The sequence below is a fragment of the Janibacter sp. A1S7 genome, from assembly GCF_037198315.1.
In the GTDB taxonomy this organism is placed as follows: Bacteria; Actinomycetota; Actinomycetes; order Actinomycetales; family Dermatophilaceae; genus Janibacter; species Janibacter alittae.
On sequence record NZ_CP144913.1, the window covers coordinates 1420127 to 1476740 of the forward strand.

57 protein-coding genes (2 of these 57 cut by a window edge) are annotated in these 56614 nt (G+C 71.3%); 43 read left to right on the top strand and 14 right to left on the bottom strand.

Annotation, left to right across the window (positions count from 1 at the left end; genetic code table 11):
- Positions 1-638, top strand: the 3' portion of a protein-coding gene (trpD, locus tag V1351_RS06780) for an anthranilate phosphoribosyltransferase (RefSeq protein ID WP_338751970.1). 427 nt of this gene lie to the left of the window's left edge; only the last 638 of its 1065 coding nucleotides appear in the window; its start codon lies beyond the left edge, outside the window; it ends in the stop codon at positions 636-638.
- Between the two features lie 80 nt (positions 639-718).
- Here trpD and V1351_RS06785 read toward each other — a convergent pair whose 3' ends face one another.
- Both V1351_RS06785 and V1351_RS06790 read right to left on the bottom strand, forming a co-directional pair.
- A complete protein-coding gene (locus V1351_RS06785; RefSeq protein WP_185989825.1) occupies positions 719-997 on the bottom strand; it encodes an Lrp/AsnC ligand binding domain-containing protein in 279 nt (92 codons plus the stop codon).
- Positions 994-2685, bottom strand: a complete 1692-nt coding sequence (locus tag V1351_RS06790) for a DEDD exonuclease domain-containing protein (RefSeq protein WP_338751975.1) — start codon at positions 2683-2685, stop codon at positions 994-996. Before V1351_RS06790 ends, V1351_RS06785 begins: the two co-directional genes overlap by 4 nt.
- A 67-nt stretch (positions 2686-2752) precedes the next feature.
- Here V1351_RS06790 and V1351_RS06795 point away from each other — a divergent pair, with 67 nt between their 5' ends.
- Together V1351_RS06795 and V1351_RS06800 are read left to right on the top strand one after the other, a co-directional pair.
- On the top strand, positions 2753-3790 hold the full coding sequence (locus V1351_RS06795) for a DUF2332 domain-containing protein (protein WP_338751977.1): 1038 nt from the start codon (positions 2753-2755) through the stop codon (positions 3788-3790).
- A gap of 83 nt (positions 3791-3873) precedes the next feature.
- The gene (locus V1351_RS06800) at positions 3874-4155 is read left to right on the top strand and encodes a hypothetical protein (RefSeq protein ID WP_338751979.1); all 282 of its coding nucleotides are present in this window, start codon (positions 3874-3876) and stop codon (positions 4153-4155) included.
- 15 nt (positions 4156-4170) lie between these two features.
- On the opposite strand, the gene V1351_RS06805 is transcribed toward V1351_RS06800, so the two are convergent.
- Positions 4171-5961 (bottom strand): AMP-dependent synthetase/ligase, encoded by a 1791-nt coding sequence (locus tag V1351_RS06805; protein WP_338751981.1) that lies wholly within the window; start codon positions 5959-5961, stop codon positions 4171-4173.
- A gap of 189 nt (positions 5962-6150) precedes the next feature.
- Between V1351_RS06805 and V1351_RS06810 the strand changes: the two genes are divergently transcribed.
- The 6 genes from V1351_RS06810 to V1351_RS06835 are packed head-to-tail and all read left to right on the top strand — an operon-like array spanning position 6151 to position 10128.
- A complete protein-coding gene (locus tag V1351_RS06810) occupies positions 6151-6507 on the top strand; it encodes a hypothetical protein (RefSeq protein WP_338751983.1) in 357 nt (118 codons plus the stop codon).
- A 10-nt stretch (positions 6508-6517) separates the two neighbouring features.
- Entirely contained in the window at positions 6518-6964 is a 447-nt protein-coding gene (locus V1351_RS06815) for an SRPBCC family protein (RefSeq protein ID WP_338751985.1), read from the top strand.
- A gap of 7 nt (positions 6965-6971) precedes the next feature.
- Positions 6972-7883, top strand: coding sequence for an ArsA family ATPase (locus V1351_RS06820; RefSeq protein ID WP_338751986.1), 912 nt, complete (start codon positions 6972-6974; stop codon positions 7881-7883).
- Positions 7876-8187: a hypothetical protein gene (locus V1351_RS06825; protein ID WP_338751988.1), complete on the top strand. Its 312-nt coding sequence runs from the start codon at positions 7876-7878 to the stop codon at positions 8185-8187. Before V1351_RS06820 ends, V1351_RS06825 begins: the two co-directional genes overlap by 8 nt.
- Positions 8188-8194: 7 nt before the next feature.
- On the top strand, positions 8195-9157 hold the full coding sequence (locus tag V1351_RS06830; RefSeq protein ID WP_338751990.1) for an ROK family protein: 963 nt from the start codon (positions 8195-8197) through the stop codon (positions 9155-9157).
- Complete coding sequence (locus tag V1351_RS06835) at positions 9154-10128, top strand: ROK family glucokinase (RefSeq protein WP_338751992.1); 975 nt, start codon at positions 9154-9156, stop codon at positions 10126-10128. Before V1351_RS06830 ends, V1351_RS06835 begins: the two co-directional genes overlap by 4 nt.
- A gap of 42 nt (positions 10129-10170) precedes the next feature.
- On the opposite strand, the gene V1351_RS06840 is transcribed toward V1351_RS06835, so the two are convergent.
- Positions 10171-10782, bottom strand: coding sequence for a hypothetical protein (locus V1351_RS06840; protein WP_338751994.1), 612 nt, complete (start codon positions 10780-10782; stop codon positions 10171-10173).
- A 110-nt stretch (positions 10783-10892) separates the two neighbouring features.
- Here V1351_RS06840 and V1351_RS06845 point away from each other — a divergent pair, with 110 nt between their 5' ends.
- The 4 genes from V1351_RS06845 (at position 10893) to V1351_RS06860 (ending at position 15019) form a co-directional block, all read left to right on the top strand.
- Positions 10893-11705: a lysophospholipid acyltransferase family protein gene (locus V1351_RS06845; protein WP_338751996.1), complete on the top strand. Its 813-nt coding sequence runs from the start codon at positions 10893-10895 to the stop codon at positions 11703-11705.
- 3 nt (positions 11706-11708) lie between these two features.
- The gene (macS, locus tag V1351_RS06850; RefSeq protein WP_338751998.1) at positions 11709-12908 is read left to right on the top strand and encodes a MacS family sensor histidine kinase; all 1200 of its coding nucleotides are present in this window, start codon (positions 11709-11711) and stop codon (positions 12906-12908) included.
- Positions 12905-13603, top strand: a complete 699-nt coding sequence (locus V1351_RS06855; protein ID WP_338751999.1) for a response regulator transcription factor — start codon at positions 12905-12907, stop codon at positions 13601-13603. The genes macS and V1351_RS06855 overlap by 4 nt, the downstream gene beginning before the upstream one ends.
- Positions 13604-13666: 63 nt before the next feature.
- On the top strand, positions 13667-15019 hold the full coding sequence (locus V1351_RS06860) for a class II 3-deoxy-7-phosphoheptulonate synthase (RefSeq protein ID WP_338752001.1): 1353 nt from the start codon (positions 13667-13669) through the stop codon (positions 15017-15019).
- Positions 15020-15082: 63 nt separating this feature from the next.
- Here V1351_RS06860 and pknB read toward each other — a convergent pair whose 3' ends face one another.
- A complete protein-coding gene (gene pknB / locus V1351_RS06865) occupies positions 15083-16999 on the bottom strand; it encodes a Stk1 family PASTA domain-containing Ser/Thr kinase (RefSeq protein ID WP_338752003.1) in 1917 nt (638 codons plus the stop codon).
- A 35-nt stretch (positions 17000-17034) separates the two neighbouring features.
- Entirely contained in the window at positions 17035-18174 is a 1140-nt protein-coding gene (locus V1351_RS06870) for a LysM peptidoglycan-binding domain-containing protein (protein WP_338752005.1), read from the bottom strand.
- A 201-nt stretch (positions 18175-18375) separates the two neighbouring features.
- Between V1351_RS06870 and V1351_RS06875 the strand changes: the two genes are divergently transcribed.
- From V1351_RS06875 to V1351_RS06885, 3 genes are all read left to right on the top strand, one after another.
- Complete coding sequence (locus V1351_RS06875) at positions 18376-18762, top strand: Rv2175c family DNA-binding protein (protein ID WP_338752007.1); 387 nt, start codon at positions 18376-18378, stop codon at positions 18760-18762.
- Between the two features lie 91 nt (positions 18763-18853).
- On the top strand, positions 18854-19657 hold the full coding sequence (locus V1351_RS06880) for an S-methyl-5'-thioadenosine phosphorylase (protein ID WP_338752009.1): 804 nt from the start codon (positions 18854-18856) through the stop codon (positions 19655-19657).
- The gene (locus tag V1351_RS06885; RefSeq protein WP_338752011.1) at positions 19654-20697 is read left to right on the top strand and encodes an NAD-dependent epimerase/dehydratase family protein; all 1044 of its coding nucleotides are present in this window, start codon (positions 19654-19656) and stop codon (positions 20695-20697) included. The genes V1351_RS06880 and V1351_RS06885 overlap by 4 nt, the downstream gene beginning before the upstream one ends.
- A gap of 15 nt (positions 20698-20712) precedes the next feature.
- Here the strand turns inward: V1351_RS06885 and V1351_RS06890 are convergent, their stop codons facing one another.
- On the bottom strand, positions 20713-22041 hold the full coding sequence (locus tag V1351_RS06890; RefSeq protein WP_338752013.1) for a hypothetical protein: 1329 nt from the start codon (positions 22039-22041) through the stop codon (positions 20713-20715).
- 123 nt (positions 22042-22164) lie between these two features.
- Here V1351_RS06890 and V1351_RS06895 point away from each other — a divergent pair, with 123 nt between their 5' ends.
- From V1351_RS06895 to V1351_RS06925, 7 genes are read left to right on the top strand one after another with little or no spacing between them, the layout of a single operon-like run.
- A complete protein-coding gene (locus V1351_RS06895) occupies positions 22165-22824 on the top strand; it encodes a glycosyltransferase family 2 protein (protein ID WP_338752015.1) in 660 nt (219 codons plus the stop codon).
- On the top strand, positions 22821-23492 hold the full coding sequence (locus V1351_RS06900) for a TIGR04282 family arsenosugar biosynthesis glycosyltransferase (protein ID WP_338752017.1): 672 nt from the start codon (positions 22821-22823) through the stop codon (positions 23490-23492). The genes V1351_RS06895 and V1351_RS06900 overlap by 4 nt, the downstream gene beginning before the upstream one ends.
- Complete coding sequence (locus V1351_RS06905; protein WP_338752019.1) at positions 23489-24154, top strand: class I SAM-dependent methyltransferase; 666 nt, start codon at positions 23489-23491, stop codon at positions 24152-24154. Before V1351_RS06900 ends, V1351_RS06905 begins: the two co-directional genes overlap by 4 nt.
- On the top strand, positions 24151-25344 hold the full coding sequence (locus V1351_RS06910; RefSeq protein ID WP_338752021.1) for a molybdopterin-dependent oxidoreductase: 1194 nt from the start codon (positions 24151-24153) through the stop codon (positions 25342-25344). The genes V1351_RS06905 and V1351_RS06910 overlap by 4 nt, the downstream gene beginning before the upstream one ends.
- Positions 25345-25357: 13 nt before the next feature.
- Complete coding sequence (locus V1351_RS06915) at positions 25358-25822, top strand: hypothetical protein (protein ID WP_338752023.1); 465 nt, start codon at positions 25358-25360, stop codon at positions 25820-25822.
- Positions 25800-26480: a response regulator transcription factor gene (locus V1351_RS06920; protein WP_338752025.1), complete on the top strand. Its 681-nt coding sequence runs from the start codon at positions 25800-25802 to the stop codon at positions 26478-26480. Before V1351_RS06915 ends, V1351_RS06920 begins: the two co-directional genes overlap by 23 nt.
- Entirely contained in the window at positions 26477-27583 is a 1107-nt protein-coding gene (locus V1351_RS06925; RefSeq protein ID WP_338752027.1) for a sensor histidine kinase, read from the top strand. The genes V1351_RS06920 and V1351_RS06925 overlap by 4 nt, the downstream gene beginning before the upstream one ends.
- Before the next feature lie 47 nt (positions 27584-27630).
- On the opposite strand, the gene V1351_RS06930 is transcribed toward V1351_RS06925, so the two are convergent.
- On the bottom strand, positions 27631-28755 hold the full coding sequence (locus V1351_RS06930) for a polyprenyl synthetase family protein (protein WP_338752029.1): 1125 nt from the start codon (positions 28753-28755) through the stop codon (positions 27631-27633).
- 98 nt (positions 28756-28853) lie between these two features.
- Here V1351_RS06930 and V1351_RS06935 point away from each other — a divergent pair, with 98 nt between their 5' ends.
- From V1351_RS06935 to V1351_RS06965, 7 genes are all read left to right on the top strand, one after another.
- Positions 28854-29243 (top strand): DUF6504 family protein, encoded by a 390-nt coding sequence (locus V1351_RS06935; protein ID WP_338752031.1) that lies wholly within the window; start codon positions 28854-28856, stop codon positions 29241-29243.
- A gap of 10 nt (positions 29244-29253) precedes the next feature.
- Positions 29254-29751 carry an SAV_6107 family HEPN domain-containing protein gene (locus V1351_RS06940; protein WP_338752032.1) on the top strand — a complete coding sequence of 166 codons (498 nt, stop codon included), beginning with the start codon at positions 29254-29256 and terminating at the stop codon, positions 29749-29751.
- Complete coding sequence (locus V1351_RS06945; protein ID WP_338752033.1) at positions 29748-33509, top strand: DNA polymerase III subunit alpha; 3762 nt, start codon at positions 29748-29750, stop codon at positions 33507-33509. Before V1351_RS06940 ends, V1351_RS06945 begins: the two co-directional genes overlap by 4 nt.
- 124 nt (positions 33510-33633) lie before the next feature.
- Positions 33634-33852 (top strand): hypothetical protein, encoded by a 219-nt coding sequence (locus V1351_RS06950; protein WP_338752035.1) that lies wholly within the window; start codon positions 33634-33636, stop codon positions 33850-33852.
- A 194-nt stretch (positions 33853-34046) separates the two neighbouring features.
- Complete coding sequence (locus tag V1351_RS06955) at positions 34047-34820, top strand: methyltransferase domain-containing protein (RefSeq protein ID WP_338752037.1); 774 nt, start codon at positions 34047-34049, stop codon at positions 34818-34820.
- A gap of 10 nt (positions 34821-34830) precedes the next feature.
- A complete protein-coding gene (dinB, locus tag V1351_RS06960) occupies positions 34831-36102 on the top strand; it encodes a DNA polymerase IV (protein ID WP_338752039.1) in 1272 nt (423 codons plus the stop codon).
- Positions 36103-36177: 75 nt separating this feature from the next.
- A complete protein-coding gene (locus tag V1351_RS06965) occupies positions 36178-36633 on the top strand; it encodes a DUF3040 domain-containing protein (protein ID WP_338752041.1) in 456 nt (151 codons plus the stop codon).
- Positions 36634-36708: 75 nt separating this feature from the next.
- On the opposite strand, the gene V1351_RS06970 is transcribed toward V1351_RS06965, so the two are convergent.
- Positions 36709-37224 (bottom strand): DUF456 domain-containing protein, encoded by a 516-nt coding sequence (locus V1351_RS06970; RefSeq protein WP_338752043.1) that lies wholly within the window; start codon positions 37222-37224, stop codon positions 36709-36711.
- 19 nt (positions 37225-37243) lie between these two features.
- Positions 37244-37465: a DUF7455 domain-containing protein gene (locus tag V1351_RS06975; RefSeq protein WP_338752045.1), complete on the bottom strand. Its 222-nt coding sequence runs from the start codon at positions 37463-37465 to the stop codon at positions 37244-37246.
- Between the two features lie 179 nt (positions 37466-37644).
- Here V1351_RS06975 and V1351_RS06980 point away from each other — a divergent pair, with 179 nt between their 5' ends.
- Both V1351_RS06980 and V1351_RS06985 read left to right on the top strand, forming a co-directional pair.
- Positions 37645-39810, top strand: coding sequence for a DNA gyrase/topoisomerase IV subunit B (locus V1351_RS06980; RefSeq protein WP_338752047.1), 2166 nt, complete (start codon positions 37645-37647; stop codon positions 39808-39810).
- Between the two features lie 128 nt (positions 39811-39938).
- Positions 39939-41372: an APC family permease gene (locus tag V1351_RS06985; protein ID WP_338752048.1), complete on the top strand. Its 1434-nt coding sequence runs from the start codon at positions 39939-39941 to the stop codon at positions 41370-41372.
- A 76-nt stretch (positions 41373-41448) separates the two neighbouring features.
- On the opposite strand, the gene V1351_RS06990 is transcribed toward V1351_RS06985, so the two are convergent.
- A complete protein-coding gene (locus V1351_RS06990; protein ID WP_338752050.1) occupies positions 41449-43884 on the bottom strand; it encodes a DNA gyrase/topoisomerase IV subunit A in 2436 nt (811 codons plus the stop codon).
- Positions 43885-44009: 125 nt separating this feature from the next.
- On the opposite strand from V1351_RS06990, the gene V1351_RS06995 reads away from it, so the two are divergent.
- The 4 genes from V1351_RS06995 to V1351_RS07010 are packed head-to-tail and all read left to right on the top strand — an operon-like array spanning position 44010 to position 49169.
- Positions 44010-46694: a GNAT family N-acetyltransferase gene (locus tag V1351_RS06995; protein ID WP_338752052.1), complete on the top strand. Its 2685-nt coding sequence runs from the start codon at positions 44010-44012 to the stop codon at positions 46692-46694.
- 12 nt (positions 46695-46706) lie between these two features.
- Positions 46707-47318, top strand: a complete 612-nt coding sequence (locus V1351_RS07000; RefSeq protein WP_338752054.1) for a DUF5998 family protein — start codon at positions 46707-46709, stop codon at positions 47316-47318.
- An 8-nt stretch (positions 47319-47326) separates the two neighbouring features.
- A complete protein-coding gene (locus tag V1351_RS07005) occupies positions 47327-48487 on the top strand; it encodes an alkaline phosphatase family protein (protein WP_338752056.1) in 1161 nt (386 codons plus the stop codon).
- 1 nt (position 48488) lies between these two features.
- Positions 48489-49169: a thymidine kinase gene (locus V1351_RS07010; RefSeq protein WP_338752058.1), complete on the top strand. Its 681-nt coding sequence runs from the start codon at positions 48489-48491 to the stop codon at positions 49167-49169.
- A gap of 49 nt (positions 49170-49218) precedes the next feature.
- On the opposite strand, the gene sepH is transcribed toward V1351_RS07010, so the two are convergent.
- Positions 49219-50505, bottom strand: coding sequence for a septation protein SepH (sepH, locus tag V1351_RS07015; protein ID WP_338752060.1), 1287 nt, complete (start codon positions 50503-50505; stop codon positions 49219-49221).
- A 92-nt stretch (positions 50506-50597) separates the two neighbouring features.
- Here sepH and V1351_RS07020 point away from each other — a divergent pair, with 92 nt between their 5' ends.
- The 7 genes from V1351_RS07020 to V1351_RS07050 all read left to right on the top strand — a co-directional run bounded on the left by V1351_RS07020 (position 50598) and on the right by V1351_RS07050 (position 55337).
- On the top strand, positions 50598-51707 hold the full coding sequence (locus tag V1351_RS07020) for a ferrochelatase (RefSeq protein ID WP_338752062.1): 1110 nt from the start codon (positions 50598-50600) through the stop codon (positions 51705-51707).
- A gap of 1 nt (position 51708) precedes the next feature.
- A complete protein-coding gene (locus tag V1351_RS07025; protein ID WP_338752064.1) occupies positions 51709-52572 on the top strand; it encodes an inositol monophosphatase family protein in 864 nt (287 codons plus the stop codon).
- A gap of 129 nt (positions 52573-52701) precedes the next feature.
- Positions 52702-53001 carry a DUF4193 domain-containing protein gene (locus tag V1351_RS07030; RefSeq protein WP_185989791.1) on the top strand — a complete coding sequence of 100 codons (300 nt, stop codon included), beginning with the start codon at positions 52702-52704 and terminating at the stop codon, positions 52999-53001.
- Between the two features lie 3 nt (positions 53002-53004).
- Entirely contained in the window at positions 53005-53484 is a 480-nt protein-coding gene (gene dut, locus V1351_RS07035; RefSeq protein ID WP_338752068.1) for a dUTP diphosphatase, read from the top strand.
- Positions 53481-54254: a DUF3710 domain-containing protein gene (locus V1351_RS07040; RefSeq protein WP_338752070.1), complete on the top strand. Its 774-nt coding sequence runs from the start codon at positions 53481-53483 to the stop codon at positions 54252-54254. Before dut ends, V1351_RS07040 begins: the two co-directional genes overlap by 4 nt.
- Complete coding sequence (locus V1351_RS07045; protein WP_338752072.1) at positions 54254-54616, top strand: OB-fold nucleic acid binding domain-containing protein; 363 nt, start codon at positions 54254-54256, stop codon at positions 54614-54616. Before V1351_RS07040 ends, V1351_RS07045 begins: the two co-directional genes overlap by 1 nt.
- Complete coding sequence (locus V1351_RS07050) at positions 54609-55337, top strand: DUF3159 domain-containing protein (protein WP_338752073.1); 729 nt, start codon at positions 54609-54611, stop codon at positions 55335-55337. Before V1351_RS07045 ends, V1351_RS07050 begins: the two co-directional genes overlap by 8 nt.
- A gap of 12 nt (positions 55338-55349) precedes the next feature.
- Here V1351_RS07050 and V1351_RS07055 read toward each other — a convergent pair whose 3' ends face one another.
- Together V1351_RS07055 and V1351_RS07060 are read right to left on the bottom strand one after the other, a co-directional pair.
- A complete protein-coding gene (locus V1351_RS07055) occupies positions 55350-56036 on the bottom strand; it encodes a potassium channel family protein (protein ID WP_338752074.1) in 687 nt (228 codons plus the stop codon).
- Between the two features lie 2 nt (positions 56037-56038).
- On the bottom strand, positions 56039-56614 hold the 3' portion of the coding sequence (locus V1351_RS07060) for a potassium channel family protein (RefSeq protein WP_338752075.1). It continues 90 nt past the right edge of the window; the window shows 576 of its 666 coding nt (coding positions 91-666); the start codon falls outside the window, past its right edge; its stop codon occupies positions 56039-56041.

Below are 56614 nucleotides of genomic sequence, written 5' to 3' on the forward strand. Positions count from 1 at the left end.
CCGTGGCCGGGATCGCGGAGCAGGCCGGCATCACGTTCTGCTTCGCGCAGGCCTTCCACCCCTCCTTCCGGCACACCGCCATCCCGCGGCGTGACCTCGGGATCGGCACGGCACTGAACGTCCTCGGCCCGATGACCAACCCGGCCCGCCCGACCTTCTCGGTCGTGGGCGTCGCCGACGAGCGGGTCGCGCCGCTCATGGCCGGCGTCTTCGCCCAGCGGGGGACGCACGCCCTCGTCTTCCGTGGCGACGACGGGCTCGACGAGCTCACGGTCGCTGATGGCTCACACGTGTGGTGGGTGGCCGACGGTGCGGTCACCGAGGTGCACATCACCCCCGAGCAGCTGGGCCTGGCCCGCAGCCCGTTGCACTCCCTACGGGGCGGCGATGCCCAGCAGAACGCCGAGGTCGCCCGCCGACTCCTCGCCGGGGAGCGGGGGCCGGTGCGTGACGCCGTCGTGCTCAACGCCGGCGCTGCCGTGGCCCTGGCCCAGGCCGGCCCGGGTGTCCCCGCCGACCCGATCGCCGCGATCCGGACGGGCATGGACACGATCGAGACGGTCCTCGACTCCGGCCGCGCCGCAGACCTACTGGCCCGCTGGGTGGCAGCCACCGCCCAGGACCAGGCGACCGACTAGCGGTCGTCAGGACCTCACTCACGCGCGGGGCCGGGGTTGGGGCCGCCCCCGGGCCACCAGACTCCGTCGCCCGCTGGAGGTCACTCCAGGCCGATGTTGAAAGCTGCGTCGAGATCGTGGTGGCTGTAGGCGCGGAAGGCGATGTGCGTCGAGGTGTCGACGATGCCCTCGACCTTGTTCAGCCGGCCGGCGATGACCTCGTTGAGGTCCTCGTGGCGGGTGACCCTGACCATGGCGATCAGGTCGGCGTCCCCGGCGACCGAGTAGACCTCGCTGACACCTTCGAGATCAGCGATGGTCTGGGCGACCTCGGGGATGCGGTCGACCTCTGCATGGATGAGCACGATTGCGGTGATCACGAGGCCCACCCTAGAGCAGGGGCGAGCTGCTGGTGGGCAGCGGCGGCGCCCCCGACGGGGCACGTCCACTCGCCGTCGATGTGCACCAGGCGGGTGCCCTCGGTCTCGAGCCAACGCAGGACGAGCTCGGTCTCGGCCGGCAGCGCGCTGGTCCCCGGGCCCGTGGGCGCCGGGACGACCTCGGCGCTGGCCTGCAGGGCGGCGACGTAGGGCATCGGGTCGGCTCCCGTGGGCGAGTGGGTGCTGCCGGCCAGGCGGCCGTGCCGCACGCACACCAGGTCCCAGCCACCGCGCGGAGCGCGCCGTGCGGCGACGATCTCGACCGCCTCGCGCACGGGGGCCGCGCGCTGGGTGCGGGAGGTGGCCCGCACGAGCGAGGCGAGCCGGTCGCGCAGGGCGGCGGCCTCCTCGAATCGCTCGCCCTCGGACAGCAGTCGCATCCGCTGACGCACCGCGGTGACAGCGGCCCGGGAGTCTCCGACGAGCACCCGGGCCGCGTCGGCGACGGTCTCGGCGTACTCGTCCACGGTCACGGCGCCGGTGCACGGCGCCGCGCAGCGCCCCATCTCCGCCAGGACGCAGGCGGATGTCGGTCGACGCGGGGAGATCCTGGTCAGGCACTGGCGCAGCGGCACGGCGTCGTGCAGGGCGGCCGCCGCCTCCTCGGCGCTGCCCCTGGACCCGAAGGGGCCGGCGTAGGCGAGGTCGTCCGCGCCCACCGAGCGCACGATCGACACCCGGGGGAAGGGCTCGTCGGTGAGCTTGAGCCACCAGGCCCGCTCGGGATGACGCGAGCGGCGGTTGTAGCGCGGCTTGTGCTCGGCGATCAGCCGCAGCTCGCGTACCTGCGCCTCGAGGGTGGTCGCGCACACGATCGGGGTCACCCGGACGGCCAGCCGGACCATCTCGCCCATCCGACGGCGCTGCTCCGAGGCGGTGAAGTAGCTGCGCACCCGCGTGCGGATGTCCACGGAGGTTCCCACGTAGAGGGGCTCACCGCGCTCGTCGACGAAGACGTAGACCCCCGGGGCCTGCGGCAGGCCGTCGGCGAGGTGGCGCTTGCGGCGTTGGGCGTCGCTGACCTTCGAGGAGTACGACCCCAGCTCCTCCAGGGTGTCCACGCCGACCGAGCCGAGGCGACCGATGAGCCCGTGCAGGACGTCGACGGTGGCCCTGGCGTCGTGCAGGGCACGGTGGTCGGGTGTGGTCGCGGCCCCGAAGTGGCGGGCAAGGGTGCCCAGCTTGTGGTTGGCCACCTCGTCGCGGCTGACGACCTGACGGGCGAGCCGAACCGTGTCGACCACCTGTGGTCCGGGCCAGCGCAGGTCGTGGGCGGCGCACGCCGCCTTGAGGAAGCCGATGTCGAAGCCGGCGTTGTGCGCCACCAGCACCGCCCCCTTCGCGAACTCGAGGAAGCCGGCCACGGCCGTCCCGGTGCGCGGGGCATCTCGGACCATGGCATCGGTGATGCCGGTCAGCGACTGGATGAAGGCAGGGATCGGCTCGCCGGGGTTGACGAAGGTCTGCAGCTCGCCGAGGACCTCGCCGCCGCGCACCTTGACCGCGCCGATCTCGGTGATGCCGCAGTCCCGCACCGACCCACCCGTGGTCTCGAGGTCGACGACGACGAAGGTGACCTCGGCCAACGGGGTGCCGAGATCGTCCAACCTGTCCTGCACGACCGCCATGGACCTGACGGTAGGCGGGCGCACCGACAACGTCCGTCAGGCGCTCCGGCGTGACAGTCTGAGGCGCATGCGCACGATGGACGAGCTCGGCGATGTCGCCGCCTTCTACGGCCACTTCGCCGACCACGAGGCGAAGGGGGAGTCGCCCACCTTCGTACGATGGGCCTGCGGGGTGGCGCAGGACCCCGAGGTGCTCGCCCTGCTGGGCGAGCTGCCGGTGGCCAAGCGTCAGCCCAACCTCGTCTTCGCCGCGGCGCGGTGGCACGGCGCGGCCACGCCCTCCCACTACGAGGACGACGGCGGGTTGCGCGACATCCTGCTCGCGATGTGGCCCCGGGTCCGCGAGACGATCCTCACCCGCGCGACCCAGACGAACGAGGTCGGCCGCTCCGCGACGCTCCTGCCGGTCCTGGCCGGCCTGCCGGGACCGCTGGCCCTCGTCGAGGTCGGCGCGAGTGCGGGCCTGTGCCTCCACCCGGACCGGTGGTCCTACCGCTACCTGCACGACGGGGGAGGGGAGTCCGCCCGCATCGACCCGCCCGGGGGAGCGTCGCCGGTCGTCCTGGACTGCACGGTGACCGGGCCGGTGCCGATCCCCCCTTCGCTGCCCGAGGTGGTCCACCGCGGGGGCGTCGACCTCAACCCGCTCGACCTGTCGGTCGACGACACCGCCGCGTGGCTCGAGACGCTCGTGTGGCCGGAGCACGAGGACCGGCGGCAACGCCTGGCAGCGGCGTGCGACCAGGTCGCCGACGTGGCGGTCGACGTGATCGCCGGTGACCTGCTCACCTCCCTCGACGAGGCGATCGAGCGGGCACGGGCCGCCGCTCCGGGAGCGACGGTCGTCGTCTTCCACACCGCGGTCATCGCCTACCTCGACGAAGGGGGACGACAGGCGTGGCCGCAGGTGGTCACCGAGGCACTCGAGCGGGTACGCGCCGACGGAGGAGCGGCCCACTGGATCAGCAACGAGGGGATGGAGGTGCTGCCCGCGGTCAGCGGGACGGCGAGGTGCGAGCCGGTCGGCTCCGGTTTCTGCCTCGCCCTGGACGGGCAGGCGCTCGCCTGGGCGCACGGCCACGGACGGCGGCTCGACTGGTGCTGAGCCGTGCGCGGGGCGTTGTCGGTGGCCGCTCCTAGCGTTTCTCCTGCCGGGATCGACCCGGTGACCAGGAGGAGGTGACGGACATGAGCCGTCGAGCAGGAACGTCCCTGACGATCGACTGCGCCACGTGTCCGGTGCAGGACGTCGGGTGTGCCGAGTGCATGGTGAGCGCCCTGCGCTCGCCGGTGGCCCTCGAGGACCCGAGTGTGTCGGACCTGCCGCTGGACCGTCGTGAGCGTGAGGTCGTCTCGCGGCTCGTCGCCAGCGGACTGGTCAGTGCCGAGGACGCAACCAGGGCCCGCGCACGGCGCGAGCCCTGGTTGAGCTACGAGGAGGTGGGCGGGGCGGCCGACCGCGCGGGGTGACCTGAGCGGCCCGGGTCAGCTGCCGTAGAGGCTGTCCACCGCTTCGACGTAGTCGCGCATGATGACGTTGCGCTTGAGCTTCATCGACGGGGTGAGGGTGCCGTTCTCCTCGGTGAAGTCCTCGTCGAGGACGGTGAACTTGCGGATCGACTCGGCCTTGGACACGGCCTTGTTCGCCTCGTCGACCGCGCCCTGGATCTCGGCGAGCACCGTCTCGTTGGTCCGTGCCTGCTCGACGGTGAGGGAACCCAGGCCGTGGTTGTCGGCCCAGCCGGGCAGCATCTCCTCGTCGAGGGTGACCAGCGCGGCGATGAACGGCTTGCCGTCACCGACGACGAGGCACTGGCTGATGATCGGGTGCGCCTTGAGCCGGTCCTCGAGCACGGCCGGAGCGACGTTCTTGCCGCCCGCGGTCACGAGGATCTCCTTCTTGCGTCCGGTGATCTTCAGGTAGCCGTCCTCGTCCAGCTCGCCCAGGTCTCCGGTGTGGAACCAGCCGTCCTTGAGCGCCTCGAGGGTGGCCTCCTCGTTGTCGTGATAGCCACGCAGGACGTTCAGACCCTTGATCATGATTTCGCCGTCGTCGGCGACCCGGATGGTCACGCCCGGCAGCGGTGGGCCGACGGTACCGATCTTGACCTTCTCCGGGATGTTGACCGTCGCCGGGGCAGTGGTCTCGGTCAGGCCGTAGCCCTCGAGGATCGTCACGCCGATGCCACGGAAGAAGTGCCCCAGTCGGGTCCCGAGCGGCGCGCCACCGGAGACCGCGTACTCGACCTTGTTGCCCATCTTCGCGCGCAGCTTGCTGTAGACGAGCGTGTCGAAGACACGGTGCAGGACCTTGACCTTCAGCGGGACCGAGCCGCTGTCCTGACCCTCGGACCACGCGATGGCGGTCTCGGCGGCCTTGGCGAAGATCGTGCCCTTGCCGTCTGCGGTCGCCTGCTCGTTGGCCTTGTTGAAGATCTTCTCGAACACGCGCGGCACGGCGAGGATGAAGGTGGGCCTGAAGGACTGGAAGTCGTCGAGGATGTTGGCGATGTCGGCGCTGTGGCCCATGCGACGGTTCGCCGCAACGGCCAGCACCTCGATGAAGCGGGCGAAGACGTGGGCGAGCGGCAGGAAGAGCAGCGTGGACGCGTCGTCCTTGTTGAGCACGTCGCCGAGCTTGGCGATGGCGTTCTCCGCGAGGCCGAGGAAGTTGTCGTGCGTCAGCTCGCATCCCTTGGGGCGACCGGTCGTTCCGGAGGTGTAGATGATCGTCGCGACGGAGTCGCGCTGCCGTCCGGCGATCCGGGCCTCGAGGTCCTCGTCGCTGATCGTCGAGCCGGCCTCGACGAGCTGGTCCAGGTCACCCTTGTCGATGACCCACAGCTCGTCGACGCCGTCGAGGTGGCCGCGCGCCTCCGCGGCCACGTCCTCGTGCTTGGCCGTCTCGACGACGATGAAGCGCGTGCCGGAGTCCTTGACGATCCACTCGACCTGCTCGACTGAGCTCGTCTCGTAGACCGGCACGGGAACGCCACCGGCGGTCCACGTCGCGAAGTCCAGCAGGGTCCACTCGTAGCGGGTGCGGGCCATGATGGCCAGACGGTCGCCGGGCTCGAGCCCGGCGGCGATCAGGCCCTTGGCGAGGCCGCGGACGTCATGGTTGAACTGTGCGGCGGTCACATCACGCCACGTACCCTGCTCCTTGATGGTGAAGGAAACCCGCTGCGGTTCCTTCGCCGCGTTCCGTCCCGGCAGGTCCGCCAAGGAGTCGGTGGGGTCGCCCTCGATGAGTCGAGGCATCGCGCTGTCGTTCACGAGTTCTCCTTCGTTCGCCGTCCGGGCCAACCGTGCCCAGGGTTGTTCGGGATCGTGAGCGAGCCTACCGCCGCGCCGAGCACCGGCTCGGGGGCGCTGGCGGTGACGAGGGCCATATGTGGCTGTCGTCCGCGCGGCCCGTCACACTGGTCGGTGCCCATCGGTCACCCACCAGACGAAGGAGCTGCCGTGCGCGTCAGGAGCACTCCGGTCGTCGACGTCGTCGACGAGACCTTCGTGCGCGCCGAGCCGCTGACGGTCCGGGCGGAACTGGAGGAGCCGGGCGTGCTCGACCGGCTCTGGCCGGGTCTGCGGCTCGAGGTCGCGCAGGACCGGGGTGCGAAGGGGGTGCGCTGGTGGACCCGCGGCGAGGTCGCCGGGCGGGCGGAGATCTGGTTGGAGGAGGTGCCGGGCGGCACGATCGTCCACCACTTCGTCCACGGGGAGCGGCAGTCCGCGTCCCGTCGGTGGGAGGCGCGCCACCGTCGTCGGTGGAAGAGTGGGATCCACGGGATCAAGGACCGGCTCGAGGGTCGTACGCGATAGTCTTCCCGCCATGGCCGACAGCACCCGCTCCAGCATCGTCGTCGACGCAGCCGCAGGAGACGTCCTCGACATCATCGCCGACCTCGAGGCCTACCCGGAGTGGATCACGGAGTTCACGGCCGTGGAGATCCTCACCGAGGACGGTGACGGGTGGCCCGACCAGGCGCAGTTCACCCTCGACGCCGGCCCCATCAAGGACACCTACACCCTCAAGTACCTCTGGGACGTCGAGGAGGACGGCCAGGGTGAGGTCTCGTGGAGTCTGATCGAGGCCTCCGTGCTCAAGGCGATGGACGGTTCCTACACCCTCACCTCCACTCCGGACGGTGGGACGGAGGTCGTCTACGACCTGACCGTCGACATCAAGGTGCCGATGCTGGGCATGCTCAAGCGCAAGGCGGAGAAGGTCATCGTGGACTCCGCCCTGCGCGACCTCAAGAAGCGCGCCGAGGTCTGATCGGCCCGTGCGTGCACATCTCGTCGTCGGTGGGGGCGAGCATGCCGCCACGGTGACGGACCGCGTCGCCGCAAGCATCCCCCTTCGCCCGGCCGTCCGCAGCCACCGGGCCGCCGCAGAGGGCTCCGACCCCGTGCTCGAGGCCATCGCGCACTACCTGGACCGCCTGCTCGCCGCTCTGGACCTGCCTGCGCCCGTCGTCGCCGACCTCGTCGGCCGGTTGCTGCCCGCGGAGCTGGCGACGCTCCTGCGTCTGGCGCGCTCGCTCGACCAGGCCGAGGTCGACGACCACGGGATCGTCGCCACGGTCGACATCGAGGTGGCCCGCCTGCTCGACCTGCCGCAGCGGGTGGCCCGTGCCTTCGCGGCCTTCGTACCGGTCGTCGCCCGCTGGGAGGTACTCGTCGCGCCAGAGGGCGTGGGCAACCTGCCCGCACCGGAGCCACCCGTCCTCACTGCCCTGCGCGAGGGCGCGGATTTGCTGGAGCGCCTCGATGCCGCGCTCGCCGACCCCGAGGTGACCGCCGTGCACCTCGCGCCGCCGGACGGGCCCGTCGGGGCGGCCCGCCGCGCCGACGCAGAGGTACTGCTGGCGCTCATGGGCCGCACGCTCACCGCCGTCCACCCCGGCGGTGGCTCCGGCGTGGAGCACCTCCCGGCATCACCGACCGAGGATCTCCCGTCCCTCGAGCGGCGCGGCGAGGAGTGGTTGCTGCACATCGGCCTGCCGGGAGTGCGGGCCGCCGACCTCGACCTGGTGCGCCACGACGACGAACTCGTCCTCGGCTGTGCCGGACGCACGCGTCGGGTGCTGTTGCCGTCGGTTCTACGCCGGTGCGACATCGGTCGCGCCGGTGTGGCCGCGGGCGTGCTCACGCTCACCATGACTCCTGATGAGAGGGTGTGGCCCCGTGGATGACAACTCGCAGCCCCAGGACGTGGTCGTCCAGCTCCTGCGGGTCCTCTCGGAGGTCGACCTCGACGGGCTGGGCGAGGACCTGCGCCGGGTCGACGGCGCCACCGCTCGTCGGGCGATCGCCGGGGCGAGCATGCTCGCAGAGGCACTCACCCGTGCCACGTTCGGCAGCGAGACGGTCGCGGACGCGCTCGGGGTCGACTTCGGCGATCCACCCTTCCACGAGCAACAGCGTTCGCCGGGGGTGCGGATCACCGTGCACGACGACGACGCCGCCACGGCCATCGACCCCGCAAGTGAGGCGTGATGCAGCAATGAGCCAGGCACCAGCAGTCGGGATCGACATCGGCGGCACCAAGATCGCGGGGGCGCTCGTCGACCCCCACGGACGGATCACCCACCGCGAGCAGCTGCCGACGCCCGGTGTCGGCACGAAGCAGATCCTCGACACCACCGCTGAGATGGTCACCACCCTCGTGGCCGCGTCCGGCGGCGACGTGACGGGCATCGGGATGGCCTGCGCGGGGATGGTCGACGGCCGCGCCGGTCGGCTGTGGTTCTCGCCCAACCTGCCCCTGCGCGACCTCGACGTCGCCGCGCAGATCCGCCAGCGCACCGGTCACGACGTCGTCCTCGAGAACGACGCCAACGCGGCCGCTTGGGGCGAGTACCGCTTCGGTGCCGGCACCGACTGCGAGGACATGCTCCTGGCCACCGTCGGCACCGGTGTCGGCGGGGGGTGCATCATCGACGACCGGCTCCTGCGGGGGGCCTTCGGCATCGGCGGCGAGATCGGGCACATCACCATCGACCCCAACGGACCCCGCTGCGGCTGTGGCAACGACGGTTGCCTCGAGGTCTACGCCTCCGGCACCGCCCTGGAGCGGTACGCCAGAGAGCTCATCGCGTCCGGCGATGCGAAGGGGGCCGGCCTTCGTGAGCGCTGCGGCGGCGCCCCCGAAGCGCTCACCGGCCAGGACGTGACCGAGCTGGCCCGCGACGGGGACGAGGGTGCGGTCGCCCTCTTCACCCGGCTCGGGACCCGTCTGGGTGAGGGGCTGGCCTCGGTGTGCGCGGTCGTCGACCCGGCCATCGTGGTCGTCGGCGGGGGCGTCGCCGACACCGGCGCCCTCCTGATCGGCCCGACCACGGATGCCTTCGCCGCCCACCTCATCGGGCGCGGTCACCGTCCGTCGCCGACCATCGTGGCCGCCACCCTCGGCAACGACGCGGGGCTCGTCGGTGCCGCTACCCTGGCCCGGGAGATCGCCGCGTGAGCTCGCGCGTGGGCATCGACATCGGAGGGACCAAGGTCTCCGGCGGCGTCCTCGACGACGACGGCCGGATCCTCGTGCGCACCCGCCGGGACACCCCGGACCGCTCCAATGCGCCGCGCGTCGTCGAGGACACGATCGTCGAGGTCTTCGAGGAGCTGCTCGCACTCGCGGACGAGGCGGGGGTCGAGCCACCGGCCACGGTGGGTGTCGGCGCAGCCGGCTTCGTGGCCGCCGACCGGGCGACCGTCGTCTTCGCGCCGCACCTGTCGTGGCGCAACGAGCCGTTGCGCGAGTCGCTCGGCCAGCGCATCGACCTGCCGATCGTCATCGAGAACGACGCCAACGCCGCGCTGTGGGCCGAGTACCGGTTCGGCGCGGCGCGCGGGGCCACCCATGCCGTGATGATCACCCTGGGCACCGGTATCGGCGGTGCCCTCCTCGTCGGTGGCCACCTGGTGCGTGGTCGCTACGGGATCGCCGGCGAGTTCGGGCACATGCAGGTCGTGCCCGGGGGTCAGCGCTGCGAGTGCGGCAACCGCGGCTGCTGGGAGCAGTACTCCTCCGGCAACGCCCTGGTGCGCGAGGCACGGGGGATGGCGATGGCCAACTCCCCGATGGCGGCCGACCTGATCGCCCACGTCGGCGGCGACGTGGAGGACCTGACCGGCCCGCGCATCACCGACGCGGCCAAGGAGGGCGACGCGACCGCCATCGAGCTGCTCGGCGAGATCGGCCACTGGCTCGGGGTCGGTATCGCCGACCTCGCGGCGGCCCTGGACCCCGAGGTCTTCGTCGTCGGTGGGGGAGTCAGTGCTGCGGAGGACCTGCTCCTGGGCCCTGCGCGCGACACCTTCGCCCGCCAGCTGGCCGGACGCGGCTACCGCCCGGCCGCGCGGATCGTCACCGCCCGTTTCGGCCCCGACGCAGGCCTCATCGGTGCCGCGACGCTGGGGGCCGAGGGCGGGGTCTGAGCCTCCGGCTCGGCGACCCGCGCCCCCGGCGTCCTCCCGGCGTCAGACGCGGGCGCCGTGGTCGGGGTCGTAGCCGCGGTCCGTGGGCTGGCGCAGGACGAGGCAGGCGAAGCCTCCGAGGATCAGCGCGATGACGATCATCGTCGACCAGAAGCCGTTCGAGCGGGTGAGCAGGAGCCACACCAGCCCGAGCGGGCCGAGGACGAGACCGACCACCGCGCCCCAGAAGAGACGGTCGCCCCACGGGGGGAGCGGTGCCGGTGGGGGCGGGGTGAAACCCTCCTCGTCGTCGGCGTCCTCGAGGAAGCCGTCGTCGTTGCCCAGCAGCGCGTCCGCGACGGAGTTCGTCGGGTCGGTGCGCCACGGCACCGGCTCGGGCAACTCCGGCTCGCGCGGCCGGCCGGCCCGGCCGGGCATCGGGACGTCGACGTCGCCGGTGGACTGGGCCGGCCCCCTTCGCCCCGGAGGGGGAGGCAACCGGACGTCACCGGTCGACTGGCGGCGGGGTGGCCCGACAGTGGGGTCGGACGATTCGTCGGTCACCGTCGACGCGCCGGTGTCCGGCCCGTCCTGCGGGGTCTCGTCCCACCGGGCGACGATGGACTCGAAGATCGCGTCCACATCCCGCTCCTCGGGGTGCTGTCGTTCGACCATTCGCCTCTTCCCCCCATCCGTGACGTCGTGCTGCGCTTTCCCCCAGTCTCGCACGCGTGAGCACGGGCCGACGTGTCGTAGAGTTCGGTGCGATCAGGAGGAGGCACCAGGTGTTCTATTGGATGCTCAAGATGGTCTTCGTCGGGCCACTGCTCAAGCTGTTGTTCCGCCCGCGGGTGGAGGGCTTGGAGCACATCCCCGACGAGGGGGCGGCCATCCTGGCCAGCAACCACCTGTCCTTCTCGGACTCGATCTTCCTCCCGCTGGCCCTGGAGCGTCGTCTGACCTTCCTCGCGAAGGCCGACTACTTCACCGGCACGGGGGTCAAGGGGCGGCTGACGGCAGCCTTCTTCCGTGGCGTGGGCCAGCTGCCGATCGACCGCAGCGGTGGTGGGGCGAGCGAGGCCGCCCTCAACGCCGGGCTGAAGGTCCTCGAGGGCGGTGGCCTGCTGGGTCTCTACCCGGAGGGCACTCGCTCGCCCGACTCGCGCCTCTACCGCGGCCGCACCGGTGTCGCCCGGATGGCGCTGACCGCCGGTGTGCCGGTCATCCCCGTCGCCATGATCGACACCGACAAGGCCCAGCCCACCGGTCAGATCATCCCGAACATCCGCCAGATCGGGATCAGGATCGGCACGCCGCTCGACTTCTCCCGCTACGAGGGGATGGAGGGCGACCGCTTCGTGCTGCGCTCCATCACCGACGAGATCATGTACGACCTGATGCAGCTGTCCGAGCAGGAGTACGTCGACATGTACGCCACGTCGATGAAGGAGCGCCTGCTCACCAGGGCAAAGCGACGCGCCCGTGAGCTGCAGGAGGCCGCACGACCGGGACGCGCCGTCCCGGAGCTGGAGGAGGCGTTGGGCGGCGACGAGGACGAGGCCAACCCCTGGTCCGACGAGAGTCGGGACGGGCTCTAGACCATGACCATCGAGCCGGGGGGCGGGGGAGCACCGCGGCGCTACCGTCCCTCCCCGCTCTTCGACAGCGCCGCCGGGCGTGGTCTGGCCGTCTACCGTCTCCTCGCGCTCGCCTACGCCGGGATCCTCGTCGTCGGTCACCGTGACCACGTCGTCCTGTGGTGGCCGATCCTCGCCTTCGGCGTCGTCGCCCTCACCTGGTCGGTCATCGCCCCGCTGCGACCACGGCCGACCGTGCTCGCCGTCGGCATCGAGCTGCTCATCGCGTGCGTCGGCATCTTCCTCACCAGCGTCGTGTACGACTCCGCCTCGGTCGCGGACGGGATCTCCACCGTCCCGGGTGTGTGGGCCGCCTCGCCGGTGATAGCGGGGGCCCTGCTCGCCGGGATGCGCGGGGGAGTCCTCGCCGCGCTCGTGATCTCGGTGGCCAACATCATCCAGGCCGTGGAGCCCAGCCAGCTGACGTACCACAACATCGTCCTGCTGCTCCTGGTCGGCGCACTGATCGGTCTGGCGGTGCAGCTGGCCCGGGAGAGCCAGCAGCGCCTCGAGCAGGCCATCGCCGCCAGCGAGCGTCTGGCCGAGCGCGAGCGGATCGGTCGCCAGGTGCACGACGGCGTCCTCCAGGCACTCGCGCTGATCCACCGCCGCGGTCGTGCCATGGGCGGCGAAGGGGTGGACCTCGCCGAGCTCGCAGCGGACCAGGAGCGGTCCCTGCGCACGATGATCTCCCGGCTCGAGCCGGTGCCCCCTGCGAGGTCCGGAGCCACCGCGTCAACCACGTCGCGGGCGGAGTGCGCCGATCTCGCCGCGATCCTGAGCCGGTTGCGGACGGCCCGGGTCGAGGTCGTCCTCCCCGCCGGCGAGGTGCCTCTGCCGGCCCCGACGGCGGAGGAGGTCGAGGCGGCCGTGGTCGCCGCCCTGGACAACGTCGAGCGGCACGCCGGCAGCGGCGCGCGCGCATGGGTGCTGCTGGACGCCGACGACGAGGGGCTCGAGGTCGTCGTCCGGGACAACGGCACCGGGATCGCGCCCGAGCGACTCGTCGAGGCGGCGGCGGAGGGACGGTTGGGGGCCAGCCTTTCGATCCGTGGTCGGATGGTCGACCTCGGCGGGGACGCGAGCTGGCGCTCCCCGGCCGGTGGAGGGACGACGGTGACCCTCACCCTGCCCGCCGAGCACATGGCAGGCTCCTGGTCATGAGCGCTGCCCCGACCGCACTGACGGTCCTCGTCGCCGACGACCACCCGCTGTGGCGGGACGCGCTCGTGCGGGATCTGCAGGAAGCCGGCTTCGACGTCGTCGGCACCGCCTCCGACGGGCCGTCGGCGGTGCATCGGACCCGCGCGACCACGCCCGAGGTCCTCGTCCTCGACCTCAACCTCCCGCAGCTGCGCGGTGACGAGGTCTGCCGCGCCATCGGTGACCTGCCGACCCGGGTGCTCATCCTCTCGGCCAGCGGTGAGGAGAAGGACGTGCTGGCGGCGGTCAAGGCCGGCGCCAGCGGGTACCTCGTCAAGTCCGCATCGCCGGGGGAGATCCTGGCTGCGGTGACCGCGACCGGCGCCGGCGAGGCCGTCTTCACGCCCGGGCTGGCGGGTCTGGTGCTCGGTGAGTTCCGCGAGATGAGCAGCCGGGCCAAGGCCGCATCGCAGGACGCCCCGGAGGAGACCGGGCGATCCGACCGCGCCGACGTCCCCGAGCTGACCGACCGGGAGGTCGAGATCCTGCGGTACGTCGCGATGGGGATGACGGCCAGGGAGATCGCCGCCGACCTCGTCCTCTCCCACCGGACGGTGCAGAACCACGTGCAGAACATCCTCGGCAAGCTCCACCTGCACAACCGCGTGGAGCTGACGCGCTTCGCGATCAGCCGTGGACTCGACCAGCCGGGGTGAGCACGGGGCGCCGCAGGGTGGACGGGTGTCCGCTGCAGCGGCCGGGATGCCTATCCTTGGGGCGTGACCACTGCAGTGCCGACCTCCGCTTCCCCCGACCCCTCGCTGCCCGCCGACCTCCCGGCGGCCCAGCAGCCCGAGTGGCCGGACCGCGCTGCCCTCGACGATGCGGTCGCGACGCTCGGCACCCTGCCGCCCCTCGTCTTCGCCGGCGAGTGCGACGACCTGCGGGACCGCATGGCGGCCGCGTCGGTCGGTGAGGCCTTCGTGCTCCAGGGTGGTGACTGCGCGGAGACCTTCGTCCACGCGACCGCCGACAACATCCGCGACCGCATCAAGACGGTCCTGCAGATGTCGGCCGTGCTCACCTACGGCGCCGGCATGCCGGTGGTGAAGATGGGCCGCATGGCCGGTCAGTTCGCCAAGCCGCGCAGCAAGAACACCGAGACCCGCGACGGCGTGACCCTGCCGGCCTACCGCGGCGACATGGTCAACGACTTCGCCTTCACACAGCAGTCGCGCACCCCGGACCCGCAGCGGCTCGTCCACGGCTACCACACGAGCGCCTCCACCCTGAACCTCGTGCGCGCCTTCACCCAGGGTGGCTTCGCCGACCTGCGGCGTGTGCACGACTGGAACGTCGGCTTCGTCTCCAACGCCGCCAACCGTCGCTACGAGGGCCTGGCCCGTGAGATCGACAAGGCGATGCGCTTCATGGCCGCCTGCGGCGTCGACTTCGATGCGATGAAGACCACCGAGTTCTGGTCCGCGCACGAGGCGCTGCTGCTCGACTACGAGCGTCCGATGACGCGCGTGGACTCGCGCACCGGTGACCTCTACGACACCTCGGGGCACTTCCTGTGGGTCGGCGAGCGCACCCGGCAGATCGATCACGCCCATTTGGACTTCGTCAGCCGGATCCGCAACCCCATCGGGATGAAGGTCTCCGACAAGGCCGACCCGGACGAGTTGCTGCGGATCATCGACCTGCTCGACCCGGAGCGTGAGCCCGGCCGCCTGACCTTCATCACCCGGATGGGCCACGACAGGATCCGGCAGGCGCTGCCCCCGATCATCGAGAAGGTGCGCGACTCCGGCGCGATCGTCACCTGGATCTGCGACCCGATGCACGGCAACACCTTCGAGTCGGCGTCGGGCTTCAAGACCCGCGACTTCGAGCACGTCGTCGACGAGGTCCGCGGATTCTTCGAGGTGCACCAGTCGTTGGGGACGGTCCCCGGTGGTCTGCACATCGAGCTCACCGGCAACGACGTCACCGAGTGCCTCGGTGGTGCCGAGCGGATCCTCGACACGGACCTGAACAAGCGCTACGAGAGCGTCTGCGACCCGCGGCTGAACCACCAGCAGAGTCTGGAGCTGGCCTTCCTCACCGCCGAGATGCTCGGCGGACGCTGAGGCCTCCGGCCCGCAGCCGGCACGCCCCCTTCGCCCGTACGGGTGGAGGGGGCGTCCTCGTGCTCAGATGACGAGGATCGTCACGGTCGATCCCTTGGTGACGCTCTGGCCGCCCGATGGACGAGTCGCCGTGACCTCATCGAGGATGCCACCGAAGAACGTGTCGACCTTCACCGAGAAGCCCGCGGCCTCGAGCTTCTGCGTCGCCTGCGCCTCGGTCAGGCCCTTGACCTGGGGCACGGTGACCATCTCCGGGCCCTTGGACACGGTGAGCGTGACCGTCTCACCGCGGACGAGGGTGCCGGAGGCTGGGGACTGGCTGACGACGGAGCCCTCGGGGACGGTCGTGGAGTAGACGTCGTCCGCGCGCGCGACCGCGAGGCCGGCCGCCTCGATCGCGGAGGCCGCGGCATCGGCGCTCTGGCCCTTGACCGAGGGGACCGTGATCGGCTCGGGGCCCTTGGAGACGACGACGGCGACCTGCTCGTCCCGCTTGAGCTCGGTGCCGGCCGTGGGCGCGGTGGAGATGATCTCGCCCGCGGCCACGGACTCGTGCCACTGCTTCGTGGCGTCCCCGAGAGCGAGGTTGCGCTCGGCGAGGGCGGCCTTCGCCTCCTCGGGTGTCGTCCCCGCGAGCTCGGGGACCTCGTAGCGCTCCGGACCCTTGGAGAAGACGACCGTGACGTCCTCCCCCTTCGTCAGCTCGGTCTCGGGCGGAGGGTTGGAGGTGATGGCGCTGCCCGCGGCCACCTCCTCGCTGAAGGCCGTCTGCTCGGTCAGCTCCAGGTCGTGCTCGGCCAGGGTGGTGCTCGCCTCGTCACGCGTCTGGCCGGCGACGTCGGGCACGAGGACGGACCCGCCGGGACCCGTCGTGACGTACCAGTAGCCGGCGCCACCGACGAGCAGGAGCAGCACGAGCAGCGCCGCGAGCAGAGCCCGACCACGACGACGGGGCGAAGGGGGGTCCTCCCGCTGGGTGCCGACCGGCACCGCGGCAGTGGCGCCGGGAGTGTGGTCGGCGGTGGTGGTCGCGGCCAGGGCGCGCGTGCGGCTCGGTCGGGGGTGGGCGAGGGTCGCCGCGCCGGCCGTGGCTGCGGCGGCTGCCCCCGAGGGGCGACGGTCGAGCTGCCCGGGGGTCAGCTCCTCCCGGACGGCATGGAGCGACTCGAGGTACTGGCCGGCATCGCGTGGCCGCTCGTCCGGGTCCCGGTGCGTGGCGAGGGCGACGAGGTCGTCCAGCGGCGCGGGCAGCTCTGCGACCCGCTCGGACGGTGCCGGGACCCCGCCGTGGACGTGCTGGAAGGCGATGTGGATCGGGGACTCCCCCTCGATGGCGCGGGTCCCCGTGAGCAGCTCGAAGAGGACGAGCCCGGCGGCATAGATGTCGCTGCGGGCGTCGGCGATGCCGCGTTCGACCTGCTCCGGGGAGAGGTAGGCGACGGTGCCGTAGAGAACCCCGTCGTCGGCGGTCGCCGTCTGCGAGGTGACGGCCCGGGCGAGGCCGAAGTCGGCGACCTTCACCTGGCCGTTGTCCGCGATGAGGACGTTCTCGGGCTTGACGTCCCGGTGGATGTAGCCGGCGTCGTGGGCGACGGACAGGCCCATCAGGATCGACTCCACCAGGTCGAGGGCGGCCCGGGGGGTCAGGGCACCCTCGGCATCGATCAGCTCACGCGCGCTTCGTCCCTCGACGTACTCCATCGCGAGGAAGACCCGACCCTCGTCCTCGCCCTGGTCGTAGACCGGGACGACATTGGGGTGGCTCAGCCGGGCGGCGGAGCGTGCCTCGCGGCGGAAGCGGGAGACGAATGTCTGGTCCGCGGCGAGGTCGGGGCGCATGACCTTCAGGGCGACGTCCCGATCCAGGCGGGTGTCGGTGGCGAGGAGGACGGTGGCCATGCCGCCGTCGGCGATGTGGCGCAGCACGCGGTACCGCCCGTCGACGAGCTCGCCGACGAGGGGATGGGATGCCGTGGTCACGCCCAAAGTGTAGGTTCGCCCCCTTCGTCCGTGAGTCACATGCGCGTGCGCAACGCCTTGACGTTGGCCACGTACCCCTTGGTGTCGGCGTACATGCCGTTGGCCTCGACCGAGGCGAGACCCTGGTAGTAACCGGCGATGGCATCGGAGGTCGACGAGGACTGCTCGGTGAGGACCTTCAGCAGCACGACCCCGGCGGTGATGTTGTCCTCCGGGTCGAGGAGGTCGAGGTCACGGCCGACGAGGGAGGAGGTCCACTCACCGGAGGAGGGGATGACCTGCATCACGCCGACGGCGTTGGCGACGGAGACCTTGCGCTGGTTCCACCCGGACTCCAGGTAGGAGACGGCCAGGGCGAGCGAGGGGTCGACGCCGTGCTGCCGGGCGACGCGGGTGATGATCGCCTTGGTCTCGGCGCGGCCGGGAATCGAGCGTGCGGCGAGGGTCGCGCGGTTGTCGTCGGCCGCGGAGACGATCGAGTCGGAGTAGGTGCGTCCGGCGAAGGAGTTCTGCTTGGTCGCGGCCGTCTGCGAGGTGTTCTGCGACCCGGTGACCCGCAGCTTCTGGCCGGGGTGGATGTGCGTGCTCGTGGAGATGTCGTTGAGCTTGGCCAGCTTGACCACGCTCATGCCGCGGCGTGCGGCGATGCCGCTGAGGGTGTCACCGTTGCGGACCGTGTATGCCGAGCTCGCGGGGCGGCTGGTCGGTCGCTTGGCGGGCTTGGCCGGGGCACCCGTGACGCGCAGCTTCTGGCCGGGGTGGATGAAGCCGCTGCCGAGGTTGTTGAGTGAACGCAGCCGGTCCAGGCTCATGTCGTGGCGTGCGGCGATACCGGTCAGGGTGTCGCCGCTGCGCACGGTGTAGGCCCGGGTGGACCCGGAGCGCGAGGACGACGACCGCTGGCGCCCCGTCGCTGCGTTCGAGTCGGAGCGCTGCGGGACCGTGAGCTTCTGACCCGGGTGGATGAAGTCGTTGGTGTGCAGGTCGTTGCGCGAGAGCAGTGCGCTGGTGGAGACACCGTAGCGCTGGGCGATGCCGTAGGCCGTCTCGCCGGCGCGGACGGTGTGCTGCTTGGATCCTTCGGCGCTGATGGCGGTCTCGGTGCTTCCGACGGTCAGGTCGAGCGCCGGGGCGACGGGGGTGGCCGGGACGGGGACGAAGAGCGGCAGAACCATGGGGAGACTCCGATGTCGGCGGGCGGTGGGAGGTGCCCGAACGGTGCGGTCAGGGGAGGTGTGTGGCGTTCGTGACACCTGTGAACTCTGTGGCGTATGTGGTTGCAGTGGCGACGGTATCGAATAATGAGGGATTTCGCGCGAGTTCCTCGCGGATCGGGTTCGGTATCCGTCGTCTCCCGCTCTGCCAGACTGGTCTGCGTGAACGACACGCCTGAGAATGCTTCCGCCGCCGAGCCGAGTGGGCTCTGCCAGCCCGTGTGGCTGACCCTCCCCGACATCGCCGAGCAGCTCGGCGTGCGCATCACCGAGGTGCGCCGGATGATCAAGGACGGTGAGCTCGTGGCCGTGCGCCGCGGGGAGCGCAATGTCCTGTCCGTGCCGGAGGACTTCATCACTGCGCAGGGACCGTTGCCGCAGCTGCGGGGAACCTTCACCGTGCTCTCCGACGGTGGCTTCACCGACGAGGAGATCGTCGAGTGGATGTTCACCCGCGACGACCGCCTGGTCGGCGGCACGCCGATCGGCGCCCTCCGCCAGGGCGCGAAGACCGAGGTGCGTCGCCGGGCCATGGAAGAGGCCCTCTAGCGCGACACCCACACGCGGTCGCAGGAAACGCCGATCGTCACCCACCACGCCCAGTGGTCACCCCCAAGGGATCGGGTCCACACTGACCCCCATGACGACAGCGAGTACCAGCACCCCCGCAGTCGCGGTGATCGGTGGGTCCGGCTTCTACGAGTTCATCGAGGGCGCGCGCGAGGTGGACGTGTCGACCCCCTACGGACTCCCGTCCGCCCCCGTGTCGGTCGGCCAGGTCGCCGGCCGCCCCATCGCCTTCCTGCCGAGGCACGGCAGGGACCACGAGTTCGCCCCGCACACCATCAACTACCGCGCCAACATGTGGGCGTTGCGCTCCCTCGGTGTGCGGCAGGTCCTGGCACCGTGCGCGGTCGGGGGGCTGCGTCCCGACGTCTCTCCGGGCGATCTCGTCGTCCCGGACCAGCTGGTCGACCGCACCCAGCACCGGCGGCAGACCTACGTCGACGCCGGCGCGGCACACGTCCCCTTCGCCGATCCCTACTGCCCCCACCTGTCTGCCGCGCTCGCTGCGGCCGACCCGGACGTCACCACCGGCGCGACCATGGTCGTGGTCGAGGGGCCGCGGTTCTCCACCCGGGCGGAGTCGCAGCACTACGCGGCGCAGGGATGGTCCCTGGTGAACATGACCGGGCACCCGGAGGCCGTGCTCGCCCGAGAGCTGCGCATGTGCTACTCGACGCTGGCCGTGGTCACCGACACCGACGCCGGGGTCGCCAGCGGGGAGGGTGTGACCCAGGCGGACGTGTTCGCCGCCTTCGCTCGCAGCATCGACCGGACGAAGCGGTTGCTCACCGAGGTGGTCGCCACGCTTGCGCCGTCCGTGCGGTGCGGGTGCGCCTCGTGGGCGGAGGGCATCGAGCTGCCCTTCGAGCTGCCATGAGGGTGTTGTTGACCGGTGCCGCCGGCTTCGTGGGCACGGCGATCGCGGCACGGCTGCGGGAGGAGGGCCACGAGGTGGTGGGCGTGGACGCGATGATTCCCCAGGCGCACGGGTCCGGCTCGGTGTCCCCCTCCGGTGTGCACCGGGTAGATGTCCGGGACCCCGACTCGTGGCGACACCTGCTCGAGGGCGTCGACGCAGTGTGCCACCAGGCGGCCATGGTCGGGGCGGGCACCTCCGTGGTCGACATGCCCCTGTACGCCGGCCACAACGACCTCGGGACCGCGGTCCTGCTCGCGACGATGGCCGCCGAGGGCCCGAACCGGCTGGTCCTCGCCTCGTCGATGGTGGTCTACGGCGAGGGGAGGTACACCTGCGCGCACCACGGGAGCCAGAGCCCGGTGCCGCGGGCCGTCGCGTCACTCGAGGAGGGCGACTTCGATCACGAGTGCTCCGTGTGCGGTGGACGCCTCGAGTGGGCGCTGGTCGAGGAGTCGGCGCCCCCGGACCCGCGAAGCAGCTATGCCGCGAGCAAGGTGGCCCAGGAGAACTTCGCCGCGGCCTGGGCACGACAGGTCTCCGGGAGTGTGGTCGCCCTGCGCTACCACAACGTCTACGGGCCGGGGATGCCGCGGGACACGCCGTACTCCGGCGTGGCGGCGATCTTTCGCTCCGCGGTGGAGGCAGGCCGCCCGCCGCAGGTCTTCGAGGACGGCAGGCAGATGCGTGACTTCGTCCACGTCGACGACGTGGCCCGGGCCAATGTGCTGGCGCTCGAGGGCGTCGTGGCAGCCCCGCCGCACTCCGTCTGTGCCTACAACATCTGCTCGGGAATCCCGATCGAGGTCCGGCAGGTCGCCGAGTACGTCTCCTCGGGCTTGGGCAGGACGGCGACGCCGGTCATCACGGGGGAGTACCGCGCCGGCGACGTGCGGCACGTCGTCGCCTCGCCCGGGAAGGCAGCCGCCGACCTCGGGTTCCGGGCCAGAATCCCCCCTTCTGAGGGCCTCGCGCGGTTCGCGACGGACCCCCTTCGCTGAGGCCCGGCCGGCGGCCTACCAGTCGGGCTTGAGCAGGTGGGCAACCAGGAGTGCCGCGACGAGCTGGATGACCAGCCCGATCCGTCGCCACCGACTCGGCAGGAGGGCGCACGAGAGCATCAGCCAGGGGACGAAGGGGAGCCAGATCCGCTCCACCTCCGCCCGGCTCATCTGCGAGACGTCGGCGAGCGCGATCATCACCAGCCCGGACCCCGCGAGCAGGGCGACCACCCGCGACCGTGCACCCGCGAGGTGCTGGTGCCAACCACCGAGCAGCTGCGCGACTCCTGAACCGAGCATCGGGCCGGCGCAGAAGAGCAGCGCCGCGAGGTTGCCCCACATCCAATAGCTGGGCGGGCGACGTCCGCCCACGCCCGCGTAGTAGCGGTCGTGCAGGGCCGGGTACGCCTCCCACCACGCGAAGCCCGCGAGAGCGAAGGCCAGCACCACCACGCACGCAGCGACGACCGCGATCGCCATCGGGAAGAAGGAGCGGGCGATGAGCATCGTCGCGATCGCCACGACCCCGAGCAGCACCAGACCGTAGGAGAGCATCACGCAGTAGCCGAGCAGCAGACCCGCCACCACCGACCACGTCCGGCTGCGACGGGTCGCCGCGACCGCGAGCGCGGCCACACCCCACGCGGCCACCGCCGCGAACATCGCGTCGGCCGAAACCGACTGCCAGATGGCTGCCGGTCCCAGGACGAGGAAGGGAGCAGCCCTGCGGGCCGGCTCCTCGGCTCCGAGCGCCCGCAGCGTCACCAGGACCGCGACCGCCGTGGTCGCGGCGAGTGCGGTGACGACCAGACCGGCGGCAAGGCCGCTGCCGAGGCCGACCCGCACCAGCAGGACGAAGAACAGCAGCGCGCCCGCAGGGTGCCCCGCCACGTGCACCGGGAGGTTGTCCGGGCCGTACCGGATCCGTCCGACCCACCCGTCGAAGAAGTCGGTGAGGTCGGTGACCTCTCGCGCGGTCTGGAGGTACTCGTAGTCGGTGGTGAGGATGTGGCCCACACCCGACCAGCCGTCGATGAGCGCGAGCGAGAGCATCCAGGCCAGCCCCGCGAGGAAGGAGCCGATGAGCAGTCGGCGCCACGGCAGCACCTGTGCCATCCGGTGTGCGCTGAACCCGGCCCAGCCGGCCAGAACCAGCGCGACGGGCGTGGTCCACCCGACCCGGGGCTGCCACTCGGCGTGGATCGGCGGGAAGGAGTTCACCCGGACGTTCCAGTCGAGCACCGCCGGCACAGCCATCGCCAGGCCCATGAGAGCCAGGGCAACCACCAGCCCCACGGCCGGCAGGTGCCGCGTCCGGGGATGCGTCTCGACGGGGGCGGCCATGTCCTCGATGCTAGGTCGGCACGGCGGGCATCACGTCCGGCACGCCCGCACGGCTGTGCTCGTCAGACATCCGTAAGGATTCAACCGGCAGCGAACCGGTTGCCAGCCGGTAGTTTCACGGATGTGACCGCGCGTAGCGACCTGATCCTTCCCAGCCGCAACGAGGCAGCTGCCCTCCCGGCGGTGCTGGCGAGCGTGCCGGAGATGTTCGACGTGATCGTCGTCGACAACGGCTCGAGCGACGACACCGCCGCTGTCGCCGCGCGGCTCGGCGCCGTGGTTGTCGACGAGCCCCGGGCGGGTTACGGGGCCGCGGTCCACGCCGGTGTGCTGGCAGCGACCCACGACGTCGTTGCGGTGATGGACGCCGACGGGACGATCCGGGCGGCGGAGCTCATCGGATTCGTCGAGCGGGTCGAGTCGGGTGACGTCGACATGGCCGTCGGACGGCGGCGGCCGATGGCTCGCGGGGTCTGGCCCTGGCATGCGAGGGCAGGCAACGCTCTGCTCGCCCGGTGGCTGCGGCATCGCACAGGAGTGCCGGTCCGCGACCTCGCCCCGGTGCGCGTGTGCCGCCGGGAGCAGCTGTTGTCCTTGGACGTGCGCGACCGCCGGTTCGGGTATCCCGTGGAGCTGCTGGTCAAGGCACAGCGCGCACGGTGGAGGATCGAGGAGCGCGACATCGGGTACCACCCCCGCGCGGCGGGGACGAGTTCGAAGGTGTCCGGCTCCCTCACCGGCACGGTGCGCGCGCTACGTGACTTCGCCGCGGTACTGAGATGACGAGCGCGCTGGTCGTCGCCAAGGCCCCCGTCCCGGGGCTGGTCAAGACCCGTCTGGCCGCGACGGTCGGCGACCGAGCGGCAGCAGAGCTCGCCGCGGCAGCACTGCTTGACACGATCGAGGCGTGCTCGGGCGCGTTCGGGGCGCGGCGGTGCTCGTTGGCCCTGGTCGGAGACCTCACCGTGGCCCAGGAGGGGAAACTGCTGCTCTCCCGGCTCGAGGGGTGGACGGTCTTTCGTCAGGAGGGGCGACGCTTCGCCGACCGGCTCGAGCACGCACACCGGACCGCGTTTGCGCGCACCGCAGGACCCGTCATCCAGGTCGGGATGGACACGCCGCAGGCCACAGCCGAGGATCTGCGTGCGCTGGTGACCGGGATGCAGGGCCATGACGCTCTCCTCGCACCGGCCGAGGACGGAGGGTGGTGGGCTCTCGGCGTGGACGATCCCAGCCTGCTCCGCGGACTGGGTGACGTGCCGATGTCGACCCCGGGCACGGATGGCTCCACGCGGCGCCTCCTGCGGGCCAACGGCGCGCTCGTCGCGGTCGGCTCCCGGCTCTGCGACGTCGATGACGCAGTGGACGCGGCGCGCGTTGCCGCCGAGGCGCCGTGGACCCGGTTCGCCCGCTGCTGGGCACACACGAGCCGGGAGGAGGTGACCCCATGAGCCCGTGCAGCGAGACGACGGCCCACCGACCGGTGGCAGAGCTGTTCGCCGCAACCTTGCAGGGCGAGCCGTCCGTGGTCCACGGACTGGGCGAGCAAGGATCGGTGGTACCCGTGAGCCGGTGGGCGGAGGACGCCGATGCCAGTGACGAGGCACTGCTGTCGCAGTGCGTCGGCCCGACCCTGGATGTCGGGTGCGGCCCCGGACGGATGACCCAGGCCCTGGCCCTGCGGGGAGCCTGCGTGCTCGGACTGGATCTGATGCGGGAGGCGGTGGCGCAGACGCGGGCGCGCGGTGCCAGCGCCATCCAGCGCGACGTGTTTCTCGGCGTTCCCGGTGAAGGCCGCTGGGGGAGCGTGCTGCTCGCCGACGGGAACATCGGGATCGGCGGTGACCCCGTACGACTGCTGTGTCGTGTCGCCGACCTGCTCGCCGTCGGCGGCCGGGTCGTCCTCGACCTTGCACCCCCCGGCCACGGGCTCGATCGTCGCGTGCTTCGGCTCGAGGTGGGCGACCGCCTCTCGGAGCCCTTCGCCTGGGGTGTCCTCGCGCCGGAGGCGCTCCCACATGTCGCGGCCGTCGCCGGTCTCGAGGTCATGGAGGTCCGGTGCGAGGGGTCGCGGTGGATCGCGCTGCTGCAGCGAGGGGGGCTGCGGCCATGACCCCACCGCGGGTGGCAGTGCCGGCTCCGGAGGCGTTCTCCCGGCTGCGTCATCCTGCTGTGGCCAGCCGGGTGGGCGTGTGGTTGGGGGCCTGTTTCGCGGTCGCCTTCCTCACCGGCATCGTCAGCCACTACGTCCAGAGCCAGCCGACCTGGCTCACCCTCCCGACCCGCCCGATCTGGTTGTACCGGGTGAGCCAGGGCCTGCACGTGGCCGCGGGGACCGCGGCCATTCCCCTGCTGCTGGTCAAACTGTGGAGCGTCTACCACAACCTCTTCGCCGCGGTGCCGTGGCGCAGCGCCCGGTCGTTGGTCCTGCACCTGCTGGAGCGGGCCTCCATCGCCGTGTTGGTGGCCGCGGCGATCTTCGAGGTGGTCACGGGCGCGATCAACATCACCCACTGGTATCCGTGGGAGTTCAGCTTCCGGGCGACCCACTACGCCGTGGCCTGGATCGCCATCGGGGCCCTGATCGTCCACATCGCGGTGAAGCTGCCGACGATCAGCCAGGCACTGTCGTCACCGATCGACGAGACCGACCCGGAGGCCGACCCGACCGACCCCGGGGCGAGTGCCCCGTCGGCGGACCAGCGGGCGGGCCTGAGCCGTCGTGGCCTGGTGCGCACGGCGCTGGTCGCGGCAGGTGCGGCTGTGGTGGCCACGGTGGGCAGCACCATCCCGCTGCTGCGGGAGGTGTCCGTGTTCGGTGTTCGCTCAGGCGAAGGCCCACAAGGGGTTCCGGTGAACACGACCGCCGAGGACGCCGGGGTGGTGACGGCGGCCCGCGACCCCGACTATCGACTGACGGTGGTCCACGGCGCCCGCAGCGTCTCCCTGCGCCGGGAGGACCTCGTGTCGCTGCCGCAGCACACGGTGGACCTGCCGATTGCCTGCGTGGAGGGCTGGAGCGCGACCGGGACGTGGAGCGGGGTGCGGATGCGTGACCTGCTGGACCTGGTGCAGGCTCCGCCGTCGGCGCGGATCCACGTCGTCTCCCTGCAGGAATCGGGTGCGTTCAATGACACCGAGATGCCCGGCGAGTTCACGCAGGACCCGTTGACGCTGCTCGCCCTCTTCCTGTCCGGTGAACCGTTGGACCTGGACCATGGCTACCCGGCCCGACTGATCGCTCCGGCCCGTCCCGGGGTCCTGCAGACCAAGTGGGTCCACCGGATCGAGGTGCTGCGCTGATGGTGGTGGTGACGTGATGGTTCTGCGGGGCGTGCTGGTGGTGACCGGTGTGGTGGTCGCGCTGGTCGGGTTGGTCGACCTGATCGACGAGGGGTGGGGGGACGTGGGCCACACCGTGGTGTGGCTGGTGGCCGGTGTCGTCACGCACGACGCCCTGCTGTCCGGGGCGGTGATCCTGCTCGGCTGGGGAGTGGTGCGGACCCTCCCTTCGTATGCCCGTGCTCCCACGGTCGTCGGGCTCGTCGTCCTCGCCACCGTGACGGTGGCGGTTCTGCCCACCGTGACGGTGACCTGGACGGACCCGTCGAACGTCAGCCTGCTGGACCGGAACTACGCACGGAACTGGTTCGGCTTCGTGGTGGTGGTGCTGGTCGGAGTTCTCGCCGGGTCAGCGTGGGCGCGTCTGCGCTCACCACATCGACGGGCGGACAGCGCCGGATCAGGAGGGGGACGCGGTGGCAGACATCCTCGTCGTTGACGACGACGCCACGGTGCGTGAGGTGGTGGTGTCCTACCTGCGGGCCGGAGGGCACCGGGCGCGAGAGGCGGGTGAGGGTGAGGTGGCCCTCAGCATGCTCCGGGACGATCCGGCAGATCTGGTCGTGCTGGACGTCATGCTCCCCGGCATCGACGGTCTGGAGGTGTGTCGTCGCCTGCGACAGCGTGACGACGTGCCGATCGTGATGCTCACGGCGCTGGGGTCCGAGTCCGACCGGGTGGTGGGCCTGACGCTGGGGGCCGACGACTACGTGACCAAACCCTTCAGCCCGCGGGAGCTCGTGCTGCGGGTTGACTCCGTGCTGCGCCGGGCCGGTGAGCAGCTGGAGCCGGTCGTGGAGATCCTGCGTGACGGCGATCTGGTCATCGATGCGGCCCAGCACGTGGCGACCCGGGCCGGCGAGCGGCTCGCGCTCACGGTACGCGAGTTCGACCTGGTGCGCTTCCTGGTGCGCAATCCCGGGGTGGCGTTCACGCGTGAGCAACTCCTCGCCCAGGTGTGGGGCTGGTCCTTCGGTGACCAGTCGACCGTGACGGTGCACGTGCGTCGGCTCCGCGAGAAGGTCGAACCGGACCCCCGGCGCCCTGTGCGCCTGGTGACGGTCTGGGGCGTCGGGTACCGGTGGGAGGCATCATGAGCGACCACGTGCTGATCATCGCGATCTCGCTCGGCTGCTCGGCGGGGGTGTGCGTCCTCGGAGCGGGTCTGGTGTGGGTGCTGCGCCGTCGCTCGCTGCGATGGGGGATAGCCGTCGTGGCACTGGTCGCCGTGGGCTCCTTCGTGGCCGCCCTGATGGGGACGGCTCAGGCGATGTTCCTCTCCGCCCACGACCTGCAGGTGGCGGTCTGGGTGTCCGTGGTCGCAGGGACGGTGTCGGTGGCCTTCGCGTTGGTCGTGGGCCAGCTCGCGGTCCGGTGGTCGCGGATCCTGCGGGACGCGGCGCGGGACTTCGGCACGCAGAGTTCATTTCCTGCCGGGGACCGGGGGCCGGCGGAGTTCGACGAGCTCGCCGCGGAGCTGCGGCGGACCAGCGACCGACTCAACGAGGCACAGGCCCGGGAGCGACGTCTGGAGACATCGCGTCGTGAGCTGGTGGCGTGGGTCTCCCACGATCTGCGGACGCCGCTGGCCGGTCTGCGCGCGATGACCGAGGCGCTGGAGGATGAGATGGTGGCCGATCCGGCCGCGTACTACACCCAGATGCGCTCGGAAGTGCATCGGATGACCCGGATGGTCGACGACCTCTTCGAGCTGTCCCGGATCCACTCCGGAACCCTGCAGCTGTCGCTTCAGGAGGTCTCGCTCGGCGATCTGGTGAGCGAGACGGTGGCCGGGGCCTCGGCAGTGGCCCGGGCGCAAGGGGTCCGCCTGGGTGGCCGTGCCCGGGACGAGGCACTGGTGACCGCGGATCCGGCGGAGCTGTCCCGCGCCCTGTCGAACCTCGTGATCAACGCTGTCCGGCACACCCCGGTCGACGGGCAGGTGGTGGTTCGGGTGCGCGCGGACGAGGGCACGGCCGAGGTGTCCATCGACGACGAGTGCGGAGGGATCCCGGTCGAGGACCTGGCTCGCGTCTTCGATGTCGCATGGCGGGGCAACCACGCCCGGACTCCGACGGCCGACAGCGGCGCCGGGCTGGGTCTGGCCATCGTGCAGGGGATCGTGGAGGCGCACCGGGGCACCGTGAGCGTGACGAATCTCAGCCACGGGTGCCGGTTCCTGGTGCGGCTGCCGGTGTGATGCAGCTGGTTGCCGCGAGGCCGTCGAGCGGGTGACCGCGCCGGACCTCAGGTACTGCGCGCAGTCGTGGTGTCGATGAGGTCGCTGAGCACCTCACGCGCCGATTCGGCCACCCCGCCGGCCTCTGCCAGGGCAGCGCGGGCCGCCTCCGCCCCGTGGGTGATGTCGGCCTCGACGCCGTCGAGCGCCCCGGTGTCGACGAGCAACGCACGGAAGGACTCCACCTCCGCCTCGCCGAGGTCGGGGGAGCCGAGCCACGCCTCGACCCGGGCCGCCGTGGCCGTGTCGGCGCCGGCGAGCGCCCGGGCGATCAGCACGGTGCGCTTGCCCTCGCGCAGGTCGTCCCCGGCCGGCTTGCCGGTGGTGTCCGGGTCGCCGAAGACGCCGAGCACGTCGTCGCGCAGCTGGAAGGCCTCACCGAGCGCGAGCCCGTAGCGGGAGAGTGCCTGCTGGTCCGCCCTCGAGGCGCCTCCGGCGGTGGCGCCGATGAGCAGCGGGTGCTCGACCGAGTACTGGGCGCTCTTGTACCGGATGACGTGTCGGGAGCGCTCGATGCGCTCCGCGTCCTCGAGCTGGTGCCACGGACGCATCGAGGTGACGATGTCGAGGAACTGCCCGGCCATGAGCTGGCCGCGCATCTTCTCGAAGGTCGGGCGGGCGGCGGCCAGCGCCGGCGCGGGCAGCCCTGAGTCGGTGAAGAGGTCGTCGCACCAGCCCAGGCAGAGGTTGCCGGCGAGGATCGCGCCGGCGGTGCCGAAGCGGCCCGCGTCGCCGTTCCACCGGCGGTCCTCGTGGGCGTCCGCGAGCGAGCGGTGCATCGCCGGCCTGCCGCGACGGGTCTCGCTGTCGTCCATGACGTCGTCGTGGATGAGGGCGGCGGCCTGGAAGAACTCCATGGCGGCGGCCAGGGAGATCGCCCCCTCGTGGTCCTGCTGGCCCGCGGCGCGCCACCCCCAGTAGGCGAAGCCGGCGCGCAGCCGCTTGCCGCCCTGCAGCAGGCTCCGCACGGGGTCGATGAGGTCGGCGACGTCGGGACCGATCTCGGCGAGCTCGCTCTCCCACCGGTCCAGCTCGGCATCCAGACGGGTCTGGACCCGCGTACGCAGGTCTGCCCGGTCCAGGGGGTGCGGCACGTGTTCTCCAGTCGCGAAGGGGAGGGGTGGCGGGGTCATGACGGGCCCCTCAGGGTGTCGGGAGTCAGCCTACGTGGCTCGTGCTTGACGCGTTGTCGGGGCTTCGGTCTACTGTTGTTCGAACAGGTGTTCGACAGGTGTTCGACAGGATGGAGTTGATCATGGTCCGGCTCGTGGAAGAGACCATCGAGGTGCGGATGGCCGATCCGCAGCATAGGAGTGCTGAGGGACAGCCCGGTGATGGACGAGGTGGACCGGAGCAGTTCCTGTGGCGCGGGCGGCTCTACCTGGTCACCGAGGTCGTCGCCCACTGGCAGGAGCGGCGCCCGTGGTGGCGGGCGGCCACCGAGCAGCCGCTCGCGCAGGTCCCGCTCGCCCGGGACGTGTGGCGGGTGAGCGCCAGTCGTGGGCTCGGCAGCGCACCGGGGGTCTACGACCTGGGGGTCGACGGTGCCGCGGCGACGTCCCCCGCCGGGTCCGCTGGGTCTGCTGGGCCCACGTGGCTGCTGCTGCGGACGCAGGACTGAGGTGGTGACGGTGGCTGCCACACCGCTCCTGCACCCGGACCGCGTCGATGGTGCGGTCCACCTGCTCTCCTGCGCCGCCGAGAGCCTGGCGAGCGCGCACTGGGCCCGCACGGCCCACGGTCGCATCGCCGGGACCCGTCTGGCCGTGCTCCGGGCTGCCGCCGCGGTTCTCGCCGTGCGGGGCCGGCCCCGCACGGCCGACCCGGCCGAGTCGTCGGGCCCCACGCGCCGCGTGGACGGCCGCCCCGAACCCCGCAGCACCGGCCCACTGGACGTGTGGTGCCTGCTCCCGCGGGTGGCGCCCGAGCTGACCGAGTGGGCGCAGTTCTTCGGGGCCGTGCTGCCCGGGGAGACACGCAGCGGGGCGTCGATGAGCGTGCGCGAGGTCGACGACCTACTGCGCCAGGGGGAGGAGTTCGTCCAGCTCGTCGCGGGCCTGCTGGGCCTGCCCCCTGTGCCCGTCACCGGTGAGCTGACCTCGCTGACCGTCCCGGGAGGACGTGGATGAGTTTCGCCCACCTGCACGTGGCCTCGGGCTTCTCCCTCCGCCACGGCACGAGCACTCCGCAGGACCTCGTCGCCCGGGCCGCCGAGCTGGACCAGCCCGCGCTCGCCCTCACCGACCGGGACGGGCTCTACGGTGCCGTCCGCTTCGTCCGGGCGGCGAGCGCGGCGGGCGTGGCACCGGTGCTCGGGGTCGACCTGGCCGTCGGCGCACGGCCGGGTCCCACACAGCGACGAGGGCGTCCCACCCGCACACCGGTGCGTGGCGGTGCCGAGGTGGACCCGCGCCATCCGCGGGTGACGGTGCTGGCACGGGGCGCCGGTGCCGGGATCCCGCACGGCGTCGGATGGGCTCGGCTGTGCCGCCTCGTCAGCGAGGTGCACCTGACCGGCGAGCGGGGCGATGCGCTCGCCGATCCGCAGATGGTCGCCCGGCACGCCGCCGCGCCCGGTCCCGAGGAGCCGGCGCCGCTGCTCGTCCTGCTCGGCCCGGCCTCCGACGTCGGCGCCGCGCTGCTCGCCCGTCGACCCGACATCGCCCGGGAGCGTCTCGCGGCATGGCGCCGCCTGCTGCCGACCGGCGCCGTCGCCATCGAGGTCGTCGACCACGGCGGCCCACCCGGCTCGCCCGCCTCGACCGGTCACGCCGCGCACCTGCTCGGGCTGGCCGACGCGACCGGCACCCCGGCCGTGCTCACTGCGGCGACCCGTCACCTGCACCCGCAGGACGCGGTCGTCGCCGACGTGCTCGACGCGACCCGCCGCCTCGTCCCCCTCGACACCCGCCACCTCGACCGGGTCACCGAGGCCGGGCACCTGGCCGACACCCCGACGATGGCCGCGGCCGCACACCGGGTGGCCACCGCACTCGGCGGCGGGGCCGGCGGCTTCGGCTGTGCCAGCCCGCGCCAGCGCGCCGAGGTGCTCCTCGAGACGACGACCAGCACCGCCCTGGCGTGCGCCCAGGACGACCGGAAGGACCTGGGGATCGGCCGGGTCCACCTGCCCGAGGCCCGGGTGCTCGGCCTGGGCCCCGACGAGGACCCGCAGAGGGTGCTCGCGCAGCGCTGCCGGGCCGCTGTCGGGCCGCGCTACCCGGACGCCTCACCGAGCACGCTCCGGCAGGTCGAGGAGCGTCTCGAGGACGAGCTCGACGTCATCGCGGCCCTGGGCTACCCGACCTACTTCCTCACCGTCGCCGAGGTCGTCGACCTCATCGTCGATGCCGGGGTGCGAGTGGCCGCCCGTGGCTCCGGGGCGGGCAGCCTGGTCAACCACCTTCTCGGCATCAGCGCCATCGACCCGATCCGCCACGACCTGCTCATGGAGCGCTTCTGCTCGCCGCTGCGGGCCGAGCTCCCCGACATCGACGTCGACGTCGAGTCCGCCCGCCGGACGCAGATGTACGAGCGGGTCCTGGAGCGCTTCGGTCGGGACCGGGTCACCTGCGTGTCGATGATGGACACCTACAAGGCCCGGCACGCGATCCGTGACGTGGGGGCGGCGCTCGGCATCCCGCCCGCGGAGGTCGACCAGATCGCCAAGGCCTTCCCGCACATCCGGGCCAGGGACGTGCGCAGCGCGCTCGCCGAGCTGCCGGAGCTGCGCACCCGCGGGCTCGGGTCCGACCCGGGCGGCGGGTCCGAGGGACACCGGATGGGGGTCCTCCTCGACGTGGTCGAGCGCCTCGACGGGCTGCCCCGGCACATCGCCATGCACCCGTGCGGGATGGTCCTGTCCGACGGGGGCCTGCTCGACCGCACCCCGGTCGAGTCGAGCTGGCTGGGTTTCCCGATGAGCCAGTTCGACAAGGACGACGTCGAGGCGCTGGGGCTGCTCAAGCTCGACGTCCTGGGTATCCGGATGCAGTCGGCGATGGCGCACGCGGTCGGGGAGGTCGAGCGGGCCGAGGGCGCCAGGATCGACCTCGACGACCGGCAGGACGTTCCGCTCGACGACCCGGCGACCTTCGCGATGATCCGCACGACCCGCACCCTCGGGTGCTTCCAGATCGAGAGCCCGGGTCAGCGCGAGCTCATCGGCAAGCTCGCCCCGACGGCCTTCGAGGACCTGATCATCGACATCTCGCTCTTCCGTCCCGGCCCGGTGAAGTCGGACATGATCCGCCCCTTCCTCGAGGCCCGGCACGGGTGGTCGCGACCGCAGTTCCTCCACGAGCGGCTCGTCCCGGCGCTCGCCGAGACCGAGGGCGTGGTCGTCTTCCATGAGCAGATGCTGCGGATCATCGCTGAGACGACGGGGGTGACCCTGGCCCAGGCCGACGAGGTGCGCCGGACGATGGGCAGCCCCGACGGGCAGGTCCGGATCGAGGCGTGGTGGCGTCCTGCGGCAGTTGCCCGGGGCTACCCGGCGGAGGACGTCGACCGGATCTGGGCGGTGCTCGCTGCCTTCGCCTCCTTCGGGTTCTGCAAGGCGCACGCCGCTGCCTTCGCCATGCCGACCTACCAGTCGGCGTGGTTGAAGACCCACCACCCGGCGGCCTTCCTCGCCGGGGTGCTCACCCACGACCCGGGCATGTACCCCAAGCGGCTGCTCCTCGAGGAGGCGCGCTCCCTGGGCATCGCCGTCCTCGGGGTCGACGTCAACGCGAGCACCGGGGAGTACCGCATCGAGCGGGCACCCGTGCCCGGTACCCGCCCCACGGACCCGGACCTGCCGGACGGGTCGGGGTGGGGCATCCGACTCTCCCTCGCGGACGTCAAGGGCATGAGTGAGGAGGAGATCGCCCGCGTGGTCGCCGGTGCGCCCTACGACTCGCTCACCGACTTCTGGCAGCGAGCGCAGGTGAGCCGACCCGTCGTCGAGCGACTGGTCCTGATCGGTGCCTTCGACTCCGTGCACGGCACCGGTGCGGGCAGCGGAGGGCCGGGGCTCGGCCACCGGGGCCGGTTGACCCGGCGGGACCTGTTGCTGCACGTCGCCGAGCTGGACCGATGGACTCGGGTGAGCTCCGGGCGCTCGCGCGGTCGGACCCGCCGCGCTGCACCTCCGGCCTGGACCGTGGGTGAGCTCGGTGCCCAGCAGGTGCGCACGACCACCACGACCCCGGTGGCCAGCCAGCTCACCCTGGACCTCGGGGACTCCCCGGAACTGGGCGAGGGGGTGGGCCTGCCGGAGATGACCGTCCCCGACCAGGTCAGTGCCGAGCTGGAGATCCTCGGTCTGGACGCCTCCAGGCACGTCATGGAGTTCTACGCGCCGATGCTCCGGGCGCTCGGGGTCACCCGCAGCACCGATCTGCTCTCGGTGCGCAGCAATGCCGAGATCCTCGCGGCCGGGGTCAAGGTCGCCACGCAGACACCGCCGATCCGATCCGGTCGCCGGGTCGTCTTCCTCACCGTCGACGACTCGACCGGCCCGGTCGACGCGACCTTCTTCGAGGACACCCAGGGTCCCTATGCGGCGACGATCTTCCACTCCTGGCTGCTCCTCGTGCGCGGCACCGTGCGGCGAGCGGGTGACCGCGGCGTCTCCGTGCTCGCCTCCGGTGCGTGGGAGCTGTCGACGCTGTGGGACGCCTGGCAGCGTGGCGGGATCGAGGCCGTGCACGCCGCGCTCGACGAGGCCGACGATCTGGCCCGGGCCCGCGACGCCGCGCACCAGCAGCCCGAGGGGCACCGGGTCCTCGTCCACGCTTCCGGCTTCCGGCAGTCGCCCTGGGCCGACACCCGCCCCGCCGGCTCGGGCGTGCAACCCCCACGCAAGCTGTGGCACTCCTCGCCCGGGAGCTCGGGCCACTGACACCCCCTTCGCTTCAGTTCTATGGGTCACACGCCACATCAGTCACTTGAATATCGGGTTACCCGATAGTCCCCGGGTTCGCAGGGGTATGAAACTCCTGCGAACCCGGAAGAAGTCAGGCACAGTGCTCGCGCCCGACGTCACCGAGGTGGGCGCCTCCGGGTGGGCGTGGGACCGCGAGTCGATCCTCGACATGCTGCGCGAGTCCGACGACGAGGCCGCCCTCCCATCGGGATCCACGACCTGCGTGCAGGGCCATCGCGCCCGGAGTCATCCGGGTCTCGTGGGAGTCCAGCACGGGTGGGCGTCGAGCGCGGCGCACCTCGATCCGGTGCGAGCGTGACTCCGGCTGGCAGCAGGTCCACCACCAGGGGACTCCGCTGTCCTGACCCCCAGGGTGATGTATCAACGCGTCCTGGGGCCCGCGACACCACATCGACCGGACGAAGGGGGGACCGCCGTCAGGGGTGACGACTAGGGTTGGCACGTCCGTCGGAGCAGGCGGATGATCGAGCACCCCACGAGCAGGAGCGACACGTGAACGACGAGCGAGGATGGTCCCGCAGCAGCGGGGTCGAGGCCAACATGCGCACCGCCGCGGTCTGGTCCCAGCTCCACGAGCTCAGCGAGTCCCGTCGCCGGGAGTTGGGACGGGCACTGCGCGTGCTCGACCTGGGGGGCGGCACCGGGGGGCTGGCCGTCGCGCTCGCCGAGCAGGGCCACACGGTCACCGTCGTCGACCCCAACCCCGACGCACTGGCCTCCCTCGCCCGTCGGGCCGGGGAGTCCGATGCGGTGGAGCGGGTCAGCGCCGTGCAGGGCGACGCCGACACCTTCGCGGCATCCGTCACACCCGGGTCCATCGACCTGCTCTGCTGCCACGGCACCCTCGAGTACGTCGAGGACCCCGCGGCCACCCTCACCCGGGTCGCCGAGGTGCTCGCCCCGGGCGGCCACCTGTCCCTCGTGACCGCGCAGCGCATCGCCGCCGTGCTGGCCCGCGCCATCGCCGGACGGTTCGACCAGGCCACCGCCGCGCTGACCAGCGCCGACGGTCGTTGGGGGGAGGACGACCCGATGCCGCGCCGCCTCGACCGCGCCGACGTGGCCGACATGCTCAGCCGAGCCGGGTTCACCACGCTCGACGCCCGCGGCGTACGCATCTTCAGCGACCTCGTCCCGTACGAGTACGTCGACACCGATGCCGACCGGCAGGCGCTGCTGGAGCTCGAGGAGCTCGCAGCCGGCGACCGCCGGATGGGCCTGTCCGCGCTGGGCGCCGCGGTCCACGTCATCGCCCGCCGCGACTGATCGGGTCACGATGAGCCGGCGTCAGTTCCGGCCGCCACCACGGGGCGGCCAGAGCCCCCCGGACGACACCGGGTGCACTGTCCTGCACGTCGACATGGACGCCTTCTTCGCCGGTGCCTCCCTGCTCGCGCGCCCCGACCTCGTCGGGACCCCGGTGATCGTCGGAGGTGGTCACCGTGGCGTGGTCCTCTCCGCGACCTACGAGGCCCGTGCCTTCGGCGTGACCTCGGCGATGCCCATGGGCCGGGCGCGCCGCCTGTGCCCCCAGGCGACCATCCTGCCCCCGGATCACGAGCTGTACGCCCGCATCTCCCAGTCGGTGATGGCGACCTTCGCCGACATCACCCCCTACGTCGAGCCGCTCAGCCTCGACGAGGCCTTCCTCGACGTCGCCGGGGCCGTGCGCCTCATGGGTTCCCCCGCGATGATCGCCCAGCGCATCCGCGACACCGTCGCCGACGAGCAGGGGGTCACCTGCTCGGTCGGAGTCGCCAGCACCAAGTTCGTCGCCAAGCTGGCCTCGTCCCTGGCCAAGCCGGACGGCCTGCTCGTCATCCCCGCGGCCGAGGTCGTCACCTTCGTCCAGCAGCTGCCGGTGGCCGCCCTGTGGGGCGTGGGCGACAAGACCGAGGAGTCCCTGGCCCGACTGGGTCTGAAGACCGTCGCCGACATCGCCCACACCCCACGGGAGACCCTCGTGCGTGCCCTCGGGAACGCGACCGGTTCGCACCTGCACGACCTCGCCTGGGGTCGCGACCCACGGTCCGTCGAGCCCGTGCGTCGCGAGCGCAGCATCGGCAACGAGCGCACCTACGGCCACGACGTCGACGACCCGGAGGTCGTCCACCGCACCCTGCTCGGTCTGAGCGAGAAGACCGCGAGCCGGTTGCGGGCAGCCGGCCTGGTCGGTCGGACGGTGAGCATCAAGGTGCGCTTCGCGGACTTCACGACGATCAGCCGGTCCCGCTCCCTTCGCGACCCGACCGATGTCTCCCGGGACATCGCCGCGATGGCTCGCGATCTCTACGACGCCCTCGGGCTGCAGCGCGCCCGCATCCGACTCATCGGTGTGCGCGTCGAACAGCTGAGCGAGGCAGCGTCCACACCGGTCCAGGTCGCCCTCGACGAACCCGAGCACGGATGGCGCGAGGCCGACCGGGCGATCGATCGCGCGAGCGCCCGATTCGGTGCCGGAAGCGTGCGTCCGGCGAGTCTCCTGAGGGCTGGTGACGACGACCGCGGCCGCCCATCTACCGCAAGCCCGGGGAGCGACCTAGAATGAAAGAACCACGGCGGGGTACCTGTTGTGGCGACACGGGTCACCGGGCCCGTCGGAAGGAAGCGTTGGGAGGTCACCGTGGCGCTGTCTGAGCGTGAGCGGCAGATGCTCGAGGAGATGGAAGAGGCCATCCGGGCCGAGGACCCTCGCTTTGCATCGCAGATGAAGGGCCGCAGGTCGGGTCCGGGCGGGACCGACCGCCGTCGTGTCGCCATCGGCGTCGTCGGCGCGATCATCGGTCTGGGGCTGGTCCTGCTGGGGATCAACACGACCTTGTGGGTCGGCGTCGCCGGCTTCGTGATCATCGTCGCCGCGGTCGCCTACGCCCTCACCCCGTCGCGGCAGACGCCCGAACTCGGTGTCGTCGGGGACAACGGCTCGGTGAACAAGCCCGCCCAGACCGGATCGAGCGGCAAATCCAAGACCAGACCACCCTTCGGTCGCAGTCAGGGCAACCCCGCCAAGACGCAGCGATCGGGCACCTTTATGGAGCGGATGGAGCAGCGCTGGGAGGAGCGCCGCCGTCAGGGCTGATAGCCGGCACCCGACCAGCGCATGACGAAGGGGGCGGGTCACCGCCCCCTTCGTCGTGTCCTGACCTGGGGTCGGTCAGTGCAGCAGGATCCCGATCGTCCAGCTGATCGCGATGGCCAGCGCGGTCGTCAGCTCGATGCCCATGCTGTGCAGGACGCCGCGCAGGGCCGACTTCGTCGCCGACCATGCCCGGTCGAGCTCGCGGAACCGCAGGTACTCCGCCGTGAAGACCCCGGCGACGAAGCCGATCGGCAGGCCGAGCAGGGGGATGACGAAGAGGCCGACGATCGCGCCGAAGACGCCGAGGACCAGGGTCATGCCGCCGACCCCGTCCCGCCTCATCCGGCGCCCGGGGATGAGCAGCTGCAGGCTCACCCCGATCAGGTACAGCACGAGGGCCACCCCGAAGGTGGCCCACGCGAGGGTGCCGCCGGTGTCGACGGCCCAGAGCAGGACCGCGCTGACGCACAGCAGGAGCCCGGGCAGAACCGGCAGCACGATCCCGAGGACCCCGACGACGAAGATCGCGACAGCGACCAGCAGGCCGAAGCCGATCGGGTCGTGGGCGGTCTGGGCCGCCAGGGTCAGCACGAGTCGTTACGGCGCAGCGTCAGAGCTCGTCGACCGGCGCCGAGGCCGGGGTCTCCTCGAGTCGCGAGGACTCGTCCTCGATCTCGGCGAGGTCCTTCAGTGCAGGGATGTGCTCGCGCCCGTGGTGGGCGCAGAACAGCAGTTCGCCGCCCGCGTGGAGGCGGGCGCGCACATAGGCCTTGGCGCCGCAGCGGTCGCAGCGGTCGGCTGCGGTCAAGGGGCTGGCCAGGGTCGCGTTCACGTGTGCCTCATTTCCTACGTCTGTAACCGTGGACGTCCGTGACAACAGTCAAACACGCCCAAGCCTTCCCGCGAAGCACCCATATCGCGTGGCGTGACCGACGACACACCGTGGTGGGCCGCGGGGGCGCGCCTCCCCGGGCGCCTTGCGGCCGCCGTCTAGTCTGCAACCAGACCCCCATGACCCGACCAGAAGGACCGGCCCACCTCGTGCCTCCGGCAGCCAGCACCGCCAAGAAGACCGCCAGCAGCAAGTCCGTCAAGGACTACTCGGCGCACCACCTGCAGGTCCTCGAGGGCTTGGAGGCCGTGCGCAAGCGACCGGGCATGTACATCGGCTCCACCGACCAGCGTGGACTCATGCACTGCATGTGGGAGATCATCGACAACGCCGTCGACGAGGCGCTCGGCGGTCACGGGGACCGGATCGACATCACGTTGCACGCCGACGGATCGGTCGAGGTCAGCGACAACGGCCGGGGCATCCCGGTCGACATCGAGCCGCGGACCGGTCTGACCGGGGTGGAGGTCGTCTACACCAAGTTGCACGCCGGCGGGAAGTTCGGTGGCGGTTCCTACACCGCGTCCGGCGGCCTCCACGGTGTCGGCGGATCCGTGGTCAATGCACTCTCCTCGCGGCTGGACGTCGAGGTGGACCGGTCGGGCAAGACGTACGCCATGAGCTTCCGCCGGGGTGAGCCCGGCACCTTCTCCGACGTGGCCGGGGCGAAGGGGGCCAAGTCGCCCGACAACGAGTTCACGCCCTACGACAAGGGCAGTGAGCTGGATGTCGTCGGCAAGGCCAAGCGCGGCGTCACCGGTACCCGGGTGCGCTACTGGGCCGACCCCCAGATCTTCCTCAAGGACGCCACCGTCGACCTGGCCGCGTTGACGGCCCGGGCGCGGCAGACCTCCTTCCTCGTGCCCGGCCTGACCCTCGTCGTGCGTGACGAGCGCGGTGGGGAGACGGCCGAGGAGGTCTTCCACCACGACGGCGGCATCAGCGAGTTCGTCGACTTCCTCGCCCCCGACCAGCCGGTCACCGACGTCTGGCGGCTGGAGGGCACCGGGACCTTCACCGAGACCGTCCCCGTCCTCGACGACAAGGGGCACATGACCCCGACGGAGGTCGAGCGCGAGTGCGGCGTCGACATCGCCTTGCGGTGGGGGACCGGCTACGAGGCCAGGGCCACCTCGTTCGTCAACATCATCGCCACGCCCAAGGGCGGCACCCACGTCGCGGGCTTCGAGCAGGCACTGCTCAAGGTCTTCCGCAAGCAGCTCGAGGTCAACAGCCGCAAGCTCAAGGTCGGCAACGACAAGGTGGAGAAGGACGACCTGCTTGCGGGCCTCACCGCGGTCGTGACCGTACGACTGGCCGAGCCGCAGTTCGAGGGGCAGACCAAGGAGGTCCTCGGCACCAGCGCCGTGCGCTCCATCGTCGCCAAGGTCGTCGAGACCGAACTGACCTCGCGGCTGACCTCTGCCAGGCGAGGGGACAAGCAGATGGCCGCCCAGCTGCTGGAGAAGGTCGTCGCCGAGATGAAGTCGCGCATCTCGGCGCGCCAGCACAAGGAGACCCAGCGCCGCAAGAACGCGCTGGAGACCTCGACGCTGCCGCCGAAGCTGCGTGACTGCCGCAGCACCGACGTGGAGGCCACCGAGCTGTTCATCGTCGAGGGTGACTCGGCCATGGGCACGGCCAAGGAGGCCCGCAGCAGCGAGTTCCAGGCCCTGCTGCCGATCCGCGGCAAGATCCTCAACGTCCAGAAGGCTGCGGTCGGGGACATGTTGAAGAACGCCGAATGCGCCTCGATCATCCAGGTCATCGGCGCCGGCTCCGGTCGCAGTTTCGATCTCGACGCGGCGCGGTACGGCAAGGTCATCATCATGACCGACGCCGACGTGGACGGCGCCCACATCCGTACCCTGCTGCTCACCCTCTTCTTCCGCTACATGCGACCTCTCGTCGAGGCCGGCAAGGTCTTCGCCGCCGTCCCCCCACTGCACCGCATCGAGGTGGTCAACCCCGGCTCGAAGAAGAACGAGCTGATCTACACGTACTCCGAGGCGGAGATGCGCAAGAAGCTGGCGGCGCTGAACGCCAAGGGCAAGAACATCAAGCAGCCCATCCAGCGCTACAAGGGTCTGGGCGAGATGGACGCCGACCAGCTGGCCGAGACGACCATGGACCCGCAGCACCGCATGCTGCGTCGGGTCACGAGCGAGGACCTGGAGATCGCCGAGGAGGTCTTCGAGCTGCTCATGGGCAAGAACGTCGACCCGCGCCGTGACTTCATCGTCTCCTCCGCCGACCAGCTGGACCGGGAGCGCATCGACGCCTGAGGCCCTTCGCCGACCGATCGACTCGGCGTGTCGTCGCGCATGCAGTTGCGCGAGGGGGTGATGCGGACCACCGTTGGATGCGACGGTGCGCACCCGCGCACCGGCGCACCCGGAGTCGAGGAGGTCCCATGTCCGAGGTCACGTCGGATCGAGCCGTCGGGGGGTCGGGCGAGCTCAAGCGGGTCATGGGGCCCAAGCTGCTCCTCCTCTTCATCGTCGGTGACATCCTGGGCACCGGTGTCTACGCCCTCACCGGCGACGTCGCCGCCGAGGTGGGTGGCGCCGCGTGGGCGCCCTTCCTCGCGGCCTTCGCCGTCGCGACCCTGACCGCCTTCTCCTATCTGGAGCTGGTGACGAAGTACCCCACGGCAGGCGGGGCGGCGACCTTCATCCACAAGGCCTTCGGGATCCACTTCGTCACCTTCATCGCGGCCTTCGCGGTGATGGCCTCGGGTATCACCTCCGCCTCCACCGCGTCGCGGGCCTTCGCCGGATTCCTGCGCGACGGGCTGCAGACCGGCTGGGACGACAGCTCGCCCGCGCTGCTGCTCATCGCCCTGGGCTTCATGACCGTGATCGGCCTGATCAACCTGCGTGGCGTCGGCGAGAGCGTCAAGGCCAATGTCGTGCTCACCCTCGTGGAGCTGTCCGGTCTGCTGATGATCATCTTCATCGGCCTGTACGCCATGACTCAGGGCCGGGCGGACTTCTCCCGGGTGGTGGTCTTCGACAGCCCCGACGACAAGGGGACCTTCCTCGCGATCACCTCGGCCACGGCACTGGCGTTCTTCGCGATGATCGGCTTCGAGGACTCGGTGAACATGGCCGAGGAGACCAAGGACCCCTCCCGGGACTTCCCGAAGATGATGCTGACCGGTCTGGGTCTCGCCGCCGTGATCTACACGCTGGTCTCGGTCACCGCGGTGGCCCTCGTCCCCGTCGGGCAGCTCGTCGGCGGCGAGCAGTCGGCGCTGACCCAGGTGGTCGCCGTCGGCGCGCCGGACCTGCCCTTCGACCGCATCTTCCCGTGGATCGGGATGTTCGCCGTGGCCAACACGGCGCTGATCAACATGCTCATGGCCTCGCGCCTGGTCTACGGCATGGCCAAGCAGCAGGTGCTCCCGACCGGTCTGGGGCGGGTGCACTCCGTCAGGCAGACGCCGTGGGTGGCCATCGTCTTCACCACGCTGATCTCCTACGCCCTGATCACCTACGTGACCCTCGACAGCGCGTCGGAGGTGGTCTCCCTGCTCGGGGGCACCACGGCGCTGCTCCTGCTGGTCGTCTTCGTCGTCGTCAACGCGGCCGTGCTCGTGCTGCGCAAGGACCACGTCGACCACAAGCACTTCGTCGCCCCGTGGGGGCTGCCGATCCTCGGCGCCGTGACCAGCGCCTTCCTCGTCGGCCCGTGGGCGCGCAGCCCCGAGCAGCAGGAGCAGTACGTCATCGCCGGTGGCCTGCTCGTGCTCGGCATCATCCTGTGGGCGATCACGTGGGTGATCAACCGGGCGGTCTACGGCAAGCGCACCTTCATGCGCGACCCGGAGCACATCGAGGAGTGAGCCGACAGCGAAGGGGGGCGGTGCCGGTCGACGGGCACCGCCCCCTTCGCCCTGTCCGGGCAGTGGCGAACGGGGGTCAGACGGAGCCGATGCCCCCGATGACCGCGCTGGCCGGCACGCCGGAACCGTCGCGCCGGCCCTGGGGCTCGGGAAGGGTGATCGCGACGCCGTTGGGCTGGGCGGCGCGGGCGTCGGACCGGCCGACCCAGGCGAGCAGCAGGGCGTCCTCACCCTTGAGGAATCGGTGGGCACGCACGCCACCGGTGGCGCGGCCCTTGCCCGGGTACTCGTCGAAGGGGGTGACCTTCCATGCGCCGGCATCGGTGCCGGGCAGGGAATCACTCGACCCGGAGACGGTGACGACGATGTTGTCCGCGCGTGGGTCGACGGCACCGAAGAAGACGACCGAGGCGCCGTCCGTCAGGCGCACGCCCGCGACGCCTCCGCCCGTGCGTCCCTGGGGGCGCACCTCTTGGGCGGAGAAGTGCAGCAGGCTCGCCTGCGAGGTGACGAAGACCAGCTCCTCCTCGCCGGTGGCCAGCTCGACCGCGCCGACGACGTGGTCGCCGTCCTTGAGCGAGATGCACTCCCAGGAGTGGCCCTTCGGGTACTCGGTCGTCACTCGCTTGACCACGCCGTGGGCGGTGCCCAGCGCCAGGCCGGGGGAGTTGGCGGAGAGACCGGTCAGGGTCAGTGCGTGCTCGTCCCCGGGCAGGTCGACGTACGCAGCCAGCGGCGCGCCACCGGAGAGGGCGGGCGCCCCGTTGGAGGGTGGCAGTGTCGGCAGCTCCAACACACCCAGACGCACCATCCGACCGGCGGAGGTGACCACGGCGACCTCACCCCGGGCCGTGGTGCGCACCGCGGCCACGACCGCGTCGTGCTTGGCGCGTGCGCCCTCCCGGCTCAGCGGCTCGTCGTCGCTGGTGCGGGCGAGCAGGCCGGTGCTCGACAGCAGCACCCAGCACGGGTCGTCGGCGACCTCGAGCGGTGCGGACGCGGCGGCCGGGGCCCCGGCGGACTCGAGCAGGACCGTGCGACGCGGGTCGCCGTGCTTCTTGGCGACGTCCGCCAGCTCGCTGGAGATCAGCGTCGTCAGCACCTTCTCGTCGCCGAGGATCTCCTCGAGCTCGGCTATGGCGGTCTTCAGCTCGTTCTGTTCGTTCTCCAGCTCGATGCGGGAGAACTTCGTCAGCCGGCGCAGCTGCAGGTCCAGGATGTAGGTCGCCTGCGGCTCCGAGAGGTCGAAGACGCTGCGCAGCCGGTCCCGGGCGGTCGCCACGTCGTCGCTGGAGCGGATGACCTGGATGACCTCATCGATGTCGAGGATCGCGACGAGCAGGCCCTCGACGAGGTGCAGTCGCTCACGTCGCTTGGCCAGGCGGTACTCGGTGCGGCGCAGCACGACCTGTCGACGGAAGTCGACGTAGACGGTGAGCAGCTCCTTCAACCCCATCGTCCGTGGCTGCCCGTCCACGAGTGCGACGTTGTTGATGGAGAAGGAGTCCTCCATCGGCGTGAGCTTGTAGAGCTTCTCGAGCACGGCCTCGGGGTTGAAGCCGTTCTTGACCTCGATGACCATCTGCATGCCCGAGGACCGGTCCGTGAGGTCCTTGACGTCGGCGATGCCCTGCAGCTTCTTGGACTGGACGGCGTCCTTGATCTTCTCGATGACCTTCTCAGGGCCGATGAGGTAGGGAAGCTCGGTGACGACGATGCCCTGACGACGCGGCGAGACCTTCTCGATCCGGGTGGTCGCCCGGGTGCGGAAGCTGCCGCGGCCGGTGAGGTAGGCGTCGCGGATCCCCTCGAGGCCGACGATGCGTCCACCACCGGGCAGGTCCGGACCAGGCACGAACTTCATCAGGTCGTCCAGGCTCGCGTCGGGATGGGTCAGCAGGTGGCGCGCGGCGCCGATGACCTCGACGAGGTTGTGCGGCGGCATGTTCGTCGCCATGCCCACGGCGATGCCGGTGGTGCCGTTGACGAGCAGGTTCGGGTAGGCCGAGGGGAGGACGTCCGGCTGCAGGAGCTGGTCGTCGTAGTTGGGGACGAAGGGGACGGTGTCCTCGTCCAGGCCGGTGACCATGAGCAGTGCGGCCGGGGCCATCCGGGCCTCGGTGTACCTGCTGGCGGCCGGCCCGTCGTCGAGGGAGCCGAAGTTGCCGTGCCCGTCGACGAGCGGCACCCGCATCGAGAACGGCTGGGCCAGGCGCACGAGCGCGTCGTAGATCGCCGAGTCACCGTGCGGGTGGTACTTGCCCATGACCTCACCGACGACGCGGGAGGACTTGACGTGACCACGCTCGGGTCGCAGGCCCATCTCGCCCATGGCGTACAGGATCCGGCGGTGCACCGGCTTGAACCCGTCGCGAGCGTCCGGCAGTGCCCGCGCGTGGATGACCGAGTAGCTGTACTCGAGGAAGGCGTTGCGCATCTCGTCCGCGACGTCGATGTCGACGATCCGCTCGGGGACCTCGGGTCGGGGCGCGGGGGCGGTACGACGGGCCATGCTGGCAGTGGACTCCTGGTCACGGAAGGGGTGCTGACCCGCCCATCTTCGCCCCTTCGCGTCCGGGGCGACAGTTGCGACACACTCTCGGACCGGTCGACGCCACATCTGGCAGGATTGAGCGCATGACTGAGCTCCCGCCGGGATACCCGGTACTGGCGGAGGCCGACGTGGTCCTGCGGGACGGCTCGGTCTGCAGGCTGCGACCCATCAAGCCCTCGGACGCGGAGGGCGTCCGACGCTTCCACGCCGGGCAGTCCGACGAGTCGATCTACCTGCGCTTCTTCGCCCCGATGCGCAACCTCAGCGACCGGGACATCAAGCGGTTCACCGAGGTGGACTACCACGACCGGATGGCTCTCGTGGCGACGATCCGCGACGAGATCATCGGCATCGGACGATACGACCGGGTCAGTGAGCACAGCGCCGAGGTCGCCTTCAACATCTCCGACCACTACCACGGCAAAGGCGTCGGCTCGGTGCTGCTCGAGCACCTGGCCGCACTGGCCCACCACCGCGACATCGCGGCGTTCGAGGCCGAGGTGCTGCCGCACAACCGCAAGATGCTGTCGGTCTTCGCCGAGGCCGGCTACCAGGTCCGCCGCCACATCGAGGACGGCGTCGTCTCCCTGCACTTCGACATCGAGCCGACGGCCGAGTCGCTCTCGGTGCGCTTTGCCCGCGAGCACCGCGCGGAGGCGCAGAGCGTCCGGGCCATGCTGCACCCGGGGTCGGTGGCCGTGATCGGCGCCAGCCGCCGTGAGCGGGCCATCGGTCACCAGGTGCTCAAGCACATCATCGGGGGCCAGTTCACCGGGCAGGTGCACGCGGTCAACCCGAGCGCGGACTCCGTCCTGGGCCTGGAGGCGGTGCGCACCGTGCGGGACCTGCCCGACGGTGCCGAGCTCGCGGTCATCGCCGTCCCGGCGGAGGAGGTCCTCTCCGTCGTGACCGACTGCGCCGCGGCGAGGGTGAGGACCCTGGTGATCATCTCCTCCGGCTTCGCCGAGGTCGGCGAGGAGGGCACCCGCCTGCAGCACGAGGTGCTGCGCCTGGCGCGCTCGCACGGGATGCGCGTCGTCGGTCCCAACTCCTTCGGCCTGATCAACAACGATCCGTCGGTCAGTCTCAACGCGACCCTGACCCCGACGATCCCGCACAAGGGCTACCTCGGGCTGTTCTCGCAGAGCGGTGCCCTGGCGATCGCCAACCTCGACTCGGCCGCCCGTCGCAACCTGGGCATCTCCGTCTTCGCCTCCGCGGGCAACCGCGTCGACGTCTCCGGCAACGACCTGATGCAGTACTGGGTCGACGACGAGCGCACCCACGCCGTCGGGCTCTACCTGGAGTCGATGGGCAACCCGCGCAAGTTCTCCCGGATCGCCCGCCACCTGGCCACCAACAAGCCGGTCATCGTCGTCAAGGCCTCCTCGGCCAGCTACGGTGTGCCACCCGGTCACCGGGTGCGCCAGCCGAAGGTCAAGCCGCACGCCTTCACCGCGATGCTCGACCAGGCGGGCGTCATCCGTTGCGAGAACGTGCACCAGATGTTCGACGTGGCCCAGCTGCTCGTCCACCAGCCGCTGCCCAGGGGTCGACGCGTCGCGGTCGTCGGCAACTCCAGCCAGCTGGCTGCGCTGTCCGCGGACAACGCGACCGCTCGTGGTCTCGAGGTCGTCCACGGGCCCACGGCCGTGCGTACCGAGGCGTCCGCCCAGGAGTTCCGCGAGGCCGTCGACGCTGCCTTCGACGACCCGGAGGTGGACTCGGTCATCACCTGCTTCATCCCTCCGGTCGGTGCCCTGGACCAGGAGGTGGTCGACGCCCTTCGCCATGCCGCCTCACGCTCGGACAAGCCGTGCGTCGCCACTCTGCTCGGGATGCGCGGTGTCGACACCGGCAGCGACAACGCCTACTTCGCCCACGAGTGGGGCGAGGTCGCGGAGGGCCAGCCACGGCAGGCGATCCCGCTCTACCCGATGCCCGAGGAGGCCATCCGCGCACTCGCCGCGGCCACCAACTACGGGCAGTGGCGCGAGAAGGACAAGGGCGAGACCGTGGTGCGCGAGGGGATCGACCGGTGGGCCGTGCGGGCCCTGCTCGACCGGATCCTGCAGGAGGACCCCGAGGGGCGTGCGCTGACGACCGGTGAGGCCCAGGAGCTGCTCGCGGGCTACGGGATCGAGGTGTGGCCCCGCCACGAGGTGGCCACCGCCGACGAGGCCGTCGCAGCCGCCAACGAGGTCGGGTACCCCGTTGTCGTCAAGTCCCTCTCGCCGCTCGTGCGTGGCCAGGCGGTGCTCGAGGGCATCCGGGTGGACCTGCACGACGAGATCGCCGTGCGGGCCGCCTTCGAGACGATGGACCGGCGTCTGGCGCCGATCGACGCCAACTACTTCGTCGTGCAGCGGATGGCCGGCCCCGGCGTCTCCACCGTGCTCTCGACGGTCGAGGACCCGCTCTTCGGGCCGGTGGTCTCCTTCAGCATCGCCGGCGCTCCGACGACGATGCTCGACGACGTCGCCTACCGGATCCCGCCGCTGACCGACATCGACGTGGGTGAGCTCCTCGACGAGATCAAGTCGGCGCCGCTGCTGCACGGACACCGGGGGTCGGCCCCGGTCGACCGGGCTGCGCTCGAGGACATCCTCGGTCGCCTGTCGCTGATGTCGGACGACTTCCTGGAGTTGTCCTCGGTCGAGCTCAACCCGGTCATCGCGCACCCGGACGGCGCGACCGTCCTCGGTGCGGAGATCATCATCGCGCCGGCGCGGCGTCGCACCGACCCCGGCGCCCGGAGCATGACCTGAGGCTGGGGCACAATGGCGGACATGTCCGTTCCAGCCGACCTCACGGCGATCACCCTGCCTGACGACCTCACCGCCGACATCGAGCGGGCGGGGTACTACCCGGCGCTCGTGGCCGACGTCGTCAAGGCCGCGGTCGGCCGGGAGGAGGTGCGCAGCCACCTCGTCCACCAGGAGACGACCTTCGACCAGGACTCGGTGCGCCGCCACATCACGGTCCTGGTACGCACGGACACCCGTCTGGTCATCGCGCACGCCGACGACTTCGTTGATCACATGGTCACCGACACCTCGCGGGAGGTGGCGACGGCGACGACGGAGTGCATCCCGTTGTCCGCCGTGCGGGGCGTGATGCTCACCCACGTCACCGAGAACCCCTCGGAGTACGTCCCGGGCTCCCTCGGCCGCGAGATGACCCTGACGATCGGCTGGGGAGCGGTCAGTCGGGTCGACCTGCTGCCCGGCCAGTGCAATGACCCCGACTGCGAAGGGGGCGACCACGGCTACGAGGGCACCATCGCGGCCGACGACATCGGTCTGCGCATCAGCGCCGAAGCCGAGGGCCGGGCGGCCCTGGACCGGGCGATCGAGTTCGCCCGCGACCTGTCCTCGAGCATCGGCCGCTGAGCACGACGATGAGCCACCACGGCGCGCAGCCAGTCCCGCTCCTGCCGACGACCCCACGCCTGGACCGGGTGCTCCCGTCCGTCGCCACGAGCCTGGGCGTCCCCGACCTGGCGAAGGCGGGAGACCGGCCCCTCGCGCCGGCCCGTCGGACCGTCGTCGTGCTCGTCGACGGGCTCGGGGCGCAGCTGCTGGCCCGCCGTGGTGGGCACGCCCCCTTCCTTCGGCGCCTGCTGCAGGACCCGCAGCGGGCCGTGCAGCTGGACTGCGGCTTCCCCTCGACGACCGCGACGTCGATGGGCAGCTTCGGCACCGGCACGCTGACCGGTGTGCACGGACTCGTCGGCTACGAGGCCTACGACCCCGGGACCGACACCGTCTTCAACGAGCTGTCCTGGGAGGACGGCCCCGAGCCGCACCGGTGGCAGCCGCACCCGACGGTGTTCGAGGCGGCGCAGGACGCCGGGATCGCCGTCACCCGTATCGGTCCGGGGTATTTCGACGGGTCGGGACTGACCAATGCGGCTCTGCGTGGTGGGGCTTTCATCGCAGCCCGGTCCCTCGCCGAGCGCGTCGACGCGACGGTCACCGCGGTCCGGGCGGTGCCACGATCGCTGGTCTACCTCTACTGGGGTGACGTCGACAAGATCGGCCACGTCCACGGCAGCGACTCGTGGCAGTGGGGCGAGGAGCTGGAGGAGGTCGATGCGCAGCTGGCGCGGTTGGCCAACCTCCTGCCGCCCGACACCTCGCTGCACATCACGGCCGACCACGGCATGGTCGACGTACCCCTGGACGCCCGTCCGGACATCGCCGAGGAGCCGGACCTCGATGCCGGGGTGCGGCACGTCTCCGGCGAGCCCCGCTGCCTCCAGCTCCACGTCGAGGACGGGGCCCTGCAGGACGTGCTCTCCGCCTGGCGATCGCGTCTGGGCGACGACGCGCACGTCATCACGGGGGAGCAGGCCATCGAGGCGGGCTGGTTCGGTCCGGTGACCGACGGGGTTCGCCCGCGCATCGGGGACGTCATCGCCGCCATGACCGGTCCGGTCGCGGTCGTCGACTCCCGCCGCCACCGTCCGCTGCTGCGCGGCCTGATCGGGGTGCACGGCTCGATCACGGCCGAGGAGGTCGCCATCCCGTGGCTGGAACTGCCGGCACGGGAGTCCTGACGTGGCCCAGTTGTGCTTCTTCGCCGGGACGATGGACTGCGGCAAGTCGACCCTGGCCCTCCAGATGGACCACAACCATCGGGCCCGTGGCCTCGTCGGCGTGATCTTCACGCGGCTGGACCGCTCGGGCGAGGCACGTCTGTCCTCGCGGCTGGGGCTGTCCACCCCGGCGGTCGAGGTGGGGGAGGACCTCGATTTCTGGGACACGGTCGTCGCGCAGCTGAGCGCCGGGGCCCGTGTGGACTACCTCATCTGCGACGAGGCGCAGTTCTACACCCCGGAGCAGGTCGAGCAGCTGGCGCGGATCGTCGATGAGCTGGACATCGAGGTCTTCGCCTTCGGCATCACCAGCGACTTCCGCACCGAGCTCTTCCCGGGCAGCCGGCGCCTGATCGAGCTCGCCGACAGCACGCAGGTGCTGCAGGTGGCAGCGCTGTGCTGGTGCGGGCGGCGGGCCACGCACAACGCCCGCGTCGTCGGCGGTGCCATGGTCGTCGAGGGCGAGCAGGTCGTCATCGGCGACACCGCGGAACCGGTGGAGCAGGGCGAGGTCGAGTACGAGGTGCTCTGCCGCCGCCACCACATGCGCCGGATGAGCTCCACCGCCGCCCACGCGGCAGCGCTCTCGGCCGACGTGCTGCCCTTCGACCTGAACGCCTGCCCGGTCCCGCCGTCGACCTGACCCGGGCGATCGGCCACCGGCACGAAGGGGGCCGGGACCCCCTTCGTGGTCAGTCCCGGGTGGTCCCGAACATCACGTCGTCCCAACTCGGCACGCTCGCGCGACCCTTGCGGTTGCGGCCGCGATCCGACGTCGACTTCTTCGTGCCGGATGAGCCCTCCTCCTCGGTCTCGTCAGCGGAGGGCGTGTCCGCGCCCCGGTCCGTCTCGTCCTCCACCGACGGTTCGCCGTCGATGGAGGACCCACCGGACTTGGTCGGTTCCTGTGCCGTGTCGTGGTCCGTCTGCGCGGCGGACGCCGTCTCCTCGGTGGAGTCCGGCGCCCCCGACCCGGGGGCCACGTCGTCCTGCGCGGCCTCGGTCGGTGCCGTCGGTGCCGACGAGCCGGTGGGCTCCTCGGCCCCCTCGGCCCCCTCGGCCCCACCGGCCTCGTCGGGCTCCTGCGGGGCCGGCGTCGGGCTCGGCGCGACCGGTGCACCCGCGTTCTTGGCCGCGACGTCCTTCGCATGCGGCCCGCGGGCTGCGGGTGGACGCTCGTCGTCCGTCTCGAAGGGCAGCGCGTTGTCCGGTTCCGGGGCGTCGGCGGTGCGATCGCGCTTGCGACCACCCCTGCGCCGACGACGGGCGCCGGAGTGCTCACGCATGGAGGCGATGAGCTCGTCCGGGTCTGCGCGGTGGGCCCGCTCGGCCCGGGACTCCTCGACCTCGACGTCGAAGACCGCGGTCGGTCGGTGGACGGCGGTGGGGACGGGGCCCTCGGGCGCGTCGGCCTCGGAGAGCCACTTCGCCTCGTCGTTCCTGGCGACGACGCTCATCCCGGGTACGTCGAACCACCAGGTGGCGTTGCGCTCCCGTCCGCCGGCGGTGAAGGAGGCGGAGACGGTCCACTGGCCCTCCTCGTTGCGGCGGGCGTCCCACTGGACGGACGAGTTCTCGACGCCGCGACCGGCGAACCGGGCCCTGGCCCGGTCAGCGAGGGTCTCCGGGTCCCCGTTGGCGTTGGTGCCCCGCATGCGCACGGCCCGGGCCCGCTCGGCCACGTGCTCGCGCTCGGCGAGCACCGGTCCCTCGAACCGGGCGATCTTGTCCAGGTCCCATCCGGTGCGTGCGGAGACCTCGTCGGCGGTCGCGCCGGCACGGATCATCGCCTGCACCTCGCGGGGGCGCACGTTGTTGTCGATGGCGATCTGCAGCTGCCCGAGCCGCGGACGGTCCCGACGGGCGGCGGCGCGCAAGGGCTCGTCGATCCGCAGACGGTACTCCTCGCCCGTGGAGTCGTCGGTCACCACGAGGTGCTCACCGTCATCGTGTACCCCGATGAGTCGCAGGTCGCGCATCAAGATCCCTCTCGTCAGTCGTCCTCGGCACGACTCTGCCACCTGTCGTGCCCGATCAGGGAACGCACACGCCGCCGGGATACCTTGGGTCCATGCCCAGCCCGGATGACGTGCACGCCCTGCACCCGTACGACGCGGTCCTCCTGCAGTCCTTCGGCGGACCGGAGGGGCCCGACGAGGTGCTGCCCTTCCTCCGTCGGGTCACCGCCGGACGCGGGGTGCCCGACGAACGCCTGATCGAGGTGGGGGAGCACTACCACCGCGTCGGTGGGGTCAGCCCGTTGCCCGCGCTCAACCGGCGACTCGTGGCCGACCTGACCGCCGAGCTCGAGGAGCGGGGCCACTCCCTTCCCGTGGTGCTGGGCAACCGCAACTCCGCCCCCTTCGTCAGGGACTCGCTGGGCGAGTTGGTGGCGAAGGGGGCGAGCCGGGTCGTCGTCATCGCCACGAGCGCCTGGCGCAGCTACTCCTCGTGCCGCCAGTACCGCGAGGGCCTCGCGGATGCGGCCGAGGGCTTCCCCGGGCTGGCCCTGGACAAGGTGCGTCCCTTCGGCGAGCACCCCGGTTTCGCCGGCATCTTCGCCCGCGACACGCTGGCCGCGGCCCGCGATGCGGTGGAGCGGGTCGGGGCGGAGCACGTCGCGCTGCTCTTCGTCACGCACTCCATCCCCGACGCGATGGACGAGACGTCCGGGCCCGGTGACAGCGATGGCCGGGCGTACTCCGCCGACCAGGCCGAGACGGCGGCGGCGATCCTGGCAGAGGTCGACACCGTGCTCGGCACGGACCTCTCGGGCGGCCTGGCCTTCTGCTCCCGATCGGGCTCGCCCCACACACCGTGGCTGGAGCCGGACGTCAACGACCGGATGCGCGAACTCGTGGACGAGGGGATCCAGCACGTGGTGGTGGTTCCCCTCGGCTTCGTCTCCGACCACATGGAGGTCGTCCACGACCTCGACGTCGAGGCCGCGGAGACCGCCGCCGAGGTCGGACTCGGCATGACGAGGGTGACGACACCGGGTGCGGACCCGGCCTTCGTGGCCGGTCTGGCCGACCTGCTGCTCGAGCGTGCGGCGGAGGCGAGGGGCGAGGAACCGGTGCGGGCCACGTGGCGCGACCTGGACTCCCACCCCTCGGTGTGTCCCGTCGGGTGCTGCCCCAACCTGCGGACCGCCGCGCCGGCCCTGTGTGGGATGGACTGACGTGGACATTCCCGTGCCCCCTGCGATCGACCCGGTCGCGCTCAGCGAGATCGCCGAGCGGGTCGCGCTCGAGGCCGGTCGGCTCATCCTCGACGAGCGTCCCCGCGATCTCGGGGTGGCCGAGACCAAGACGTCGGACACCGACATCGTCACGGTCATGGACCAGCGCAGCCAGGACCTGCTGCTGACCCGCCTGGGCGAGCTGAGACCCGACGACGGCTTCCACGGGGAGGAGCGCGGTGGCCGGGCCGGCACCTCGGGCATCTCCTGGGTCGTCGACCCCATCGACGGGACCGTGAACTACCTCTACGACATCCCGGCCTACGCGGTCTCGGTCGCCGCAGTCGTCGGTGACCCGAGCACGCCCGGGACGTGGCGTCCCGTGGCGGCGGCGGTGGTCAACCCGTTGTCGCAGGAGTGCTTCACCGCGGCCCTCGACGCCGGGGCGCACCGAACCGTGGGTGCCGGTCCTCGCCGCCGCCTGCGCGTGGAGGACGCCCCGCTCGGGGTGTCCCTGTGTGGGACCGGCTTCGGCTATGACGCCGACCGCCGCCGCTGGCAGGGCGCGGTCGTCGCCGAGGTGCTGCCGCACGTGCGGGACATCCGGCGCCTCGGCAGCGCGGCCCTGGACCTGTGCCGGGTCGCTGACGGGAGCCTCGACGTCTACTACGAGCGCGGTCTCAACCCCTGGGACCTGGCGGCCGGTTGGCTGGTCGTCACGGAGGCAGGGGGAGTGGTCACCGACCTCGAGGGCGGCCACCCGGGCGCGACGATGACCGTTGCCGGCGGGCTCGGCAACCACGCCGACCTGCGTGCCCTGCTCGGCCGGGTGGTGGCCCGCGTCGGTCAGGAAAAGGACCACTGAGCGGTTCAGGCTGGCGCCTGACGGGTAGATGGGGCACAATCCGGCGCGCCGGGCACAAATTCGGCAGTTGTTGCGTTGTCAACGGCGCACCACGGTTCCAGCCCTGCTAACCCCAAGGATCCAGGAGAAATGGCGACTGACTACGACGCTCCCCGCAAGTCCGACGACGATCTGTCCGAGGACTCCATCGAGGAGTTGAAGACCCGACGCGGAGACGCGAGCTCGTCCAACGTCGATGTCGACGAGACGGAGATGGCCGAGGGCTTCGAGTTGCCCGGTGCCGACCTCTCCGGCGAGGAGATGTCGGTGCGGGTGGTTCCCCGCCAGGCGGACGAGTTCACCTGTACGAGTTGTTTTCTCGTGCACCACCGCAGCCAACTGGCCGAGGACGGGAAGAACGGACCGGTCTGCACCGAGTGTGCTGCCTGACCGGTGCCTGACACCCCGCGACCTCGCGTCCCGGTGCACCTGGTGCACCGGGACGCCGTCCTGCCCACCTACGCCAAGGACGGCGATGCGGGCGCGGACCTGACCTCGGTGGCCGAGGTGGTCCTCGCTCCGGGCGAGCGCGTCCTCGTGCCCACCGGGGTCAGCCTCGCGCTGCCCCGGGGATGGGTCGGGCTGGTCCACCCACGATCCGGTCTCGCAAGCCGGCACGGCATCTCGCTCGTCAATGCGCCGGGGACCGTGGACTCGGGGTACCGGGGGGAGATCCGGGTCAACCTGGTCAACCTGGACCCGCGTGATCCCTTCACCATCCGCGTCGGGGACCGGATCGCGCAGCTGGTGCTGCAGGAGGTGGGCGAAGGGGAGTTCCTCCCGGTGGATTCGCTTCCACCCAGTGACCGGGGGGACACTGGACATGGATCCAGCGGGGGCTTCGGCCCCGTGTCGACGACAGGACGAGGATGATGTTCGGCCGGAAGAAGAAGCAGGTCTCGCAGGACACGGCGAACGAGAGCCCGCAGACGCAGTCGTCCCAGGTGGACGAGCCGGGCACGGCCGGTGCCTCCCGGCACCTGCCGGAGACCCCTGCCGACACCGTCGGGCAGACGCGTGCCGTCGACGGTCCGCGGGACAGCGTCGATGTCGACGACCTGGAGTCGCTGGTCGACCTCGGGTGCGTGCACGTGCGACCTGCACCCGGCATGGAGCTGCGCCTCGAGTTGGACGCCAAGACCAACGACGTGTCCGGGCTGCAGATGGGCAACGATGACGGCAACGTCCAGGTGCAGGTCTTCGCGGCACCCCGCTCGAGCGGGATCTGGGACGAGATCCGCGGCGAGATCAGCGAGATGATCTCCGGCAACGGGGGCACCGTCGAGGAGACCGATGGCGTCTTCGGGACCGAGCTGCATACCCGACTCGCCCAGACCGGGCCGCAGGGACGCACCGTCTTCGCGCCGGCCGTCTTCGCGGGGGTCGACGGGCCCCGGTGGTTCCTGCGTGCGGTCTACTCGGGTGCCCCTGCGATCGACGAATCGGCGCGTGCCGCGTTCGACGAGTGCGTGCGCTCGATCGTGGTCACCCGCGGTGAGGAGCCCCGCGCGCCCCGCGAGATGCTGCCGCTGACGATGCCCGCCACCGCGGAGCAGGGTTCGACCGGGACCGACGAGGACGCTCCTGCCGACGATGACCTCCGGCCCTTCGAGCGAGGCCCCGAGATCACCGAGGTCCGCTGATGACCACCCTCCTGCGACGGCTGGTCGACCTCGGTCGCTCCGACGACGACGTCGCCGCGGGAGAGCTGCGGGAGGCAGCGAGCGCCCACGGGTGCCGACCGGTCCAACCGGACACCGACCGCGAGATCGTCACCGTCGCCGGCGCCATTGCCGCCGTCACCCTGCGGCCGCGGGCGACCGTCCCGGCGCTGGTCGCGACGCTCGACGACGGCTCCCTGGCCATCCAGCTGGTCTGGTTGGGCCGTCGACGCATCGCCGGCATCGAGCCCGGCGCCTATGTGAAGGTGCACGGCCTGCTGTGTCGGCCGGGTGGTGTGCCGACGATCTACAACCCGGCCTACGAGCTGATGCCCCGTGGCTGACGCTGTCGGCCCACCACCGGAGCCCGATCAGCCCACCGTCGAGGCCCTGATCCGCCGGCGACTCGGTGAGGCCCTCGGCGGCGTGCGCGGGTCCCTCGAGACGACCATGCCGATGCTCGCCTTCGTCATCGTGTGGGCGACGACGAAGGACCGCACCCTCTCCCTGGGCGCTGCCGCCGGTCTGACGCTCGTCCTGGCGCTGGCCCGCATCGTGCAGCGGCAGACGCTGCAATTCGTCCTCAGCTCGGTCATCGCCACCGCACTCGCCGCCTTCTTCGCCCTGCGCTCAGGGCAGGCCGAGGACGCCTTCCTGCCCGGGATCCTGACCTCGCTCGTCTGGCTCGTCGGCTCGATCGTGTCGGTGCTCGCCCGATGGCCGGTCGTCGGCCTGATGGTCGGTGCGGTCGATCAGCAGGCGGTGGCCGAGGGTGACTGGTTCCGGTGGCGTCGCAACCCCGCGGCGGTGGCCGTGTGCAGTCGACTGACGCTCGTCATGGTGGCCGTCTACGCCATCCGCGTCGGCGTCATGGGGCCGCTCTACCTGGCCGACCACATCGCCGGCCTGACGATCACCAAGGTCCTGCTCGGGTGGCCGCTGTGGGCCGCCGCCGTCGCGGTCATGGGCGCGATGCTGCTCAAGGGCCACACGCCGATCGACCCCGGTGACGCGTTGGTCCACCCGTCCGACCTCGGGCGGGAGCCGGCCACCCCGGGGGAGTGACCCCCTTCGCGCTCACTCGCTGCTGTGGTGCCGGGCGGGCAGACCGGGGCGCATCATCGCCTCGAGGCGGGGCTCTGACTCGGTCGTGGTGAGGAAGAGCAGCTCGTCCTGGGCCTCGAGCGCGTCGTCGGCGCTCGGACCGATCGGCCGGGCATCGCGGATGATGCCGACGAGGAGTGTGTCCTCGGGGAAGTCGATGTCGCCGACCCGTCGACCGACGTTGGGGTTGTCCGGCGGGAGGGTGATGCCCGCCATCGACGCGCTGCCCTGCTGGAAGTCGAAGATGCGCACGAGGTCGCCCACGCTGACGGCCTCCTCGACGAGTGCGGTCATCAGGCGCGGCGTGGACACCGCGACGTCCACCCCCCAGGACTCGTCGAACATCCACTCGTTCTTCGGGTTGTTCACCCGGGCGACCGTGCGGGGGATGCCGAACTCGGTCTTGGCCAGCAGGGAGACGACCAGGTTGGCCTTGTCGTCGCCGGTCGCGGCGACCACGACGTCGCCGGTCTGCAGCTCGGCTTCCTGCAAGGTGGCGATCTCGCAGGCATCGCCGACGAGCCAGTCGGCACGCGGGAGCCGGGACATCCGCTCGTCCGTCGTCGCCCTGTCGATGAAGAGCACCTCGTGCTCGTTGATGAGCAGCTCCTGGGCGATGGACATGCCCACGGAGCCGGCTCCGACGATGATGACGCGCATGGTCAGCTCTCCCTCGGGGGCGGACTGTCGAGGATCCGCTCCACCTCGTCCAGGCGAGGCTGCTCGATGACCAGGTGGAGCAGATCCCCGTCCTGGTGGACGGTCTGCGGGCCCGGCAGGATGCCCTCACCGAGGCGGGTCAGGTAGGCCACCCGCGCCCCGGTCAGCTCCTCGACCCGGGTCAGGGTCACGCCCACCCAGCTCTCGTCGACCGCCATCTCGGCGATGATGATCCGTCCGGACGCATCGGCCATCTCGCTGGCCATGCCCTGGGGCAGCAGACGACGCAACATCTGGTCGGCCGTCCACCGGACGGTGGCGACCGTCGGGATCCCCAGGCGCTGGTAGACCTGCGCCCGGTCCGGGTCGTAGATGCGGGCGACGACGCGCTGGACGCCGAAGGTCTCGCGGGCGACGCGCGCGGCGAGGATGTTGGAGTTGTCGCCGCTGGAGACCGCTGCGAGGGCGTGGGCCTCCGTGACACCCGCCTTGAGCAGGGTGTCCCGGTCGAAGCCCACGCCGGCGACGCGCCGGCCGGTGAAATCGGCGCCCAGGCGCTGGAAGGAGGCGGGGTTCTG

What these genes read in the sequence shown, in the direction of transcription:
- V1351_RS06790 (WP_338751975.1), bottom strand. Translation starts at nt 2,685, where the DNA reads ATGGCGGTCGTGCAGGACAGGTTGGACGATCTCGGCACCCCGTTGGCC.
- V1351_RS07055 (WP_338752074.1), bottom strand. Translation starts at nt 56,036, where the DNA reads ATGCGCGTCATCATCGTCGGAGCCGGCTCCGTGGGCATGTCCATCGCC.
- V1351_RS07030 (WP_185989791.1), top strand. Translation starts at nt 52,702, where the DNA reads ATGGCGACTGACTACGACGCTCCCCGCAAGTCCGACGACGATCTGTCC.
- V1351_RS06900 (WP_338752017.1), top strand. Translation starts at nt 22,821, where the DNA reads ATGACGAGCGCGCTGGTCGTCGCCAAGGCCCCCGTCCCGGGGCTGGTC.
- V1351_RS06830 (WP_338751990.1), top strand. Translation starts at nt 8,195, where the DNA reads ATGAGCCAGGCACCAGCAGTCGGGATCGACATCGGCGGCACCAAGATC.
- V1351_RS07020 (WP_338752062.1), top strand. Translation starts at nt 50,598, where the DNA reads ATGCCCAGCCCGGATGACGTGCACGCCCTGCACCCGTACGACGCGGTC.
- V1351_RS06995 (WP_338752052.1), top strand. Translation starts at nt 44,010, where the DNA reads ATGACTGAGCTCCCGCCGGGATACCCGGTACTGGCGGAGGCCGACGTG.
- macS (WP_338751998.1), top strand. Translation starts at nt 11,709, where the DNA reads ATGACCATCGAGCCGGGGGGCGGGGGAGCACCGCGGCGCTACCGTCCC.
- V1351_RS07005 (WP_338752056.1), top strand. Translation starts at nt 47,327, where the DNA reads ATGAGCCACCACGGCGCGCAGCCAGTCCCGCTCCTGCCGACGACCCCA.
- V1351_RS06840 (WP_338751994.1), bottom strand. Translation starts at nt 10,782, where the DNA reads ATGGTCGAACGACAGCACCCCGAGGAGCGGGATGTGGACGCGATCTTC.
- V1351_RS06890 (WP_338752013.1), bottom strand. Translation starts at nt 22,041, where the DNA reads ATGGCCGCCCCCGTCGAGACGCATCCCCGGACGCGGCACCTGCCGGCC.
- V1351_RS06945 (WP_338752033.1), top strand. Translation starts at nt 29,748, where the DNA reads ATGAGTTTCGCCCACCTGCACGTGGCCTCGGGCTTCTCCCTCCGCCAC.
- V1351_RS06990 (WP_338752050.1), bottom strand. Translation starts at nt 43,884, where the DNA reads ATGGCCCGTCGTACCGCCCCCGCGCCCCGACCCGAGGTCCCCGAGCGG.
- V1351_RS06870 (WP_338752005.1), bottom strand. Translation starts at nt 18,174, where the DNA reads ATGGTTCTGCCGCTCTTCGTCCCCGTCCCGGCCACCCCCGTCGCCCCG.
- V1351_RS06855 (WP_338751999.1), top strand. Translation starts at nt 12,905, where the DNA reads ATGAGCGCTGCCCCGACCGCACTGACGGTCCTCGTCGCCGACGACCAC.
- V1351_RS06795 (WP_338751977.1), top strand. Translation starts at nt 2,753, where the DNA reads ATGCGCACGATGGACGAGCTCGGCGATGTCGCCGCCTTCTACGGCCAC.
- V1351_RS07045 (WP_338752072.1), top strand. Translation starts at nt 54,254, where the DNA reads ATGACCACCCTCCTGCGACGGCTGGTCGACCTCGGTCGCTCCGACGAC.
- V1351_RS06800 (WP_338751979.1), top strand. Translation starts at nt 3,874, where the DNA reads ATGAGCCGTCGAGCAGGAACGTCCCTGACGATCGACTGCGCCACGTGT.
- V1351_RS06985 (WP_338752048.1), top strand. Translation starts at nt 39,939, where the DNA reads ATGTCCGAGGTCACGTCGGATCGAGCCGTCGGGGGGTCGGGCGAGCTC.
- V1351_RS06925 (WP_338752027.1), top strand. Translation starts at nt 26,477, where the DNA reads ATGAGCGACCACGTGCTGATCATCGCGATCTCGCTCGGCTGCTCGGCG.
- sepH (WP_338752060.1), bottom strand. Translation starts at nt 50,505, where the DNA reads ATGCGCGACCTGCGACTCATCGGGGTACACGATGACGGTGAGCACCTC.
- V1351_RS06905 (WP_338752019.1), top strand. Translation starts at nt 23,489, where the DNA reads ATGAGCCCGTGCAGCGAGACGACGGCCCACCGACCGGTGGCAGAGCTG.
- V1351_RS06930 (WP_338752029.1), bottom strand. Translation starts at nt 28,755, where the DNA reads ATGACCCCGCCACCCCTCCCCTTCGCGACTGGAGAACACGTGCCGCAC.
- V1351_RS06980 (WP_338752047.1), top strand. Translation starts at nt 37,645, where the DNA reads ATGACCCGACCAGAAGGACCGGCCCACCTCGTGCCTCCGGCAGCCAGC.
- V1351_RS07000 (WP_338752054.1), top strand. Translation starts at nt 46,707, where the DNA reads ATGGCGGACATGTCCGTTCCAGCCGACCTCACGGCGATCACCCTGCCT.
- V1351_RS06910 (WP_338752021.1), top strand. Translation starts at nt 24,151, where the DNA reads ATGACCCCACCGCGGGTGGCAGTGCCGGCTCCGGAGGCGTTCTCCCGG.
- dinB (WP_338752039.1), top strand. Translation starts at nt 34,831, where the DNA reads ATGAGCCGGCGTCAGTTCCGGCCGCCACCACGGGGCGGCCAGAGCCCC.
- V1351_RS07040 (WP_338752070.1), top strand. Translation starts at nt 53,481, where the DNA reads ATGATGTTCGGCCGGAAGAAGAAGCAGGTCTCGCAGGACACGGCGAAC.
- V1351_RS06815 (WP_338751985.1), top strand. Translation starts at nt 6,518, where the DNA reads ATGGCCGACAGCACCCGCTCCAGCATCGTCGTCGACGCAGCCGCAGGA.
- V1351_RS06880 (WP_338752009.1), top strand. Translation starts at nt 18,854, where the DNA reads ATGACGACAGCGAGTACCAGCACCCCCGCAGTCGCGGTGATCGGTGGG.
- V1351_RS06885 (WP_338752011.1), top strand. Translation starts at nt 19,654, where the DNA reads ATGAGGGTGTTGTTGACCGGTGCCGCCGGCTTCGTGGGCACGGCGATC.